The following is a 57,671-nucleotide window of genomic DNA, read 5'->3' as shown; positions in this document are numbered from 1 at the left end:
CGCGCTCGTTGCCGAACGGGTCCTTGGCAGCGCCGTTGAACTCCAGGTCGATGGTGATCGGCTTGGTGACGCCCTTGATGCTGAGGTCGCCGGTGATGCGGTAGTCCGTGCCGCCCAGCGCTTCGGCGCTGGTGGAGCGGAAGGTCATCAGCGGGAACTGCTCGGCGTCGAAGAAGTCGGCGCTGCGCAGGTGGCCGTCGCGGTCGGCGCTGCCGGTGTCGATGGAGGCGATCTTGACGTCGATGGAGGCGCTGGAGGCCGCCGGGTCGGTGCCGTCGAGGTTCAGGATGCCCTCGTACTCGGTGAAGGCGCCCCGCACGTTGGTGACCATGGCGTGGCGGGCGGTGAAGCCGATGCCGCTGTGCGACGGGTCGATGCTGTACGTCCCGGTCAGGGCGGCCAGGGCCGGGTCCACGGCGGCGGTGGCGGGAACGGTGGCGGTCGCGGCGGTGCTGCGGCTGAAGAGACCCATGATGACGTTCTCCTTCGGAGTTGGTTGAACCTTCAACGAGAATGACTGTAGACCTATTCCGTTTAAGTTTCAACCACTCTGGTGGACGGGTCCCCGACGCCCACTGGCGTCCGCGCTACGGGGTCCGGCACCATCTGTCTGCTCCACCTGCACGCGCACCGTCCGCCCCGGCATCCGCAGGAGGAAACGATGAAGCTCCGCCCCGTCCTCACCGCACTGGCCCTGCTCCTGGGAGCGCTCTTCGCCCCCGGCTTCGGCGTCGTCGGCGGCGCGACCGACGCCCACGCGGTCACCAAGATCAGCCATGCCACCGCGACCTCGATGTTCCGCTCCTCCGGCATCACCTGGTCGTCGTCCGGCGGCTGCTCCGACCGCAACAACCCCACCTGCACGTCCTTCGAGCAGCTCAACCTGGCCACCGCCCAGGGCGCCCAGACGCTGAAGAGCGCCAGCGGCTGCGCCCTCAACATCACCGGCGGCACCGAGACCGGTCACGCCGGCGGCACCTACTCGCACTGGAACGGCTACAAGCTCGACTACAGCAAGTACACGTGCATCGGGAGCTACATCAAGAACACCTTCACCTACATCGGCGCCCGCCCGGGCGACGGCGCCCCCCAGTGGAGGTCCGGCTCCGGCAACGTCTATGCCGACGAGGGCAACCACTGGGACGTGACGTACTACAACTGCGGCGGTTGCTGACGGCCGGGAGGCGCCACTGCCGGATCGTCGTCGGCGTGGTGGCGATGCCCCCGCCTGTTGATGTGGCGATGCGTACGTGCGTACGCGGTCTCACCGCCCATGATCGAGGCCGCGACCGCACGGCGTGCCGGGAGGGGGCGAACCACAGCCACCGGTGCCCCTCCCGGCGTTCGACCGGGCGCTGCGCTTCCCGCCCCCGACCGGACGCGATCGGCGGCCGGACGCCCTGGCCCTCCGCCCAGCCGCCGTGCCGCACCGTCGTCGGCCTCTTCCCCCGGCCCGCCGGCGCGGTACGCGAGCGGGATCCGGACTACCGCCCGGACGCCCCGCCGCCCCGGGCGCGGGTGGTCGCCATCGGCTGAGGCGGCCCGGCAGTCCCGACGCGCCACCCGCTCGGGGTCACGACCCGACCGACACCGTGAAACGGCGCGGGTTGCCGTCGTGCGCGGCGCCCGAGACGTCCGGCCGGCCGTCCGGCCGGACGTCGTCGTACGGGAAGGCGTAGCCGATCGGCGTGTTGGCGTGGACCACCCGCGAGAAGTGGTTGGTCGACGGGTCGCGGTAGTAGTCCGAGGGGGCCGGGCCGTTCGGCTGGTCGGGATGGGTGAGCAGGGTCGTGCGGTTGAAGCCGGCCGCGAGGCGGGCGAGGAGCGCCTTGCGGTCGTCGGAGTCGCCCGGGTTGTTGGTGAACGGGCCGTGGTTGCAGGTGAAGACGTCCTTGGAGGTGGGGCGGGTGAAGCTGTGGCCGCCGGTGAAGGTGAGGACATCCCCGTTCACCCGGCCCACGCGCACCCCGCGCCCACCCTGGAGGTCGATGCGCAGGTCGGTGGTGCGGTACTTCTGCCACACACGGTCGATGTAGCCGGTGAAGGCGTTGCGGAACGGCATCTGGTCGGGGCGGTCGAAGTAGGGCGCCATGAGGTTCTGCGGGGAGATCACCCGCAGGACCGAGCCGTTCGAGGCGCGGATGACCAGTTTGTCCCAGGGTTGGCCGTCCCGCGCCGCCTGGGCGACGAGCCCGTCCGCGATCCGCTGGAGGGCGCCGGCCGGCAGCGGGGCGACGGTGTGGGTGGTGTCACCGGTGAGCGTCAGGCCGATGGGCAGGGCGGTCACCAGGTCGACGTAGCTGATGTTGGCGTACAGCTGCTGCGGGTTGAACGTGAACTCGGCGAAGGACCAGACGCGGCCGTAGTTGGGGTCGGAGGGCGTGGCGAAGGCGGGCTCGACCAGGGCGGGGCCGGGGTTGAGGAAGAAGTCGAGCTTGTTGTCACGCACGAAGTAGACCCGCGCGCCGTACATCTGGGGCAGCGTCAGCACGACCGGGCCGGCGCCCGCCGGGCGCAGCGGTATCGCGCAGTCGACGGGCAGTGGCGTCAGCGGGGCGGCGGGGGACTCGGGGCGGTAGACGCCGCCGCCCGGGCGCAGCAGGACCCAGCGGCCGGTGCCCTGCTCGTGGCCGGTGACGTAGGCGCGGACGGTGCCGGGCAGCGAGCGGTTCTCCAGGGCGAGTTCGCAGGTCGCGGGGGCGGCGGAGGCGGTCGCGCCGCCGCGTACGCCGAGGGCGGTGGCCGCTGCGGCGGCGGCCGTCCCGGTGAGCAGGGCGCGGCGGGACAGGGGGCGGCGGGAGGCGGGGCGAGGGGACGCGTGGGACGCCATCAGGGCTCTCCTGTGGGGGTGGGGGGTGGGTGCCGCTCACTCTCGCGCCGCTCGGCAGAGGCGTCAAGACATGGGACTGAGAGCGCTCTCAAATTTTTGGTTCCTTCACAACTTAACAGCTTGCGCCGGGACTTGGATCAACCGGCTGGCGTTGTCGGACTGGCGTCACCGCGCCGGGCCGACCGCGTTGACGGTGCCGGGAGGGAACCGATACGCCAGAGGTCATGTCGCCACGATTCCGTGCGGTGTACGCCCTGGCCGCCGCCTCATCCGCCGTGTTCGCCCTGGCGGGCCCCGCCACCGCCGGAACGCCGCCCGTCGCGGAACCGCCGGCCGCCCCTGCCGCGTCCGGCGCGGGACGCACCGGCGCCCCGCACGCCGGCGACGCGGACATCGGGTCGCCGCACATCGGGTCGCCGCAGTTGTCCGTCGCCGTCGCCCGGGACTTCCCGCGCGTCCCGTCGTACACCGACCGCGCGAGCGGGGCGCGACTCCTCGGAGTGCGGGCCCGGACACCGCCGTCACGCTCAACGACGCCGTCCGTGCCGCCCCGCATCCCGTCGACGCCTGGGCGAGCGACCTGGGCTGGGCGACGGCCCGCAGCGGGTGGGGGCCCGTCGAGCGGGACATGTCCAACGGGGAGAGGGCGGCGGGGGACGGCACCCCGCTGCGGATCGGGGGAGTGGCGTACGGCAAGGGGCTGGAACCCGCGCCCCGGCGACCGTGCGCCACCACCCGGGCGGGAGGTGCGCCTCGTTCACCGCCGAGGTCGGCGTCGACGACGCCCGGACGACGCGCGGGACCGTGCGGTGCTCCGTCACGGCGGACGGTGCCACGAGGGCGACGTCCCCGGTCCTCGGGCCGGGCGACGGCGCCTGGTCGCTGGGCGCGGACGTCACGGGAGCCTCCTACGTCGATCTGGTCGTCGAGGACGGCGGTGACGGCAACGGCAGCGACCACGCCGACTGGTGCAACGCCCGCTTCCACTGCGAGGGGTGAGACACCGGGGTGAGAAGGGGCGTGCGTGATCGAACGATCAGTTCGCGCAAGGCGTGTGCGATTCATTGACTGTTTGTGCGTTCGTGTGAGAAAAACCGCTCACCCGTGAGCCCTCTGCTCGTCCGGATCCCCTCGGAGGTCCCTCCGCCATGCCTCCCTCCCCCTCCCGCCGCACGCTCCTCCTCGCCGCCGCCACCGCACCGCTCGCCCTGCCGGCGTCCCCGGCCCACGCCGCGCGCGCCGCCGAGGCCGGCGCGTTCGACACCCTCCGCCGCACCTGGCGCGACCTCCTGCTCGGCACCGGCTTCAGCCCCACCGCCGAGCCGTTCGCCGGAAAGCTCGCCGACCTCGGCACCACCGCCCGAGGCCTGCGCGCCGCCATGGCCCCGGCGGCCGGCTCCCTCTGGCCGGACCTCCCGTACGCCGACCCCGAACCCGACACGGACGCCGAGTCGTACACCCACTCCGGCAACCTCGGCACCAGTTTCAACCGGCTGCGCACGATGGCCGAGGCGTACGCCCAGCCCGGCACCGGACTCACCGGGAACACCGCCCTCCGGGCCGAAATCCTCACCGGCCTCGACCACCTCCACGACCAGGCGTACCACGCCTCCCGGGCCCGCTACGGCAACTGGTACAACTGGCAGATCGGCATTCCGCAGGCCCTCCTCGACATCGACGTCCTGCTGTACGACCACCTCGGCGCCGCCCGTGTCGCCGACCACTGCGCCGCCGTCGACCACTTCGTCCCCGACAGCGCCGTCGCGCACTACAGCGGCACGTCGACCGGCGCCAACCGCGTCGACCTGTGCCGCGTCCTCGCCCTCCGGGGCGTCGTCGGCGAGAACTCCGCCAAGACGGCCCTCGCGCGCGACGCGCTGACCCCGGTGTTCCCGTACGTCACCTCCGGCGACGGGCTGTACGCCGACGGCAGCTTCGTCCAGCACCTGTACGTGCCCTACGCCGGGTCCTACGGGGCGGTGATGCTCGGCGGTCTGTCACTGCTGCTCGCCCTGCTCAGGGGATCGCCGTGGGAGGTCACGGACAGCGGACGGCAGATCGTGTTCGACTCGGTCGAGAAGGCGTACGCGCCCTTCCTCTACAACGGCCTCGCCATGGACGCCGTTTCGGGGCGCGCCGTGAGCCGGGGCGTACAGAAGGCGGACACCCGGGGCGTCCGCCAGGACGACCACGTGCGCGGGCACGGGATCATCGCCTGCGTCGCGCTGCTGGCGCGGAGCGCGTCCACCGCCGAGAAGGCCCGCTGGGACGGCATGGTCAAGGGCTGGATCGCCCGCGACCACTACAGCCCGGTCCTCACCAGCCCGGCCCTGGGCGTCGCCCACCTGGCGCGGCTGAAGGCCGTGGACGACAGTGCGGCTCCCGCGAGCCCGGAACCGGTCGGTCACCGTCTCTTCCCCGCCATGGATCGGGCCGTCCACCGCCGCCCGGGATGGGCGGCGTCCCTGTCCATGGCGTCGAACCGGATCACGTACTACGAGAACGGCAACGGCGAGAACCTCCGCGCCTGGCACAGCGGCTCCGGAATGCTCTACTGGTGGGGCCGCGACTTCGCCAACGGCCAGTACAGCGACTCCTTCTGGCCGACCGTCGACCCCTCCCGGCTGCCCGGCACCACCGCCTCCCGCAAGGCGCTCGCGGACGGCGAGGGCGGCGTGTGGGGCGCGGCCCGGCCGGACGTCCGCTGGGTGGGCGGGGCGACGGACGGGACGTACGCGGCGGTCGGCCAGTACCTGAAGGGGCTGTCCTCCACGCTGCTGGCCAAGAAGTCCTGGTTCTTCCTGGACGACGCCGTGGTCTGCCTCGGCGCCGGCATCCACGGCCGGGACGGCACCGGCGTCGAGTCGGTGGTCGACAACCGCAACCTCGGCGCGTCGGGCACGCACGCCTTCACCGTCGATGGTGTGGCGCAGCCCACCGCGCCCGGCTGGAGCGCCACGCTGACCGGCGCCCGCTGGGCGCACCTGGCGGGCCACGCCGGGTACGTCTTCCCGGGCGGGGCCCAAAGCGGCCTGAAGGCGCTGCGCGAGGCCCGCACCGGCGCCTGGTCGGACATCAACAAGGGCGCGGTGACCGACCCCGTCACGCGCCGGTACCTCACCCTGTGGTTCGACCACGGCACCGATCCGACCTGGGCCGGGTACGCGTACGTCCTGATGCCCGGCGCGAGCACCGCGCTGACCGCCGCGCGCGCCGCCGACACCGGGTGGCTCACCGTGCTCGCCAACACGGCCGACCAGCAGGGCGTGCGCGTCCCGGCGCTCGGCTTCACGGGCGTCAACTTCTGGTTCGGCGGCGCCGTCGGCGCGCTCACAGCCTCCGCACCCGCGAGCGTGCTGGTCCGCGAGAGCGGCGGCACGGCCACCGTCTGCGTCTCCGGGCCGCTGCGGGACGGTGCCGCCGTCGACCTGACGTGGCACCGTCCGGTGTCCTCCGTGACGTCCAAGGACCCCTCCGTACAGGTGATGGCGACCGGGTCGTCGGTGACGCTGCGCGTCACGCCCGGCACCCTGGGGGCGGTCCACAAGGCGGTGGTGCGGCTGGGATAGAGCCCCGGAGCCCCTGTGTCACGTCCGCCGCGATCCCCTCCCCGGAGGTTCCCGTGCCGCCGACAACGCCCCCTTGGTCCCGCCGCACCTTCCTCGCCGCCGGCTCCACCGCGGCCCTGGGACTCGCCGTGCCCGCGCAAGCCACCACCCCAGCAGACGACTTCGAGACGCTACGGCTCCGCTGGCTCGATCTCCAGCTCGGTACCGGCTACGACCCGGACGCCGAGCCGTACGCCTCCCGCCTCGCCGGGACCGGTGACCTCGCCGCCCGCTACCGCGCCTCCATGGCCCCCACCGCCACCTCCCTGTGGCCCGGTCACGCCTTCGACCCGCCCTCCGGCATCACCCAGAGCTACCACCGCCTGTGGGTCATGACGCAGGCGTACGCCCAGCGGGGCACCGGCCACACCGGCGACCCCGGCCTCCTCGCGGACGTCCTGCGCGGCCTCGACCACCTCTCCGAGCGGGTCTACCACCCCGCCACCACCCGCTACGGCAACTGGTGGGAGTGGCAGATCGGCAGCCCCCGCCTCCTGATGGACATCCTCGCCACCCTGTACGACGCGGCCGGCGCCGCCCGCGTCGGGGCCGCCTGCGCCGCCGTCGACCACTTCGTCCCCGACGCGATGCTCCGCGACTACAGCGGCACGTCCACCGGCGCCAACCGGGTCGACCTGTGCCGTTCCGTCGCCCTGCGCGGGGTCCTCGGCAGGTCGCCGGCCAAGCTGGCGCTCGCCCGCGACGCGCTCTCGCCGGTCTTCCCGTACGTCACCTCCGGAGACGGGCTCTACGCCGACGGTTCGTTCGTCCAGCACACCTGGGTCGCCTACTCCGGTACGTACGGACAGGTGATGCTCGACGGGCTGGGCCGGCTGTTCGCCCTGCTCGCCGGATCGCCGTGGGCGGTCACCGACCCGAACCGGAGGATCGTCCTCGACAGCGTCGAACACGCCTACGCGCCCCTCGTGTACAACGGCCTGATGATGGACAGCGTCAGCGGACGCGCCGTCAGCCGGGGCATCCTGCGCAACGACCCGCACGGCACCCTGCGCGGCGACCACTTCCACGGCCAGGGGATCATCGCGGCCATCGTCCTGCTCGCCGGGGGCGCCCCGGCCGCCGAGCGCGACCGGTGGCACGCGCGCGTGAAGGGCTGGATCGAGCGGGACACCGTGAGCCCGGTCCTCACCGCCCCCCAGTTCGGCGTCGCGGACCTCGCCCGGTTGCACGCCGCCGCCGCCTCGCCGGTCCCCGTCGCGCCCGAACCGGTCGGCCACCGGCTGTTCGCCGCCATGGACCGGGCCGTGCACCGCCGCCCCGGCTGGGCGGCCAACATCGCCATGGCGTCGGAGCGGATCGCGTACTACGAGTGCGGCAACGGCGAGAACCCGCGCGGCTGGCACACCGGAGCCGGAATGCTCTACTGGTGGGGTCCGGGGCCCGGCGCCGACGCCCAGTACACCGACTGGTTCTGGCCGACCGTCGACCCCTACCGGCTCCCCGGGACGACGGTGTCGGCCAAGCGGCTGCCCGACCGCGCGGGCGGCGAGTGGGGCGCGCCGAAGCCGGACACGCGGTGGGTGGGCGGAGTGACGGACGGCGAGTTCGCCGCCGTGGGGCAGCACCTGAAGGGCCTGGGCTCCACCCTGGAGGCGCGCAAGTCCTGGTTCTGCGCCGCCGACACGGTCATCTGCCTCGGCGCGGGGATCGGCTGCGCGGACGGCGTCCCCGTGGAGACGGTCGTCGACAACCGGAACCTGGGGGAGGCGGGCGGCGGGCGGTTCACGACCGGGCCGGGTGCGCGCTGGGCCCACCTGGAGGGGCACGGGGGGTGGGTGTTCCCCGGCGGCACGGGGCGGTTGCGCACCCTGCGGGAGGACCGGACCGGTGCCTGGCGGGACATCAACACCACGTCCACCACGGAGCGCCGCACCCGCCGGTACCAGACCCTCTGGCTGGACCACGGCACCGATCCGGCGGACGCCTCGTACGTCTACCTCCTGATGCCCGGCGCCTCGCGCCGGACCGTCGCGGCCCGCGCGTACGACCCCCGCTGGCTGGAGGTCCTCGACAACACCGCCGCCCGCCAGGCGGTCGCCCTGCCCTCGCTGGGCCTGACGGCGGCCAACTTCTGGCAGCCGGGTACGGTGGGGCCCCTCACCGCCGGCGCGCCGGCGAGCGTCCTCGTCCGCGCGAAGGGGCGCACGGTGACGGTCTGCGTCAGCGAGCCGCCGCGCACCGGACGGCCCGTGGACATCGTCTGGCACCACCCCGTACGGCACGTCGTCGCCCACGACCCGGCCTTCGAGGTGCTCGGGACGGGACGGACGCTCCGGCTGCGGGTCCGCCCCGGCACGGCGGGCGCCGGACACCGCTGTGTGGTCGGCATCTGACCCTATTGTGAGATCTCCACAACGCCTGGGGGTCCTGGGCTGGCACTTCGACTGCACTGACGGGCGGTTCTGTCCAGGGCTCACAGGAGATGGGGCGGGAGACTGTACAGAGTCGACGGCGGGTTTTCCTTGGTCGGCTTCGTAGGGTCGATGCATGACCGTTGTGGACGAAACCCAGGGCGAGCCGACCGATGCCCGTGGGCGTGTGGCAGAGCTGCACGCCCTGCGCGAGGAGGCCCTGCGCGGCCCGAGCGACCGGGCGACCGAAGCCCAGCACGCCAAGGGCAAGCTGACCGCCCGTGAGCGCATCGAGCTCCTGCTCGACCCGGGCTCGTTCCAGGAGGTCGAGCAGCTGCGCCGGCACCGGGCGACCGGGTTCGGCCTGGAGGCGAAGCGGCCGTACACCGATGGTGTGATCACCGGCTGGGGCACGGTCGAGGGCCGGACGGTCTTCGTCTATGCGCACGACTTCCGGATCTTCGGCGGCGCGCTGGGCGAGGCCCACGCCACGAAGATCCACAAGATCATGGACATGGCCATCTCGGCCGGGGCACCGCTGGTGTCCCTGAACGACGGTGCCGGCGCCCGTATCCAGGAGGGCGTGTCCGCGCTCGCCGGTTACGGCGGCATCTTCCAGCGCAACACCAAGGCGTCGGGTGTCATCCCGCAGATCAGCGTGATGCTCGGCCCGTGCGCGGGCGGCGCCGCCTACAGCCCGGCGCTGACGGACTTCGTGTTCATGGTCCGTGAGACCTCGCAGATGTTCATCACCGGCCCGGACGTCGTCAAGGCGGTCACCGGTGAGGAGATCACCCAGAACGGCCTCGGTGGCGCCGACGTGCACGCCGAGACCTCGGGCGTGGCGCACTTCGCCTACGACGACGAGGAGACCTGCATCGCGGAGGTCCGCTACCTCCTGTCGATGCTGCCCTCCAACAACCGCGAGAACCCGCCCGCTCACCCCAGCGACGACCCGGCCGACCGCCGCTCGGACGTCCTGCTGGACCTGGTCCCGGCGGACGGGAACCGGCCGTACGACATGGCGAAGGTGATCGAGGAGCTCGTCGACGACGGCGACTACCTGGAGATCCACGAGCGCTGGGCGCGCAACATCATCTGCGCGCTGGCCCGCCTGGACGGCCAGGTCGTCGGCATCGTCGCCAACCAGCCGCAGACGCTGGCGGGTGTGCTGGACATCGAGGCGAGCGAGAAGGCGGCCCGCTTCGTCCAGATGTGCGATGCTTTCAATATCCCGATCGTCACGCTGCTGGACGTCCCCGGCTTCCTGCCGGGCGTCGACCAGGAGCACGGCGGCATCATCCGCCACGGCGCGAAGCTGCTGTACGCGTACTGCAACGCCACCGTGCCGCGCATCTCGCTCATCCTGCGCAAGGCCTACGGCGGCGCGTACATCGTCATGGACTCCCAGTCCATCGGCGCCGACCTCACCTACGCCTGGCCGACGAACGAGATCGCCGTGATGGGCGCCGAGGGCGCCGCCAACGTCATCTTCCGCCGCCAGATCGCCGACGCCGAGGACCCCGAGGCCATGCGCGCCCGCATGGTCAAGGAGTACAAGGCCGAGCTGATGCACCCGTACTACGCCGCGGAGCGCGGCCTGGTCGACGACGTCATCGACCCCTCCGAGACCCGCTCCGTCCTCATCGCCGCCCTGGCGATGCTCCGCACGAAGCACGCCGACCTGCCGTCCCGCAAACACGGCAACCCGCCCCAGTAACAGGAGCCCCACGTGACCGACTCCCACCTGCTCCGCGTGGAGAAGGGCCAGGCCGACCCGGAGGAACTGGCGGCCATCACCGCCGTCCTCCTCGCCCGCGCCTCGGCCCGCCCCGCCGCCGCCCCGGCCCGCCGCCCCCGCTCCACCGCCGGCTGGCGCCGCCTCGAACGCCGCCCCGGCTTCAGCGCCCCGCACAGCTGGCAGGGCTGACACCCGGCCCCAGGGGGGTGTCCCGCCGACCGTGCCGGGCTCTCGACGCCCGGCGCCGCACCTGGACACCCCAGGGCCCCGCACCCCACCCGGTGCGGGGCCCTTCGCCGTCCCGGGGGCCGCCCCCGCCGCCGTCGCACCACCGTCACGTCGCCGTACTCCCCGTACGCGCGCGAAGGCCCGCACACCGTCGGGTGTGCGGGCCTTCCCGTGTACGCCGGACCTGCCGGAGGCGGGACTACCGCAGGCGGGCCATCAGGGCGTGCTCCACGAGCGTGATGAGCGCGCTCTTGGCGTCCGCGCGGTGGCGGGCGTCGGTGGTGATGATCGGGGTGTCGGGACCGATCTGGAGCGCCTCGCGGACCTCGTCCGGCGTGTACGGCTGGTGGCCGTCGAAGCCGTTGAGCGCGATCACGAAGGGCAGGCCGCTGTTCTCGAAGTAGTCGACCGCCGGGAAGCAGTCGGCGAGCCGGCGGGTGTCGACGAGGACGACGGCGCCGATGGCGCCGCGGACCAGGTCGTCCCACATGAACCAGAAGCGGTCCTGACCGGGCGTACCGAAGAGGTACAGGATCAGGTCCTGGTCCAGCGTGATGCGGCCGAAGTCCATGGCCACCGTGGTGGTCGTCTTGTCGCCGGTGTGGGTGAGGTCGTCGATGCCCGCGGACGCAGACGTCATGACGGCCTCGGTACGCAGCGGGTTGATCTCCGAGACGGCGCCGACGAACGTGGTCTTGCCCACGCCGAATCCGCCCGCCACCACGATCTTCGCGCTGGTGGTTGAGCGGGCTGCACCGCCGCTAGAGCTTGCGAAGTCCACTGAGCACCCTTTCGAGCAGTGTCACGTCTGGCTGGCCGCCGGCGGACTCGTCGCCGCCGGGCTGGTGGATGGCGACAAGTCCGGCCTCCGCCAGGTCGGCGACGAGGATCCGGGCAACGCCGAGGGGGATGGAGAGGAGTGCCGAGATCTCGGCGACCGACTTGATCTCGATGCACAGCCGGCAGATCCGCTGGTGCTCGGGCAACTGCCCTTGCAGCCTGGCCGGATCGGCCGTGGTGGACACCAGCGCCTCGATGGCGAGCTGGTAACGCGGCCTCGTCCGGCCGCCGGTCATGGCGTACGGACGGACCAACGGGTTGTGGTTGCCCGACGTGGGCGCGGGCTCCGGGCGACGCCGCTGCTGCGCCGGCTGGATGCGCGGTGCCTGCGGCTGGACGTACGAGTGGCCGGATTGCGGCTGCTGGTAGGGCTGCTGCGGCTGCTGCGTGCCGCCCTGACCGCTCGGCGCGGAGGGGAAGTTGAAGCGGTTCTGGGCGTTCTCACCCTGCGACTGGTGCGCACCGTCGTATGGGTGGTGTCCGCCTGGGGGTGTTGCCACTTTTCCTCCTCGACTGCCGTTCACCGGTTCCATGTCCCTGTGGAGCCGCGCCACCGCACCCTATGGTGCGGTGGCGAGAAACGCACGGTCTGTTTGCTAGTTGAGAAGACTTCTTTGGAGTTCGGCGCGCAGGTCCGGGGTAAGAACACTGCCCGCGCGATCCACCAGCAGGGCCATCTCGTAGCCCACCAGACCGATGTCGGCGTCGGGGTGGGCGAGGACGGCCAGCGACGAGCCGTCCGAGATCGACATGATGAAGAGGAAGCCGCGCTCCATCTCCACCACGGTCTGGTTGACCGCGCCGCCCTCGAAGATCCGGGACGCCCCGGCCGTCAGCGACGTCAGACCCGACGCCACCGCCGCGAGCTGGTCGGCCCGGTCACGGGGGAAACCCTCGGACATCGCCAGCAGGAGTCCGTCGGCGGAGACCACCACCGTGTGGGACACCCCGGGGGTGTTGTCCACGAAGTTGGTGATCAACCAGTTCAGATTCTGCGCCGCCTGGCTCATCGGGCTCACACTAACGCTCCTGGTTGTAGGTACTACCCGGGCCGAGGCCCGATCCGTTCGTGTCCGTTCCCGCGTTGCGCCCCTGCTGGACACCGCGCCGCAGGTTGCTCAACCTGCCACGCACGTCCTCCGGGGCGCGGGAGACCTGTGGGCCGCCCTGCGGGGTCTGCTCCGCCGTGCCCTCGACCAGGTTGGCCTTGGGTACGCGCCGCGGGAGTCCGGACGGGGTGACCCCGCCGGCCTTCGGCTCGCGGAGCTTCTCGGCCCGCTGCCAGCGCTCGTCGTTGGTCGAGCGCCAGTCCTCGGAACCGTTGTCCTCGCTGCTGCTCTGCGAGACCCGCTGGACCGGCTGCGTCTGCTCCGCTTGAGGAACCTGCTGCTGTTGCGGGGCCGGAGCCTGCTGCTGGCTGCCGCGGCGCGGCAGACCGGCGTCGGTCAGCGCGTGACCGGTGCTCGGGGTGGGGCCCGAGGAGAAGCCTACGCGCTCCGGGCCGTTCGTGGGAGCGCCCTGGGCAGATTCCGATTCCGCCGCGTAACCGGAGTCGTAACCACCCTCGTAAGAGTTCTGTTCCGGCCACTCGCCCTGGTGGGACTGGGGCTCGAACTGGTTGTCGTACTGCGGCTGCTGCGGCTCCTGAGCCGGAAAACCGGATTCCGCATAGGACGGTTCGGCGTACTCGCCGGTCGTGTACTCGCCCGTGGCATAGTCACCGCCGGCGTACGGCTGCTGGTAGCCGTCGTACGGGTCCTGGGCGTAACCGTCCCGCTGCTCGTACTGCTGCTGCTCGTAGCCGTACTGCTCCTGGCCGCCCTGCTCCTCGTACGCGGGGGCCTGCCGCTCCTGGGCCACCTCGTCGCGGAACGCGGGCCGCTCGCCCTCGGGGCCGCCGTTGAGCTGCGCGCCCAGCGCGGCACGGCGCTCCTCCCGCATCCGGGAGCGGCCGACCGGGTCCAGCGCGCCGTCGCCCTGCGGCTGCTCGTACCGGGAGTCGTCGAAGCCCAGCTCCGCGGCCGTGCGCAGCGGAGCCGCCTCGAACGCCTGCTGCTCCGGGATGATCTGGGACACGGTGAAGTCGTCGTTCGGGGCCGGATCGCCACCACCACCGTGGGTGATCGCGTCCGGGAGCATGACCAGTGACGTCGTACCGGCCTGCTCGCCCGAGGGGCGCAACTGGACGCGGATGCCGTGCCGATCGGCGAGGCGGCCGACCACGAACAGGCCCATGCGCTGCGAGATCGCGGCGTCCACGGTCGGCGGGTTGGCCAGCTTGTGGTTGATGTCGGCGAAGTCCTCGGCGGTCAGGCCGATGCCCTTGTCGTGGATCTCGATCATCACGCGGCCGTCGGGCAGACGGGTCGCGGTGACCCGGACCTTGGTCTGCGGCGAGGAGAACGTGGTGGCGTTCTCCAGCAGCTCGGCCAGCAGGTGCACGAGGTCGGTCACGGCCTGACCGTGGATCTCCGACTCCGGTACGCCGGTGAGCTCGATGCGCTCGTACTGCTCCACCTCGGAGGAGGCGGCACGCAGCACGTCGACCAGCGGGACGGGCTGGTTCCAGCGGCGGCCGGGCTCCTCGCCGGCGAGGATGAGGAGGTTCTCGCCGTTGCGGCGCATACGGGTGGCCAGGTGGTCCAGGCGGAAGAGGTTCTCCAGCTGGTCCGGGTCGGCCTCGTTGTTCTCCAGCTCGGTGATCAGGGTGAGCTGGCCCTCGATCAGCGACTGGTTGCGCTGGGACAGGTTGGTGAAGATCGCGTTGACGTTGCCCCGCAGCAGGGCCTGCTCGGCGGCGAGCCGGACGGCCTCGCGGTGCACCTGGTCGAAGGCGCGGGCGACCTCGCCGATCTCGTCCTTCGAGTCGATCGGGATCGGCTGCACGCGGGTGTCGACGCGGCCCGGGTCGGTGCGGGAGAGCTGGTCGACCAGCATCGGCAGGCGCTGCTCGGCGATGCTGAAGGCGGCGCTGCGCAGCCGGCTCATCGAGGTGCTCATCTGCCGGGCCATCATCCCGGCCAGGATGAACGCGGCGAGCAGGGCGACCACGACGATGGCCCCGATGACGATGGCGTCGGTCTTCGCGTCGGAGGAGATCTCGGCGGCCTCGTCCACGGCCTTGTTCACCAGTTCGGTGCTGACCTCGCCGTAGCCGTCGAACTTGGACGTGGAGGCGCCCAGCCAGGTCTCCTTGACGACGCCCTTGGCCTGGAGTTCCTCGATCGCGTCGGCGTCCTCGGCGTTGCCGATCTTCTCGGCCATGGGCGCGAGGACCGAGCCGTTGTCGTCCTTGGGCAGGGTGATGCCCTCGGCCTGGAGCCGCTTGTCACCCTCGAGGGCCCGGCGCTGCATGACCGCCGTGAGCTTCTCGACGTCCTCCTCGGTACCACCCGAGTTGTACTCGCCGAGGGCGATCTGCTCCAGGTAGTTGTACGAGTTGAACGCGCGGCTCTGCTCGGCGAACGTGGCGTCGTCCTTGCTCGGCCGGACCAGGAGGTGGGTGCCGATCGAGCGCTGGAGCGAATTGGCCGCCTGGGCGAGCTGAATGGCATAGACCATACGGCCGTAGGAGGTGACGTTGCCCGTGCCGAGGCCGAGCTCGTTGGCGAACTCCATCAGATAGTGCTGGACCTTGGTGTAGCCCTCTTCGGTCTTCACCGGGTCCAGGGCCTTGGAGTAGGCCGCCTGGCGAAGCTTCTCGAGTTCCGGCTCCTCGGCCCTGAACAGCTTGAGACGGCGCTCCAGACCCTGCCCCGAGGGGAGGTCGCGGACGGCTTCGTCGAACTTCTTCTTCGCGGCTTCCGTCTTGGCGTACTGGCCGGTGACCTCGTCGCTCTCCCGGTCCGCGGCGCTCTTGGCGGTGAGCAGCGGTACGGCGGTGAGGTCGCGCTCGTTGAGCAGCGCCTGGCCGTACTCCGAGGCGGCGCGCACGATGAGCGCCGTCTTCTCGGCGTCCTGCGCCTCCTGCCAGGTGTCGATGGCCGCCTTCACCTGGAAGCCGCCCATGACGAGCCCGACGAGCACGGGTATGAGGAGGATGGCGTTCAGGCGGGTGGCCACCCGCCAGTTGCGCGGGGACAGCTTGCTGGAGCTGCCCGTACCGCCCTTGCCGCCGGGGGCGGCCGACGACGTTCCGGGGGTATCGGCAGGCGGCACCGCTGTGCGTGCGGGCGGGGTGAAGTTGCCCCGCGCCTGCTGCTCTGCGGCGCTTTTCGTGCTTCGCCTCACTCGACCAACAACCTCTCGGCGCCGGCACCTACGTCGTGCCGTTTTATCTGTTTCAGGGCCGTACTACTCGGGAGTTCGTCGCATTGCAGCACGTAAAGCGGCCGCGTTCCAAACCCCCCGTTCGGGTCGTTACCAGTGGTTCAGACCTCAGATAAAACGGGCATAAAGAACGAGCCCCGCCAAAAGGCGGGGCTCATGTGAGCACAGCGGCACCATGCGGATGCGTCTCGTGTTTGACGGTCCGCAATTCTCTGTCGAAACGTTATGAACCCCCGGGGCCGACCGTGTGCAAGGACACACTCGGCCCCGGATCGCCACTACGACAACTGCCGTACGGCCACGTCTACTTGAGGCGGGCCATCAACGCGTGTTCCACCAGCGTGATCAAAGCGCTCTTGGCGTCCGCGCGGTGGCGGGCGTCGGTGGTGATGATCGGGGTGTCGGGACCGATCTGGAGCGCCTCGCGGACCTCGTCCGGCGTGTACGGCTGGTGTCCTTCGAAGCCGTTCAGCGCGATCACGAAGGGCAGGCCGCTGTTCTCGAAGTAGTCGACCGCCGGGAAGCAGTCGGCGAGCCGGCGGGTGTCGACGAGCACCACCGCACCGATGGCGCCGCGGACCAGGTCGTCCCACATGAACCAGAAGCGGTCCTGACCGGGCGTACCGAAGAGGTACAGGATCAGGTCCTGGTCCAGCGTGATGCGGCCGAAGTCCATGGCCACCGTGGTGGTCTTCTTGTCCCCGGTGTGGGTGAGGTCGTCGATGCCCGCGGACGCGGACGTCATGACGGCCTCGGTACGCAGCGGGTCGATCTCCGAGACGGCGCCGACGAACGTGGTCTTGCCCACGCCGAATCCGCCCGCCACCACGATCTTGGCGGAGGTGGTCGAGCGACCGCCTCCCGAACCGCCGCTAGAGCTTGCGAAGTCCACTGAGCACCCTTTCGAGCAGTGTCACATCCGGCGTTCCGCCGGCCTCTCCATTGCCCGGCTGGTGGATCGCCACCATGCCCGCCTCCGCCAGGTCGGCGACGAGAATCCGGGCTACGCCCAGCGGCATCGACAGCAGCGCCGACACCTCTGCCACCGACTTCACCTCACGGCACAGGTGGCAGATCCGCTGGTGTTCGGGAAGCAGGCTTCCCAGATGGGCCGGGTCGGCCGTGGTGCTGACCAGCGCCTCGATGGCGAGCTGGTAGCGCGGCCTCGTCCGGCCGCCGGTCATGGCGTACGGACGGACCAGCGGCTGGTCGCCTTCGACGCCGTAGCCGGCGTCCGTGGGGACGCCGTACGGATCGTGAGAGGCGGGGGGCGGGGTCATTGATCCTCCAGTGACAGCAGGTGGTCTGCCTGTCGTCTGACTGGGCCGGTGGGGGGCCGGAGGGGGCGGCCGACGGTGAACGAGGCAGGGGGGACGGTACGGATTGGGGCGTACCGCCTCAGTGGAGCAGGCTGCCCTGCAGTTCCGCGCGCAGGTCAGGGGTGAGGACGTTGCCCGCGCGGTCGACGAGCAGGGCCATCTCGTATCCGACGAGGCCGATGTCGGCATCAGGGTGCGCGAGCACGGCCAGGGAGGAACCGTCCGAGATGGACATCAGGAAGAGGAAGCCGCGCTCCATCTCCACCACGGTCTGGGCCACGGCACCGCCTTCGAAGATCCGGGAGGCCCCCGCGGTGAGCGAGGTCAGCCCGGACGCCACGGCCGCGAGCTGATCCGCGCGGTCGCGAGGGAACCCTTCGGACATGGCGAGCAGGAGTCCGTCGGCGGAGACCACCACCGTGTGGGACACCCCTGGGGTGTTGTCCACGAAGTTGGTGATCAGCCAATTCAGGTTCTGGGCCGCTTGGCTCATCGGTCGCAACTAACGCTCCTGCTGGTGAGTGGGGCCGGTGTGAAAACTGCCCGTGGTGGAGCTGCCTGCCTGACGCCCCTGCTGGATGCCGCGGCGGAGGTTGGTCAGGCGGCCGCGTACGTCATCAGGCGCACGCGAGACCTGCGGACCGGACTGGTGGGCCGACTCCTGCGCGGTTCCCGGCACCAGATTGGCGCGCGGGACCCGGCGGGGAAGGCCGGAGGTGGTGATGCCGCCGGCGGCGGGCTTGCGGACCCGCTCGGCCTGGCGCACCAGCTCGTCGTTGGGGGTGGCACGCCATGCCCCGGTCGTGGAGGCCGGGTCGGTGCTCTGACCGGTGCCCTGGCCGTCCCGGCGGGACGGCAGCGACGGGGCGGGCCGTGCCTGCGCGGGCCGGGCCGGCTGCGGCGCGGGCTGCTGCGGTACGGCCGGGGTCGGCATGGTCTGGTCGTGGACCGGGTACGGAGCGGCGTCGCCGCGCTGGGGCCGGTCCTGCTGCTGGTGCGGCTGCTGGGCCTGACCGTTCTGGTGGAACCAGTTGGTCTCCAGCGTGTCGTACAGCGGCGTACGGCCGTCCCCGGCGCCGGTCGCGGGCGGCAGCGCCTCCGGCTGCTGCGGCCGGCCGGCGTTGTAGTCCGGGCGGGCGAACTGCGCCGTGGACGCGGGGTCCTGGCGGTCGGCCGTGGGGCGGGCGTGCTGCCCGGTGGCCGCCGGCTCCTCGTGACCGCGCGGAACGTCGGCGCCCCAGCTGGTGGTCTGCGGGCGCTGCGGCCGCTGCTGGGGCTGGACCGGCTGCCGACGGCGCGGCGGCTGCTGCTGCGCGGAGCCCGGGAGTTCGGCGGGCGGACGGTCCGTGGCCGGCTGCTGCTGCGGCGCGCCCGGCCGGGGCCCCTGCTCGGAGGGGCCGTTCTGCCAGACGTCCGAGCGCGTCGGGATGCCGTTGTCCCGCGCATCGCGACCGCCGGCGGCACCGCCGAAGGCGCCCGCGACGCCGGCGCCGCCCTGGCGCTGCGGGTCCTGGGGCTGCTGCGGCGCTCCGGCCGGAGCCCCCTGACCCTGTCCCGGCCGGCCCTGGCGACCGGGCTGACCGCCCTGCGGTCCGCCCTGGAGGCCGGCCTGCCGCGCGGCCGCGTCGTCCCGGCCGGGCAGCGCGGGCCGCTGACCGGCCCCCGAGCCGACCTGGCCACGCGCGCCGGGGGCACCCGTACCGGCACCGGCGCCCGCGCCGAGACCGGTGCGGCCCGCGGGCGCACCGCCCGGACCACCGGGGCCGCCGGCCAGACCGGGACGGCCGCCACCGGCCGCGCCGGGGCCGCCGGTCAGCCGGCCACCGGGGCCGGAGGGACCCTGCGGCATGGCGCCCTGTCCGGGCTTGCCGGGCAGCTTCTTGCCGCCCTGGGCGACGTCCACCGGGAGCATGACCAGCGCGGTCGTACCGCCCGAGTCGGAGGGGCGCAGCTGGATGCGGATGCCGTGCCGCAGGGACAGGCGGCCGACCACGAACAGACCCATGCGGCGGGAGACCGACACGTCCACGGTGGGCGGCGACGCGAGCCGCTCGTTGATCGCGGCGAGGTCCTCGGGGGACAGACCGATACCGGTGTCGTGGATCTCGACGAGCACCCGCCCGTCGGGCAGCGCGTGACCGGTGACGCGCACCTTGGTCTGCGGCGAGGAGAACGACGTGGCGTTCTCCAGCAGCTCGGCGAGCAGGTGGACGAGGTCGTTGACGACACGGCCCGCGACCTCGGTCGCCGGCACGGAGGCGAGTTCGATGCGCTCGTACTGCTCCACCTCGGAGGCGGCGGCACGGAGCACGTCGACGAGCGGGACGGGCCGGGTCCACCGGCGGCCCGGCTCCTCACCGGCGAGGACGAGCAGGTTCTCACCGTTACGGCGCATACGCGTGGCGAGGTGGTCCAGCTTGAACAGCGAGGACAGCTGGTCCGGGTCGGCCTCGCGGGACTCGAGCTCGGAGATCAGCGAAAGCTGGCGCTGGATGAGGCCCTGGGAGCGGCGCGAGAGGTTGGTGAACATCGCGTTGACGTTGCCCCGGAGCAGGGCCTGCTCGGCGGCGAGGCGGACCGCCTCGCGGTGCACGTCGTCGAAGGCCGCGGCCACCTGGCCGATCTCGTCCCGGGAGTGCACACCCACCGACTCCACGGACGTGTCGACGTCCTGCGGGTCGGTCTCGGACAGCTGCTTGACCAGCTCGGGCAGCCGCTCCTGGGCGACCTTGGTCGCCGTGTCCTGGAGCCGCCGCAGCGACCGGATCATGGAGCGGGCCACCACGAAGGCGCCGACCAGCGAGACACCGAGCACGAGCAGGATCAGCGCACCGTTGATGATCGCGTCGCGCTGCTCCTCCTGGCGCAGCTCACGGGCGGTGCTGTCCATGTCGCCCAGCAGGGACGCCTCGATGGTGTCCATGACCTGCATCTTGGGCGCGTAGGCGTCGGTCCAGTCCAGGTAGCCGCGCGGGTCCTGCTGCTTCAGCCCGTCGTCGTTGCGGAGCACGAGCTCCGCGTACGCGTCCGCCTGGGCGATGGCGGGGTTGTTCGGGCCGAGCGGTGCCAGCAGCTCCGTCGGGTCTCCGCCCAGGGAGCTGTAGATGAGCTCGAAGGAGTCCCTCGCCGCCCTCTCGTTCTCCCGCGCGGCCGCGCCGTACTCGCGGTCGTTGGGGTCCATCTCCCGCTTTTCCTGGCTGGTCTTGGGGAGAGCGGCGGCGATGATCGCCCGCTGGATGGAGGCGTACTCCTTGGCGGACGAGAACGCGGCGAGCGCGCGGGTCCGCTTGATCATCTCGGGGTTGCTGGTGGCCTGCGCCATGTCCTGGGACAGGCTGAGCAGCGAGTTGATCAGACGGTTGTACCGCTCGACCGTCTGGAAGTCCTGGGAACCGTCCCGGAACGCGCCGCTGCGGATGTTGCCGAGCCGCACGACCTCGCCGGCGATCTGCGTGACGTTCGCGTGGATGCTCTGCAGGGCCTCGTCGCCCTGGGTGTCGCCGATGTCGTTGGTGGCGTGGAGGAACGCGTCCCGGGCCCGGTCCGCCTTCTTCTGCGGCTCGGTGACCTTGAGATCGGTGGCCGGGACGCCGTTGGACAGCGGGCCGGCCGTCAGGTCGCGCTCGTCCTGGAGCGCCTGGGCGAGGTTGGTCGCCTCCTGCGTCAGCTTGGTGAGCAGCTGCATGTGATCCAGCTGCTCCATGTCGTTCATGGACTCGTTGATACGGATGCCGCCCAGGGTGGTCGCGGCGACCACGGGGAGGGCGAGCAGCGAGACCAGTCGCGTGCTGATGCGCCAGTTGCGCAGGGCTATTCGCGGGCCGGCGTCGATGGGGCTCTTGTCCGACGGGGCGGTCTTCGCGCCCTTCGCGGCCTTCGCGCTCTTCGTGCCCTTGGCGCCCTTCGTGCCCTTGCCCGTCCTGGACCTGCCGGCCGCCGTGGACGTGGCGTCGCCGCCCTGTCCGGCACCCGGGTGTCCCGCACGGTCACCACCGTCGCCGGCCGCGGCCGGTCCCGGCGTCTGGGTGTGCTGGGGCGAGGAGCCGCGGTCGGTCCCGCCGCGCGGCTCCTGCTCCGCCGCAGCTTCCCCTCGGCCCTGGCGGGCCTGGGGAGACCCGTTGCCATCCCTCTTGAAACGTCCCTGCACTAGCGTCGCAACCTCTGGACCAGGCGTCCCCCCGCGCGAGCGGACAGGACGGTGTCGGCGTCGTGGAGCGCGAGCGCGCTCCAGTGGTGGTCGTGAGTGACCGGCGCAGATCCCCCTTCCTCACCGCCGCTCGGCGCTGTGTTGCGCCCCAGCGCGCCGGTCTGGAATCCGCGGCGGTGCGTGGAATTCCAGCACAGTGCCGGATCTCCAACAAGGCCGACGGACCGCACCCCGGACGGGGTCACGGCATGTGAGTGGCGGGTCACCGGCCGTAGAAACCGATCAGGGAGGAATGGGGCGTTCGCGTACGAGTCGCTGGTGGGACCCCTGGGTGTGGGGGGTGTCCCAGTCGCCATGATCAGCAGCGGAATGCTGCATTCACGTACGCAATGTCCGATTCCGGGGTCCGTTCCGACCGTCCGTTATGCCGGAAAAACCCCTAGCCGCGTGAGCAAACTCACATATAGATCGTTGCCATCTACCGTCAAACACGGGGAATCCCATGTTTAGCCTGACGCTTTACAAAGAAGGAAAAACCGTCAACCAGGCGCCCCGGCGGCGCCCGCACCCCGAGGTCGGACAGCACCGATGAAGACGACGATGACCATGCGCAGCATCGCCAACCCCCGCCGCACCACCCTGATGCACCTGGCCGACGCCGGCGAGCTGGACCAGGGGTCGCGCCCGGAGCACTCGGTCGACCTTCCCGCCAGCACCGCCAACCCCCGCCGTACGACCCTGATGGACGCCCCCGTCCCGGCCGCGCGGTCGTGACGGCGGGTGGCGTGCCCCTCCCGCGTTAGCCTGGAGCGTCAGACTCCAGCCAGCGGAAGTAAGGGGCACGGCATCCCGTGCGCATCGCCAGGTTCTCCATCGACGGCAACGTCGCCTTCGGCGCGGTCGAGGGCCACAGCGCCCCCGGCGAAGAGGGCGCTCTCGTCCTCGACATCATCAAGGGTATTCCGTACGCGGACTTCGAACTCAGCGGGACCAAGGTCCCGCTGAGCAAGGTCCGGCTGCTGCCGCCCGTCCTGCCCAACAAGATCGTGGGCATCGGCCGCAACTACGCGGAGCACGCCGCGGAGCTCGGCAACGAGGTCCCGGACGTGCCCGTCGCCTTCTTCAAGCCCACCACCTCGGTGATCGGCTCCGGCGACGCCATCGAGTACCCCTCCTTCTCCGAAGAGCTGCACCACGAGGCCGAGCTCGCCGTCGTCATCGGCCGCATGTGCCGCGAGGTCCCGCGCGAGCGCGTCAAGGACGTCGTCCTCGGCTACACCTGCGCCAACGACGTCACCGCCCGCGACGTCCAGCGGCGCGAGAAGCAGTGGGCCCGCGCCAAGGGCTTCGACACCGCCTGCCCCCTGGGCCCCTGGGTGGAGACCGACCTCGACCCCGCCGACGTCACGATCCAGTGCACCGTCAACGGGGAACAGCGGCAGCTGGGTCGCACGAGCGACATGATCCGCTCCGTGGAGGACCTCGTCGTCCACATCAGCGAGGCCATGACGCTGCTCCCGGGCGACGTCATCCTCACGGGCACCCCGGCCGGAGTCGGACCGCTCAACGTCGGCGACGAGGTCGCCGTCACCATCGAAGGCATCGGCACTCTCACCAACAAGGTGATCAAGCGTGGCTAACGCGATCCGCGTCCGTTTCTGTCCCTCGCCGACCGGCAACCCCCACGTGGGCCTGGTCCGCACCGCCCTGTTCAACTGGGCCTTCGCCCGGCACAACCAGGGCACCATGGTCTTCCGCATCGAGGACACCGACGCGGCCCGCGACTCGGAGGAGTCCTACCACCAGCTCCTCGACTCGCTCCGCTGGCTCGGCCTCGACTGGGACGAGGGCCCCGAGGTCGGCGGCCCGCACGCCCCGTACCGCCAGTCGCAGCGCATGGACATCTACCAGGACGTCGCCGACAGGCTGCTCGCCGGCGGGTACGCGTACCGCTGCTACTGCACCGCCACCGAGCTCGACGAGCGCCGCGAGGCCGCCCGTGCCGCCGGCCGCCCGTCCGGCTACGACGGCACGTGCCGGGACCTGACCGACGAGCGCAGGGCGGCGTACGAGGCGGAGGGCCGCGAGTCGATCGTCCGCTTCCGCATGCCCGACGAGCCGATCACCTTCACCGACCTGGTCCGCGGCGAACTCACCTTCACCCCGGACAACGTCCCGGACTACGGCATCGTCCGCGCCAACGGCGCCCCCCTCTACACGCTCGTCAACCCCGTCGACGACGCGCTGATGGAGATCACCCACGTCCTGCGCGGCGAGGACCTGCTGTCCTCCACCCCCCGCCAGATCGCCCTCTACAAGGCGCTGATCGAGCTGGGCGTCGCCAAGGACGTCCCCGCCTTCGGCCACCTGCCCTACGTCATGGGCGAGGGCAACAAGAAGCTCTCCAAGCGCGACCCGCAGGCGTCCCTGAACATCTACCGGGAGCGCGGCTTCCTCCCCGAGGGCCTGCTGAACTACCTGTCCCTGCTCGGCTGGTCCTTCTCCGCCGACCAGGACGTCTTCACCATCCCCGAGATGGTCGCGAAGTTCGACGTCGCGGACGTCAACGCCAACCCGGCCCGCTTCGACCTGAAGAAGGCCGAGGCGATCAACGCCGACCACATCCGCATGCTGGACGTGAAGGCGTTCACCGCCGCCTGCGAGCCGTGGCTCCAGGCACCGCACGCCCCCTGGGCGCCGGAGGACTTCGACCGGACCGCCTGGGAGGCCATCGCCCCGCACGCCCAGACCCGCCTCACCGTCCTCTCCGAGATCACGGCCAACGTCGACTTCCTGTTCCTCAAGGAGCCGGCGTACGACGAGGCGTCCTGGCAGAAGGCCATGAAGGAGGGCTCCGACGCCCTGCTGCGCACGGCCCGCGCCAAGCTGGAGGCCGCGGACTGGACCAGCCCCGAGTCGCTGAAGAACGCGGTCCTGACCGCCGGCGAGGAGCACGGCCTCAAGCTCGGCAAGGCCCAGGCCCCCGTCCGCGTCGCGGTCACCGGCCGCACGGTCGGCCTGCCGCTGTTCGAGTCCCTGGAGATCCTCGGCAAGGAGCGCACCCTGGCCCGCGTCGACGCCGCGCTGGCGAAGCTCGCGGCGTAAGCGCCGCACCTACGCCCGAGGGGGCGGCGGGCCCGTCCGCGGCCGCCGCCCCCTCGGGCGTCCTCGCCGTCCGGGCCCGGTCCGGCACGGCGCCCGCGTAGGCTCGGGGCCATGCCGATCCGCGCGATCCTGTGGGACATCGACGACACGATCTTCGACTACGCGAGCGCCGACCGCGCCGGCATGCTGCGCCACCTGCGGGCCGAGGGCCTGGCCGGCGGGTACGACTCCGTCGACCAGGCCCTCACCCGCTGGAAGGACCTCACGGCCCTCCACTGGCGGCGCTTCGAGGCCGGCGGCGTGGGGTTCGAGGAGCAGCGGCGCGACCGGGTGCGGGACTTCCTGGCGGTGGAGCTCACCGACGAGGAGGCCGACGCGTGGTTCCGGCGGTACCTGAAGCACTACGAGGCCGCCTGGGAGCTCTTTCCCGACACCCTGCCCGCCCTGGAGCTGCTGGCCGCCGACTACCGGCACGCCGTCCTGTCGAACTCCTCCGTCCACAACCAGGAGCGCAAGCTGCGCGTCCTGGGGGTACGGGACCGGTTCGAGGCACTGCTGTGCGCGGCCGAGCTGGGGGTGGCCAAGCCCGACCCCGCGGCCTTCCACGCCGCCTGCGACGCCCTCCGGCTGCCCCCGGCGGACGTCGCGTACGTCGGTGACCAGCCGGACATCGACGCCCGGGGCGCGGTCGAGGCGGGGCTGACCGGCATCTGGCTGGACCGCACCGGTAAGGGCGGCAGGCCCGAGCTGACCCGGATCACGGGGCTCGACCAGCTCCCCGGCCTGCTGGGCGCCGATACCCGTTTTGGAGCCCCGGACTCCTTCGGGTAATGTTCTTCCTGCGCCGAGGGGAGCAAGCCGAAAGGCCGGAAACCCGGAAGCGTAACCCGAACAAAATCCCCACCGGGGGTTGCGTTTTGGTGGCCTATGGTGTAATTGGCAGCACGACTGATTCTGGTTCAGTTAGTCTAGGTTCGAGTCCTGGTAGGCCAGCTCGCAGAGCTTATCTGCAGCGCGGATGGCATCCGCGAAGCCCCCGTTGTGTAGCGGCCTAGCACGCCGCCCTCTCAAGGCGGTAGCGCCGGTTCGAATCCGGTCGGGGGTACAGATCCTTCCCGCGAGATCGTCTGGGTCGCACCCATGATCTCGATGCAGGATCGCTAGGGCCCCCGTTGTGTAGCGGCCTAGCACGCCGCCCTCTCAAGGCGGTAGCGCCGGTTCGAATCCGGTCGGGGGTACCAACTGGTCTAAACCACCAGTGGCCTATGGTGTAATTGGCAGCACGACTGATTCTGGTTCAGTTAGTCTAGGTTCGAGTCCTGGTAGGCCAGCGGATCATCACTGATCTTGCCCCCGTTGTGTAGCGGCCTAGCACGCCGCCCTCTCAAGGCGGTAGCGCCGGTTCGAATCCGGTCGGGGGTACGCACAGAGGAAGCCCTCCCCAGCAGGGGAGGGCTTCTTCGCGTTTTCGGCAGGTGGTGAAGAGGAGCGGCAACTCCGGCCCACCGCTGCGGCGTTGAAGCGGTGGGCCGGGAGCCGGCAGCAGGTACGAGGCGGTCAGCCGGAGCGCCGCAGGGCGTCCGACAGGCGGGCGGCGGCGTCGATGACGGCCTGGGCGTGCATCCGTCCCGGGTGGCGGGTCAGGCGCTCGATCGGTCCCGACACCGACACGGCGGCCACCACGCGGTTCGAGGGGCCCCGCACGGGCGCGGAGACGGACGCCACGCCCGGCTCGCGCTCACCGATCGACTGGGCCCAGCCCCGGCGCCGTACGCCCGACAGGGCCGTCGCCGTGAAGCGGGCCCCCTGGAGGCCCCGGTGCAGCCGCTCCGGCTCCTCCCAGGCCATCAGGATCTGGGCCGAGGAGCCGGCCTTCATGGTGAGCGTGGAGCCGACCGGCACGGTGTCCCGCAGGCCGGACAGCCGCTCCGCCGCGGCGACGCAGATGCGCATGTCGCCCTGGCGCCGGTAGAGCTGCGCGCTCTCCCCGGTCACGTCACGCAGATGTGTCAGTACCGGTCCGGCCGTGGCCAGCAGGCGGTCCTCACCGGCCGCCGCGGCGAGCTCCGCCAGCCGCGGGCCCAGGATGAACCGGCCCTGCATGTCCCTCGCCACCATCCGGTGGTGTTCCAGTGCCACGGCAAGGCGATGTGCCGTGGGTCGTGCGAGCCCTGTCGCCGCGACCAGCCCGGCGAGGGTGGCCGGACCGGACTCCAGGGCGCTCAATACCAGAGCTGCCTTGTCGAGAACGCCGACGCCGCTAGAGTTGTCCATGCAACGATATTCACGTCTCACTCTGTGAAACGCAAGTTCAATTTTTCCCGGAACTTGCCACCCTGTACGTACGGCCCCAGGACCAACGGGTCCGATGTCGACGTCCAGCACGTGAAACGTGGGTTTCCGGGCGTGGGCCCACAGATCTCTAGAGGTGCCGGCACACCACGCCGGCCGGAGGGAAAGCGATGGGTAGGACTCTCGCGGAGAAGGTCTGGGACGACCATGTCGTCCGGCGCGCCGAAGGCGAGCCCGACCTGCTCTTCATCGATCTGCACCTGCTGCACGAGGTGACCAGCCCCCAGGCCTTCGACGGCCTGCGCAAGAGTGGCCGGCAGGTGCGGCGCCTCGACCTCACCATCGCGACCGAGGACCACAACACCCCCACCATCGACATCGACAAGCCGATCGCCGACCCGGTCTCCCGTATCCAGCTCGAGACGCTGCGCAAGAACTGCGCCGACTTCGGCGTCCGGCTGCACCCGCTGGGCGACGTCGAGCAGGGCGTGGTCCACGTCGTGGGACCGCAGCTGGGCCTGACCCAGCCGGGCACCACGGTGGTCTGCGGCGACTCCCACACCTCCACGCACGGCGCCTTCGGCGCGCTCGCCTTCGGCATCGGCACCTCCCAGGTCGAGCACGTCCTGGCCACCCAGACGCTGCCCATGGCCCGCCCCAGGACCATGGCGATCACCGTCGACGGCGAGCTGCCCGAGGACGTCACCGCCAAGGACCTCATCCTGGCGATCATCGCGCGGATCGGCACGGGCGGCGGCCAGGGATACGTCCTGGAGTACCGCGGCTCCGCCATCGAGAAACTCTCGATGGAGGCCCGCATGACCATCTGCAACATGTCGATCGAGGCCGGCGCCCGGGCGGGCATGATCGCCCCCGACGAGACCACCTTCGCCTACCTCAAGGGCCGCGCCCACGCGCCCGAGGGCGAGGACTGGGACGCGGCGGTCGCCTACTGGAAGACCCTGCGGACGGACGACGACGCCGTCTTCGACGCCGAGGTCGTCATCGACGCCACCGAGCTGGCCCCCTTCGTCACCTGGGGCACCAACCCCGGCCAGGGAGCGCCGCTTTCGGCGTCCGTCCCCGACCCGGCTTCGTACGAAGACGCTTCGGAGCGCCTGGCCGCCGAAAACGCCCTGAAGTACATGGGGTTGACCGCCGGGCAGCCGCTGCGCGACATCAAGGTCGACACCGTCTTCGTAGGCTCCTGCACCAACGGTCGCATCGAAGACCTGCGCTCCGCCGCCGGCATCCTGGGCGGCCGCAAAGTCGCCGACGGCGTACGGATGCTGGTCGTCCCCGGCTCGGTCCGGGTCGCCCTGCAGGCGGTCGAGGAGGGCCTGGACAAGGTCTTCAAGGAGGCCGGCGCCGAATGGCGGCACGCGGGCTGCTCGATGTGCCTGGGCATGAACCCCGACCAGCTCGCGCCCGGTGAGCGCTCCGCCTCCACCTCCAACCGCAACTTCGAGGGCAGGCAGGGCAAGGGCGGCCGCACCCACCTGGTGTCGCCCCAGGTCGCCGCCGCCACCGCCGTGCTGGGCCACCTGGCCTCGCCCGCCGACCTGTCCGAAGCCCCCGCGACCGCCGGAGTCTGAGCAACCATGGAAGCTTTCACCACCCACACCGGCCGGGCCGTCCCGCTGCGCCGCAGCAACGTCGACACCGACCAGATCATCCCGGCCCACTGGCTGAAGAAGGTCACCCGCGACGGCTTCGAGGACGGCCTGTTCGAGGCCTGGCGCAAGGACCCCGAGTTCGTCCTCAACCGCCCCGAGCGGCGGGGCGCCACGGTCCTGGTCGCCGGCCCCGACTTCGGCACCGGTTCCTCGCGCGAGCACGCCGTATGGGCGCTGCAGAACTACGGCTTCAAGGCCGTGATCTCCTCCCGCTTCGCCGACATCTTCCGCGGCAACTCGCTGAAGAACGGTTTGCTCACCGTGGTGCTCGACCAGCGCACCGTGGACGCGCTGTGGGAGCTGACCGAGGCCGATCCGCAGGCGGAGGTCACCGTCGACCTGGAGGCCCGCGAGGTCCGCGCCGAGGGCATCACCGCCGCCTTCGAACTGGACGAGAACGCCCGCTGGCGGCTGCTCAACGGCCTGGACGACATCAGCATCACCCTGCAGAACGAGGCGGACATCGCCGCGTACGAGGCGAAGCGCCCGTCGTACAAGCCGCGCACCCTCCAGGTCTGAGCCCTCAGCCACCCGCGCGTCACCCTCCGGTGCCCCCGGCCGATCCACGGCCGGGGGCACCGTCGTATGCGCGGGCGGCCGGGTGGCGGGGGCGCTCAACTCCGCCGCGCGAACCGTGGAGACGATGGCCGAAACTGACCTTGTCCGCCGGTTCGGCAGGCGCCCGGGGGGCCATCCGGCTGACACCACAGGCACCCCGGGAAGCCCCTCCCGTACGCCCCCGATTCCCAGCCGAGGGACGCCCAACTCCCTTACATCAAACGGAAATTGCCGGGTAGGAGCCGGGCGGCGGGAGGGTGGCCCGGGCGGTCGTGAAGTGCCGCCGGAGCAGGCCAGTTACCCCCTACGGAGGCGACAACTCGCCCCAGATGGCACAATCGGTGCATGGAACGCGACAGCCAACTCGAGCTCTATCAGGCCGTCGCAGCCCGACTGAAAGAAGCGCACACCCGAGTGCGCGCACTGCAAGTCCCGGAGGGCGTAAGGATGACGCTGTCCCGGCAGCTGCTGGCCGTCACGGCCGTGGCGAAGCACGATCTCGCGGGCGCGGCAAGGCGGCTCGACCGGTTGATGAAGGACCTCGACGAGGGCCGATTCCCTGAAGGGGACTGACACTCGAACTCCGCGGCGGCCGACTTCGTTGCGGCACTAGGGTGATTAGCCCGTTTCGTGTTTGATTTGCGGTATATATCTGCCTAACGTGCGAAAAGCTTGAACACTTTCGTTCCGGCAATGTCTCCGAAGGGGAAGACGTGAACAAGGCGCAGCTCGTAGAAGCGATTGCCGACAAGATGGGTGGCCGCCAGCAGGCCGCCGATGCTGTCGACGCGGTGCTTGACGCGATCGTCCGTGCCGTGGTCGCCGGTGACCGTGTCTCGGTCACCGGTTTCGGCTCGTTCGAGAAGGTCGACCGTCCGGCCCGCTACGCCCGTAACCCGCAGACGGGTGAGCGCGTGCGGGTCAAGAAGACCTCCGTGCCGCGCTTCCGTGCAGGTCAGGGCTTCAAGGACCTGGTCAGCGGCTCGAAGAAGCTCCCGAAGGGCGGCGAGGTCGCCGTCAAGAAGGCGCCCAAGGGCAGCCTTTCGGGCCCGCCGCCCACCATCGCCAAGGCCGCGGGCAAGAAGGCGGCCGCCAAGAAGACCTCGGCCGCCGCCGCCAAGAAGACGGCGACCGCCGCCAAGAAGGCCACCCCGGCCAAGAAGACCACCACCGCGGCGGCGAAGAAGACGGCGACCGCGAAGAAGGCCACGCCGGCCAAGAAGACCACCACCGCCGCCGCCAAGAAGGCCACCCCGGCCAAGAAGACCACCACGGCGGCGGCCAAGAAGACGGCGACCGCGAAGAAGACCGCGCCGGCGAAGAAGGCCACGGCGAAGAAGGCGCCTGCCAAGAAGACCACGGCGCGCAAGACCACCGCCAAGAAGACCGCCTCGCGCAGCAAGTAAGCGGCGCGAGGGCCCAGGGCCACTCACACGCCGGGCCGGGCTCCCGAGAGGGAGCCCGGCCCGCGGTGCGTGCGGCCGCCCGCCCCCTCTGAGCTCAGAACGTCTGGAGCGTCACCAGGGTGATCCGCAGTGCCTCGCCCTGCCCCTCGGTCTCGATCCGGACCCGCTGCCCCGGCCGCAGCAGCCGGAGCCCGCCCGCGTCGAAGGCCGCGGCGGGGAAGTCCACCGGGGTGCCGTCGTCGAGCAGCACACTCCCGCTGCGGGAATCCGGGTCGTACGTGTACGCGGTCGCCTGCATGAACGGCAGCTTATCCGGCCGCCCCGCCCGCCGCCCGGACGTCCGCCGTCCACCGCTCGGCCGTGCGCGGCCCCACTCCCAGCTCCACGGCGGCCCGCAGATCGTCACCCGTATCCACGTCCTGCCGTACCGAGCGCACGCCGTCCAGCCGGATTTCCACCGCCCCCGACAACAAATGCCGGCGCCGGGACGCGCCGCCGAAAGCAGGACGCAATTCCACTCCGGGTGCCGCCGACAGCAATGTCGTACCGATTTCCGCGGCATCCGGGAGAAAAGCCCGCGGGAATTGCGCGGCGACCGCCAGCACCCGCGCCAGTTCCGGCGGACGCAGCGCCGGAAGATCGGCGTTCAGGGTCGCTACGGGCGCACCCGGGCGCCGCGCGCGTACCGCCCGGGCGCCGTGCGCCAGGGCCGCGTTCAGGCCCGCGGCCGGAGCGTCCGGCACGATCCGCGCCCCCAGGGCGCCGAGCGTGAGCGCCGCCACCGGGTCGTCCGTGACGACCGACACATCCCGCACCGCGCGGCAGGCCAGCGCCGCCGCCACCGTGTCCTGCGCGAAGGCCAGCGCCAGCCGTGGCCGCGCCAGGGGGCCCGCGGCGCCGGCGAGCCTGCTCTTGGCCAGCGCGAGGGGCTTCAGGGGGACGACCAGGGACCAGGGGCCGGTCGGGTCCGCGTTCGTGGCGTGTTCTCCTTCCCTGCGGCGGCCGTGCCCAGGGCCCTGCCGGGCCGCTGCCGGGCAGGGTGGCGACACCACCGCGGCGGAGCGGGGCGCCGCCCCCGCCCGGCACCATTGTGGCGTGGCACCGGTGCGACCCGGGGCGAAGGTGTCCGGGGTGGGGCGTACGGTGTTCTCGACAGACCAGGGGCCTGGGGCGACACTTGACCCCCGGCAAGCCCAGTCCCGGAGGAAGGTGTACGAGTGTCCCGCCGCAGAATCGGCTTCTGGTACCGCCTGGCGGCGGCCATCGCAAAACCACCACTGGTGGTTCTGTTCAAGCGGGACTGGCGGGGAATGGAGCACATTCCGGCGGACGGTGGATTCATCACCGCGGTCAACCACAACTCTTACCTCGACCCGCTGTCGTACGCGCACTACCAGTACAACACCGGACGGGTCCCGCGCTTCCTGGCGAAAGCGGCCCTGTTCAAGAGCTCGTTCGTCGGCATGATGCTGACCAACACCGGGCAGATCCCCGTCTACCGCGAGACGACCAACGCGCTCGACGCCTTCCGCGCCGCCGTCGCCGCCATCGAGCGGGGCGAGTGCGTCGCCTTCTACCCCGAGGGCACCCTCACCCGCGACCCCGACATGTGGCCCATGGCGGGCAAGACCGGCGCCGCGCGCGTCGCCCTGCTCACCAAGGTCCCCGTCATCCCGGTCGCCCAGTGGGGCGCCAACCTCGCGATGCCGCCGTACGCCAAGCGGGACAGGTTCCGCCTCTTCCCGCGCAAGACTTTGATCGTGCAGGCCGGTCCGCCCGTCGACCTCAGTCGGTTCTACGACGAGGAACCCACGCCCGAGGTGCTGCGCGAGGCGACCGAGGTCATCATGGCCGCGATCACCTCCCTCCTGGAGGATGTCCGGGGCGAGAAGGCCCCCGCCACGCCGTACGACCACCGCAGGGCCCGCCTGGAACAGCGGCGCAAGGCCGCAGGGGAGGAAGCGAAGTGACACGCCCCGACACGGCGGGCCCGGCGGCCCGCCCCGTCAAGGCAGCCGTCTTCGGCACCGGATCGTGGGGAACGGCCTTCGGCATGGTGCTCGCCGACGCGGGCTGCCGGGTGACCCTCTGGGGCCGCCGCCAGGAGGTCGCCGACGCCATCAACGCCACCCGCACCAACCCCGACTACTTCCCCGGCACCCAGCTCCCCGAGTCGGTACGCGCCACCACCGACCCCGCCGAAGCGGCGCACGACGCCGACTTCACCGTGCTCGCCATCCCCTCCCAGACCCTCCGCGGCAACCTCGCCGAGTGGGCGCCGAAGCTCGCCCCCGGCACGGTCCTCGTCTCCCTGATGAAGGGGATCGAACTGGGCAGCGCCAAGCGGATGAGCGAGGTCGTCCAGGAGGTCGCCGGGGTGCCCGAGAGCCGCGTCGCCGTGGTCACCGGCCCCAACCTCGCCAAGGAGATCGTCGCCCGGATGCCCGCGGCGGCCGTCGTCGCCTGCCGGGACGAGGCCGTCGCCCAGCGGCTCCAGGCGGCCTGCCACACCCCGTACTTCCGCCCGTACACCAACACCGACGTCATCGGCTGCGAACTGGGCGGCGCCGTGAAGAACGTCATCGGGCTGGCCGTCGGCATCGCCGACGGCATGGGCCTCGGCGACAACGCCAAGGGGTCGCTCATCACGCGCGGGCTGGCCGAGACCACCCGCCTCGGCCTGGCGATGGGCGCCGACCCGCTGACGTTCTCCGGACTCGCGGGCCTCGGCGACCTGGTCGCCACCTGCTCCTCGCCGCTCTCCCGCAACCACACCTTCGGCTTCAACCTCGGCAAGGGGATGACCCTCCAGGAGACCATCGCGGTCACCAGGCAGACCGCCGAGGGCGTCAAGTCCTGCGAGTCCGTGCTCGATCTGGCCCGCCGGCACGGTGTCGACATGCCCATCACGGAGACCGTCGTCGGCATCGTCCACGAGGGAAAGCCGCCGATGGTGGCGCTCAAGGAGCTGATGTCGCGCGCCGCGAAGCCCGAGCGGCGCTGACGCCCGGACAGGCGGCCACGCGGTCGCTGACGCCACCGGGGGGAGCAGGTACGCTCATCGCGATATGAGCAGCGAGAACCTCCCCACCAGCACCGGGCGCAAGCCGCGCGTGGCCGTCGTCTTCGGCGGCCGCAGCTCCGAGCACGCCATCTCCGTCGTCACCGCCGGCGCCGTCCTGCGCGCCATCGACCGGGACAAGTACGACGTGCTGCCCATCGGCATCACCACCGACGGCCGCTGGGCGCTGACCACCGACGAACCGGAGCGGATGGCCATCGCCGACCGCACGCTGCCGACCGTCGCCGACCTCACCGAGTCCGACGAGGGCAGCGTCGTGCTGTCCGTCGACCCCGGCAGCCGCGAGGTCGTCTACAGCGAGCCCGGCGCCGTCCCCAAGGCCCTCGGCGACGTCGACGTGGTCTTCCCGGTGCTGCACGGCCCCTATGGCGAGGACGGCACCCTCCAGGGCCTCCTGGAGCTCGCGGGCGTGCCCTACGTGGGCGCCGGGGTGCTCTCCTCGGCCGTCGGCCAGGACAAGGAGTACATGAAGCGCGTCTTCGTCTCCTTCGGCCTGCCGGTCGGACCGTACGAGGTGATCCGCCCCCGCGAATGGGAACAGAATCCTTCCGCCGCCCGCGAGAGGATCGTCGGCTTCGCCGCCGAGCACGGCTGGCCGCTGTTCGTGAAGCCCGCCCGCGGCGGGTCCTCGATGGGCATCACCAAGGTCGACGACATCTCCGGTCTGGAGGACGCGATCGAGGAGGCCCGGCGCCACGACCCCAAGGTCATCGTGGAGTCGCTGCTCACCGGCCGCGAGATCGAGTGCGGCGTGCTGGAGTTCGAGGACGGCCCGCGCGCGTCCGTACCGGCCTGGATCCCGCCCGTCACCGACCACGACTTCTACGACTTCGAGGCCAAGTACATCGACTCGGCCTCCGGCGTCGTCCCCGCCCCGATCACCCCGGAGCAGACCGCCGAGATCCAGCGGCTGGCCATCGCCGCGTTCGAGGCCGCGTCCTGCGAGGGCCTGGTCCGCGCGGACTTCTTCCTCACCGACGACGGCGAGTTCGTCATCAACGAGATCAACACGATGCCGGGCTTCACGCCCATCTCCATGTACCCGCGCATGTGGCAGGAGAGCGGCGTCGGCTACCCGGAGCTCGTCGACCTGCTCATCCAGGCCGCGCTGCGCCGCCCGACCGGGCTGCGCTAGCGCCACTCCGCCACGCACGGCGCACCCACCCGCACGACGGCCGGGGCGGGCCGGACCGGGCGTGGCCTAGAGGCTCGGGGGAACCGCCTTCCTCACGGCCGGGGCGATGTCCATCAGGGGGGTGGCGTCGTGCGCGAACCGCTCGTCCAGCGACACCTCCACGTACGCCTTGCGGTACGTGGAGGTGAAGCGGGGTCCGTCGCCCTCGCGCAGCTCCGTCAGCCAGTCCACGCCGCCGACCTCCGCGCCCAGCGATTCCTCGTCGCTCATCGCGGGGGGCCGGGGGACGCCGCAGCGCAGTACGATCGCCCCGTCCCCCCACCCGGCGGTCAGATCGGAACGCGGCTCAGGATCACTCCGGCCGAGTCCCGCGACGGTCGCCGGGAGCTCCTCGTGCAGCGCGCCGCAGAGAGCGGCCTCTTCCGACGGCGGACTGGGAACCGCGACGGATGCCTTCGCGTCCGTCGGGGAACAGCCCGCGGCCGCCGACAGGACAGCGGCGGTCACGACGGCGACGGGCAGGGCGGGCAGGCGGCGAAGCCGGTGCGAAGACGTCACCGGCCCAGGGTAGACGGGGGCTACAGGTGTACGACCGGGCAGGTCAGGGTCCGTGTGATCCCGTCCACTTGCTGCACCTTCGCGACCACCATGCGGCCGAGCTCGTCGACCGTGTCGGCCTGGGCACGCACGATCACGTCGTACGGACCCGTGACGTCCTCGGCCTGGATCACCCCCGGGATCTTGGAGATGGTCTCGGCGACCGTCGACGCCTTGCCCACCTCGGTCTGAATAAGGATGTACGCCTGTACCACGGAACCTCCAGGGCGGCCACGAGGATCTTGTGGAGAAGAAAGGGACGCCACGGTACCGCGTCGTCGCGGGCAGCGGGGAGACCCGCGCGGCCGGTGGCGCGGGAGGCCGCCGCACTAAGCACGGAGTTGACGGTCTACTTGACGGTACCTACAGCAGTGACGGGTCGCGACCGCAACCGCACTGGGGCAGAAGGGGCACAGCGATGAAGGGCACTGTCGGCGAGTTGGGGGAGTTCGGGCTGATCAGGGAGCTCACCTCCCGGCTCACCTCCACCCCGGCGGTACGGATCGGGCCCGGCGACGACGCCGCGGTCGTGGCCGCACCCGACCGGCGCGTGGTGGCCAGTACGGACATCCTGCTGGAGGGACGGCACTTCCGGCGCGACTGGTCCACCGCGTACGACGTCGGCCGCAAGGCCGCCGCGCAGAACCTCGCGGACATCGCCGCCATGGGCGCCGTCCCCACCGCGCTGCTGCTCGGCCTGGTCGTCCCCGCCGAACTCCCGGTCACCTGGCCCACGGAGCTCATGGACGGTCTCCGCGACGAGTGCCAGGTCGCGGGCGCGGCCGTGGTCGGCGGCGACGTCGTGCGCGGCGACACGATCACCGTCGCCATCACCGCGCTGGGCGACCTGCGCAACCACGAGCCGGTCACCCGGGGCGGGGCGCAGCCCGGCGACGTGGTCGCGTACACCGGCTGGCTGGGCTGGTCGGCGGCCGGGTACGCGGTGCTCTCGCGCGGGTTCCGCTCGCCGCGCGCCTTCGTGGAGGCCCACCGGCGGCCCGAACCGCCCTACCACGCGGGCCCCGCCGCCGCCGGGCTGGGCGCGACCGCCATGTGCGACGTCAGCGACGGACTGATCGCCGACCTCGGGCACATCGCCGAGGCCAGCAAGGTCCGCATCGACCTGCGCTCCGGTCTCATCGACATCCCGACCCAGATGAACGACATCGGGCAGGCCGTCGGCGTCGACCCCATGCAGTGGGTCCTCACCGGCGGCGAGGACCACGCGATCGTCGCCACCTTCCCGCCGGACGTGAAGCTCCCCGCCCGCTGGAAGGTCATCGGCGAGGTGCTCAACCCGTCCGCCCTGCCCCAGGTGACCGTCGACGGCGCGCCGTGGCACACCCAGGGCGGCTGGGACCACTTCGGGGACGACGAGTGAGCCGCCCCGCGCCGCCCCGCGTCCTGACCGTCGCCGGCTCCGACTCCGGCGGCGGCGCCGGCATCCAGGCGGACCTGAAGGCCATGCTGGCGCTCGGCGTCCACGGCATGAGCGTGATCACCGCCGTCACCGCGCAGAACTCGCTGGGTGTGCAAGGCGCCTGGGAACTGCCCGTGGAGGCGGTGCGCGCCCAGTACCGCGGCGTCGTCGACGACATCGGCGTACAGGCGGTGAAGACCGGCATGCTCGCCTCGGCGCCGCTCGTGGAGGCGGTGGCCGAGCTGCTGGCCGGGACGGACGCGCCGGTGGTCGTCGACCCGGTCGGGGTGTCCAAGCACGGCGACCCGCTCCTGGCGGCCTCGGCGCTCGACTCCGTGCGCGAGCGGCTGCTGCCGGTGGCCACCGTCGCGACGCCGAACCTGGACGAGGTGGCCCAGCTCACCGGCGTGCGCGTGGAGGACGAGGCCGATCTGCGGCGGGCCGCCGCCGCGGTGCTGGAGTACGGGCCGCGCTGGGCGCTGATCAAGGGCGGGCACCTGGCGGGGGACGCGGTGGACCTGCTGACCGACGGCGCGGAGGAGCACTGGCTGCGCGCCCCCCGGCACGACAACCGCCACACCCATGGAACGGGCTGCACCCTGGCCTCGGCGGTTGCGGCGGGCCTCGGCAAGGGCCTGGCGGTCCCCGAGGCCGTACGGGAGGCCAAGGAGTACGTGACCGGGGCGATCGCGGCCGGGTTCGCCCTGGGCGGCGGGATCGGCCCCGTGGACCACGGCTGGCGTTTCCGCTAGCGGGGCTCCGCTCCCGCCGGTGGGGTCCCCCGGGCGGGAGCGGTTCGGCGGCCCCTGGGGCGCGATAAGGCGGTCGCGCGGAGCGCGGACGGTGCGGGCGGCCGGAAACGTGCCCGGGTACGCGTCCGGGTACGGCGAAAAGCCGGTCCACCGAGGTGGACCGGCTTTCAAGGCAACCGCAGAGGCTGCGCTACGACGAAACGTCGTCGGCGTTAGCGCGAGACCTTGCCGGCCTTGATGCACGAGGTGCAGGCGTTGAGCCGCTTCGGCGTCCCACTGACCACGGCACGCACGCGCTGGATGTTCGGGTTCCAGCGACGAGACGTACGGCGGTGCGAGTGCGAGATGTTGTTGCCGAAGCCCGGCCCCTTGCCGCAGACGTCGCAGTTGGCAGCCACGGGTCACTCCAAAGACTTCAGGTGCACTTACAGTGAAATCCGGCGAGCCGGAATCAGATCTGGTGACTGAAGTGGCGTTGCCGGGGGAATGGCCCGACTTTCATCGGGCAACCGGAGCAGCATACAACGACTGCTCCGGTGCAACGAAACTACCACGGTTCGCCCGGCCCCCGCCCAGGCCCCCCGGCCCGCCCGGGGTCTACGCTGCCGTGCAGTCAGCGCTGCTCGAGGAGGACACCAGGTGCCGCAGACCCTGCCGCAGGCGCTCGATTCCGCAGTGGTCCGCAGCTGGTGCTCACTCGCGCTGGAGGCGCTCGGCCGGGAGCGCGAGGAGATCGACTCGATCAACGTCTACCCGGTCGCGGACGGGGACACCGGCACCAACCTCTACCTGACGGTCGAGTCCGCCTCCCAGGCGGTGGAGGCCGTCTTCGCCGCGATCGCTGCCCCCGACTTCGCCGACACCGTCCGCGCCATGGCGCACGGCGCCCTCATCGGTGCCCGGGGGAACTCCGGCACCATCCTGTCCCAGCTGCTGCGCGGCATGAGCGAGGTGCTCGCCGAGGGGTGTGACGGGGATCACCTGGCCAGGGCGCTGCGGCGGGCCTCCGTGTCCGCCCGGGAAGCGGTCGCCCACCCCGTCGAGGGCACGATCCTGAGCGTCGCGGCGGCGGCCGCGTCCGCGGCGGCGGGCTCCGGCTCGGGTGACGCACCCGGCTCCGGCGGCGCGGGGGGCGCCGGTGAGGTGGCGGGCTCCGGCGATGCGCCGGGTGCCGGTGATGTGGCGGCGGTCGCCCGGGCCGCGTACGCCGGGGCCCGGGCGGCCCTGGAGGCCACGCCCGCCCAGCTCGCCGTCCTGGAGCGGGCCGGCGTGGTGGACGCGGGCGGGCGCGGACTCGTCACGGTGCTGGGCGCGCTGGTGGAGGCGGTGTCCGGGCAGGCGCCGGCGCGGGGGCCACGAGCACCCCGGGGAGCCGCGCCCGTCGTGGAGCCCTGCGCCGAGGCCGGGCCCGCCTACGAGGTCATCTACCTGCTGGAGGCCGACCAGGCGGCCGTCGCCCGGCTCCGCGACCGGCTCGACGCGCTCGGCGACTCCCTGGTGGTGGTGGGCGGCGACGGACTGTGGAACGTCCACGTCCATGTCGACGACGCCGGCGCGGCGGTGGAGGCGGGCGTCGAGGCGGGGCGCCCGCACCGCATCCGGATCACGCACTTCGGTACGTCCGGCACGGCGGTGCCCGAGGAACGCGCGGGGCGCGCCGTGGTGGCAGTCCTGCCCGGCGAGGGGCTCGCCCACCTGTGTGCCGAGGCGGGCGCGACGACGGTGCTGGCCCGCCCCGGGGAGCCGCCGGCCAGCGGGGAGCTGGTCGACGCCATCCGGCGCGCCCACGCGCGGGAGGTCGTCCTGCTGCCGAACGACGCGGCGCTGCGGCACACCGCGGCGGCCGCGGCCGAGCAGGCCCGGGCGGAAGGCATCCGGGTGGCGCTCGTTCCCACGCGCGCCGCCGTCCAGGGCATCGCCGCCCTCGCCGTCCACGAACCGGACCGGCGCTTCGACGAGGACGTCGTCGCCATGACCGCGGCGGCGGGCGCCACGCGCTACGGCGAACTGACCGTGGCCGAGCACCGGTCGTTCACCTCGGCGGGCGTCTGCCAGGCCGGTGACGTCCTCGGTCTGATCGACGGCGACGTCGCCGTGATCGGCCAGGACGTGGCGACCACCGCCGCCACGGTCCTCGACCGCATGCTCTCGGCGGGCGGCGAGCTGGTCACCCTGGTCCTCGCCGAGGACGCCCCGGCCGGACTGGCGGCCCGCCTGGAGGCCCACGTACGCGAGTCCCACCTCGCCGTGGACACGGTCACCTACGCGGGCGGCCCCCAGGCCCCGCTGCTCCTGATCGGCGTCGAGTAGCCGGCGACGGGCCTCTGCGCGCGGGCAGCGCCCCCGCTCCGTCGTGTGCGGTTCCTCCCGCCCGGGGCACGCGTCGTCCACAGGTGCGCACGCCTGTCAGTGGCGTGGTGTGCAATGGGAACGTGTCAGCTCTCGACGAACCACTGAAGAAGCAGCTCGGCGCCGCCACCGCCAAGGTGATGGCCGAGCATCTCGACCTGCACACCGTCGGTGACCTGCTGCACCACTACCCGCGGCGGTACGCGGAGCGCGGTGAGCTCACCACCCTCGCAGACCTGCCGCTGGACGAGCACGTCACGGTGGTGGCCCGGGTGGCGGACGCGCGCGTACTGACGTTCAACGGCGCCAAGGGACGCGGCCAGCGCCTGGAGGTGACCATCACCGACGGCAGCGGACGGCTCCAGCTGGTCTTCTTCGGCAAGGGCGTCCACAAGCCGCACAAGGACCTCCTGCCCGGCACGCGCGCGATGTTCGCCGGCAAGGTGTCCGTCTTCAACCGCAAGACGCAGCTCGCCCACCCCGCGTACGAACTGCTGCGCGGCGAGGACGGAGAGAGCGCCGTGGACAGCTGGGCCGGGGCCCTCCTCCCGATCTACCCGGCCACCACCAAGCTGGAGTCCTGGAAGATCGCCAAGGCGGTCGACGCGGTGCTCCCCAGCGCGGTGGAGGCCGTCGACCCGCTGCCGCCCGCCCTGCGGGAGGGCCGCGGCCTCACCGACCTGCCGGACGCCCTGCGCAAGATCCACCGCCCGCGCACCAAGGCCGACATCGCCGACGCCCGCGAGCGGCTGAAGTGGGACGAGGCGTTCGTCCTCCAGGTAGCGCTGGCCCGGCGGCGGTTCGCCGACACCCAACTGCCCGCGGTGGCGCGCAAACCGGTGCCGGGCGGGCTGCTGGACGCCTTCGACGCCAAGCTGCCCTTCACCCTCACCGAGGGCCAGGAGAAGGTGTCGGGGGAGATCTTCGGCGACCTGGCCACGGAGCACCCGATGCACCGCCTCCTCCAGGGTGAGGTGGGCAGCGGAAAGACCATGGTGGCGCTGCGGGCGATGCTCGCCGTGGTCGACGCGGGCGGACAGGCCGCCATGCTCGCGCCCACCGAGGTCCTCGCCCAGCAGCACCACCGGTCCGTCACCGAGATGATGGGCGAGCTCGCCCAGGGGGGCATGCTCGGCGGCGCCGAGCACGCCACCAAGGTGGTGCTCCTGACCGGGTCGATGGGGACCGCCGCCCGCCGGCAGGCACTGCTGGACCTGGTCACCGGCGAGGCGGGCATCGTCATCGGCACGCACGCGCTGATCGAGGACAAGGTCCAGTTCCACGACCTGGGCCTGGTGGTCGTCGACGAGCAGCACCGCTTCGGCGTCGAGCAGCGCGACGCCCTGCGCGGCAAGGGCAAGCAACCGCCGCACCTGCTGGTGATGACCGCCACGCCCATCCCGCGCACGGTCGCGATGACCGTCTTCGGCGACCTGGAGACCTCCGTCCTCGACCAGCTCCCCGCCGGCCGCTCACCGATCGCCAGCCACGTCGTCCCGGCCGCCGACAAGCCGCACTTCCTGGCGCGCGCCTGGGAGCGGGTCCGCGAGGAGGTGGAGAACGGCCACCAGGCGTACGTCGTCTGCCCCCGCATCGGCGACGAGGAGGACGAGAAGAAGAAGGCCAAGGAGGGCGACGCGGAGAAGCGGCCTCCGCTGGCCGTGCTGGACGTCGCCGACCAGCTCGCCAAGGGCCCGCTCGCCGGACTGCGCGTCGAGGTGCTGCACGGCAGGATGGCCCCCGACGACAAGGACGCCGTCATGCGCCGCTTCGCCGCGGGCGACGCCGACGTCCTGGTCGCCACGACCGTCATCGAGGTCGGCGTGAACGTCCCCAACGCCACCGCCATGGTGATCATGGACGCGGACCGGTTCGGTGTCTCCCAGCTGCACCAGTTGCGCGGCCGGGTGGGCCGTGGCTCCGCCCCCGGACTGTGCCTGCTGGTCACCGAGATGCCCGAGGCGAGCCCCGCCCGGCAGCGCCTCGCCGCCGTCGCCTCCACCCTCGACGGCTTCGAGCTCTCCCGTATCGACCTCGAACAGCGCCGCGAGGGCGACGTCCTCGGCCAGGCCCAGTCCGGCGTGCGTTCCAGTCTTCGCATGCTCGCCGTCATCGAGGACGAGGAGGTCATCGCCGCCGCCCGCGAGGAGGCGGTGGCCGTCGTCGCCGCCGACCCCGAGCTGGAGCGCCTCCCGGAGCTGCGCACGGCCCTGGACGCGCTGCTCGACAAGGAGCGGGAGCAGTACCTGGAGAAGGGCTGAGCCGTGCGCATCCCCCGGAAGCCCATATCGTGGAGTCACCAGCATCCACAGGACGGCTAAGGACCTCAGATGACCCGCGTGATCGCCGGCGCGGCCGGCGGACGCCGCCTGGCCGTGCCGCCGGGCAACGGCACCCGCCCCACCTCCGACCGGGCGCGTGAGGGGCTGTTCTCCACCTGGGAGGCGCTCCTCGGGACGCTCGACGGCATCCGGATCGCCGACCTGTACGCCGGGTCCGGCGCCGTCGGTCTGGAGGCGCTCTCCCGGGGCGCCTCCCACGCCCTGCTCGTCGAGGCCGACCAGCGGGCCGCCCGCACGGTCCGGGAGAACGTCCGCGCCCTCGGCCTGCCCGGCGCCGAGGTCCGTGCCGGCAAGGCCGAGCAGATCGTCACGGGGCCGGAGCCCACCGCCCCGTACGACGTGGTCTTCCTCGACCCGCCGTACGCGGTCTCCGACGACGATCTTGGCGAGATACTCCTCACACTCCGCACCAAGGGCTGGCTCGCCGACGATGCGCTCGTCACCGTGGAGCGCAGCACCAGGGGCGGGGAATTCGCCTGGCCGGAGGGTTTCGAGCCACTGCGGGCCCGTCGCTACGGCGAGGGAACGTTTTGGTACGGTCGCGCCGCCTCTACGTGCGAAGACGCACGATGACCGGTTCGGAGAGCGAGGGAATCCAGTTGCGCCGCGCAGTCTGTCCGGGGTCGTTCGACCCCATCACCAACGGGCACCTCGACATCATCGCCCGCGCCTCCAAGCTGTACGACGTCGTCCACGTCGCGGTGATGGTGAACCAGTCCAAGAAGGGGCTGTTCACCGTCGAGGAGCGGATGGAGCTCATCCGCCAGGTCACCGGCGAGTACGGAAACGTCGAGGTGGAGTCCCACCACGGCCTGCTCGTCGACTTCTGCAAGGAGCGCGACATCCCCGCCATCGTCAAGGGGCTGCGCGCCGTCAGCGACTTCGACTACGAGCTGCAGATGGCCCAGATGAACAACGGGCTGTCGGGGGTGGAGACGCTCTTCGTCCCCACCAACCCGACCTACAGCTTCCTCTCCTCCTCGCTGGTCAAGGAGGTCGCCGCCTGGGGCGGGGACGTCTCGCACCTGCTGCCGCCGGTCGTGCACGAGGCCCTGGTGAGGCGGCTGGGCGAGAAGTGAGCACCTGACGGCCCGTCACCCGCTGTCGGGACGGCGCCGACTGGCCTTACAGTCGTCCCGTCCGTCTCCAATCCGGCTGTAGAGAGTGGCGAGCACACGGTGGACGTGCAGAAGAAGCTCGACGAGATCGTCGAGACGGTCGCGAGCGCCCGTTCCATGCCCATGTCGGCCTCCTGCGTGGTCAACCGCGCCGAGCTGCTCGCGATGCTCGACGAGCTGCGCCAGGCCCTGCCGGGCTCGCTGGCCCAGGCCCAGGAGCTCATCGGCGGCCGTGAACAGCTGGTCGAGCAGGCCCGCCAGGAGGCCGAGCGGATCATCGAGGCCGCCCACGCCGAGCGCGGCTCGCTGATCTCCGACACCCAGGTCGCCCGCCGCTCCCAGGAGGAGGCCGACCGCATCCTCTCCGAGGCCCGCAGGGAGGCCGAGGAGATCCGCGCCGAGGCCGACGACTACGTCGACTCCAAGCTCGCCAACTTCGAGGTCGTCCTCACCAAGACCATCGGCTCGGTCGACCGCGGCCGCGAGAAGCTCCTCGGCCGGGGCCCCGGCCTCGACGACCAGGGTTACGCGGACGAGGACGCCCCGGAGTACAGCGCCGACCCGCAGACCCTGGTCCGGCGCGCGGACGAGTACGTCGACGCCAAGATCAGCGCCTTCGAGGCCGTGCTCACCAAGACCCTGGAGGCGGTGGGCCGCGGCCGCCAGAAGCTGCACGGGCGGATCGCCACCGACGACCTCGGCGCCCACATGGCCGCCCAGGACGCGGCGGGCGGCGCCCGGCAGCACACCAGTGACGCGGACTACCTGGCGGGCCTGGCCGAGCTGGCGGACCCGCAGCCGGGCCGGCCGGCCGCCCAGGACCCCGCGCAGGCCGCCGCCGCGCACATCCCGGCCCAGCAGCCCGACCCGTACGCCTACCAGCAGCCCCAGGACGCCTACGCCTACCAGCAGGACCCGTACGCCTACCAGGGCTACGACCAGGCCCAGGCCCAGGCCCAGGCCCAGGGCTACGGCGAGCAGCCCTACGCGTACGACCAGCACCACCACCACCAGCAGCAGCAGCCGGCGCAGCCGCAGCAGGCCGCCGCCCTCGACGAGACCAGCTTCTTCGACACCGGCATGATCGACCTGGACCGGCTCCGGCAGTACGAGCAGGGCCACGGCCAGGGGCACTGACCGTCCCGGATTGGGCCGTGAGCGAAGCGTCCAGTATCCTGGCTCTTCGGTCGCGAGTACGTCCGCGATCCCGCGTGCCCTCGTCGGTTCCGACGCCGGGCCGCCCCCAGACGATCCGAAAGCAGGAAGAACCCTGAGTACGCGCCTCGACCACCGCAACCCCCTCGTGTTCGACACGCACGAGCTGGGCCGGCGTCCCGGTGCCCTCCAGCGGATCTCCCGCACGGTCGAGGCCCCCGTGGACCTCGGCATCGACGGAGTCATCGGCGTGCCCCAGGGCTCGCCCGTCGTGCTGGACCTCCGCCTCGAGTCGGTCATGGAAGGGGTGCTTGTCACAGGCACCGCCCGTGCGTCGGCCGAGGGGGAGTGCGTAAGGTGTCTGGAGCCGCTGCGCCAGGATGTCGCGGCGGACTTCCAGGAGATGTTCTCGTACCCCGACACCGACGACCGGGGCCACCGCAAGGCGGCCGCGGACGACGATGCCGAGGACGACGAGGACATGACCCCCCTCGAGGACGGCATGTTCGACCTCGAGCCCGTGCTGCGTGATGCGGTGGTGCTCGCACTGCCGATGCAGCCGGTGTGCCGGGAGGACTGTGCCGGGTTGTGCGCCGAATGCGGAGCCAACCTGAACGAGAACCCCGACCACCACCATGACGCCGTCGACATCCGTTGGGCGGCACTGCAGGGACTCGCCGATTCACTCGGGACCGGCGAGAAGGACAACATGAGCGGCGCCGAAGCGGGCGTCGACGAGAAGCAGGAGAAGTAGCCGTGGCTGTTCCGAAGCGGAAGATGTCGCGCAGCAACACGCGCCACCGCCGGTCGCAGTGGAAGGCTGCGGTCCCCACCCTGGTTTCGTGTGAGCGTTGCCAGGAGCCGAAGCAGCAGCACATCGCGTGCCCCAGCTGCGGCACGTACAACAAGCGCCAGGTCCTCTCGGTCTGAGCGGGCTGGTGAGAGGCACCGTGTCCAACTCCAAAACGGCGGATGACGCCAAGAAGCAGGCGGAGAACACGGCCTCGTCCCACACGCTTCTGGAAGGGCGGCTCGGGTACCACCTCGAGTCCGCCCTTCTGGTGCGTGCGCTGACCCACCGCTCGTACGCGTACGAGAACGGCGGTCTGCCCACCAACGAGCGGCTGGAGTTCCTCGGGGACTCCGTGCTCGGCCTGGTGGTCACGGACACGCTGTACCGCACCCACCCCGACCTGCCCGAAGGCCAGCTGGCCAAGTTGCGGGCCGCGGTGGTCAACTCGCGTGCACTGGCGGAGGTCGGCCGTGGCCTCGACCTGGGCTCCTTCATCCGGCTGGGCCGGGGCGAAGAGGGCACCGGGGGCCGGGACAAGGCATCCATCCTCGCCGACACCCTGGAAGCGGTGATCGGCGCGGTCTATCTCGACCAGGGTCTCGAGGCGGCGTCCGAGCTGGTGCACCGGCTCTTCGACCCGCTGATCGAGAAGTCGTCGAACCTCGGCGCCGGCCTGGACTGGAAGACCAGTCTCCAGGAGCTCACCGCGGCCGAGGGCCTCGGCGTTCCGGAGTACCTGGTCACCGAGACCGGACCGGACCACGAGAAGACCTTCACTGCTGCTGCCCGCGTCGGTGGTGTCTCGTACGGCACCGGCACCGGCCGCAGCAAGAAGGAAGCGGAGCAGCAGGCGGCGGAATCCGCCTGGCGCGCCATCCGGGCGGCCGCCGACGAGCGGGAGGCGGCGGCCAAGGCCGCGGCCGAATCCGGCCCGGTCACCGGCACGGATTCCGGTACCGGCACGGATTCGGCTTCCGGCACCGGCACCGGCACCGGCACCGGTACGCGCAACGGCGACGGATCCGAAGCCGAAGAGGCCGCCGACACCTCTTCGGATTCCGAAGCCCCGCAGGCCACGGCCTGAGCTGCTCGTTCCTGCCCCGTCGCACATACCGTGCGGCGGGGTTTCCCCATGATCCCGCCGAACCGTGAAGGAGCGCCGTGCCCGAGCTGCCCGAGGTCGAAGTCGTACGGCGCGGCCTGGAGCGCTGGGTCAGCGGCCGTACCGTCTCCGACGTCCAGGTCCTCCACCCGCGCGCCGTCCGGCGGCACCTCGCGGGCGGCGAGGACTTCCGCGGCCGGCTGCGGGGGCACCGCTTCGGCGTGGCGCGCCGGCGCGGCAAGTACCTCTGGCTGCCGCTGGAGGACACCGACGCGTCCGTGCTCGGGCACCTGGGCATGAGCGGGCAGCTGCTCGTGCAGCCGGAGGACGCGGCGGACGAGAAGCACCTGCGGATCCGTATCCGCTTCGACGACGGGCTCGGGACCGAGCTGCGCTTCGTCGACCAGCGCACCTTCGGCGGGCTCTCCCTGCACGAGAACACCCCCGACGGGCTGCCCCTGGCGATCGCGCACATCGCGCGCGACCCCCTGGACCCCCAGTTCGACGAGGCCGCCTTCCACACGGCGCTGCGCCTGCGCCGTACGACCGTGAAACGCGCCCTGCTCGACCAGTCGCTCATCAGCGGCGTCGGCAACATCTACGCGGACGAGGCGCTGTGGCGCGCCCGCCTGCACTACGACCGGCCCACCGCGACGCTCACCCGCCCCCGGTCGGCCGAGCTCCTCGGGCACGTACGGGACGTCATGACGGCCGCCCTCGCGGTCGGCGGCACCAGCTTCGACAGCCTGTACGTGAACGTGAACGGCGAGTCCGGGTACTTCGACCGCTCCCTGGACGCCTACGGCCGCGAGGGCGAGCCCTGCCGGCGCTGCGGCACAGCGATGCGCCGACGCCCCTGGATGAACCGGTCCAGCTACTTCTGCCCGCGCTGCCAGCGCCCGCCGCGCCTCGCCCCGCCGCTCACCCCGGCGTGACGCCGCGGGCGGGCCGGTGGGTCAGAAGCCGAAGTTCTGCGTCCACCAAGGGCCGCCATCGGCGAAGTGCACGCCGACGCCGAGCCGCGTGTAGTCGCAGTTGAGGATGTTGGCGCGGTGGCCGTCGCTGTTCATCCACGAGTCCATCACGGCCCGCGCGTCGGCCTGTCCGCGCGCGATGTTCTCCGCGGCGAGCCCCTGGACACCCGCCTTGGCGGCGCGGTCCCAGGGCGTCGCCCCGTCCGGGTCGGTGTGCGAGAAGAAGCCGCGCTCGGCCATGTCCTTGCTGTACGCGCCGGCCAGCGCCGCCAGCCCGCGGGAAGCCTGCACCGGGCTGCAGCCCACCTTGGCGCGCTCCGCGTTGACCAGGGCGAGTACCGCGGCCTCGGCGGCCGCTTCCCGGCCGGGGTCGGCGGCGGCAGGGGCCGTGGACGGGACGGAGGGCACCTCGGGCCGCTCGGTGGTCCGCTCGGGCGCGGGCGTCGCCGTGCGCACGGGCGTCGCACTCCTGGTCGCCGTCTTCTTCGCCGGCGCCTTCGTCTTCTTCGGTTGCTGCGGCGGCGCGGAGGACGCCGGTGCGGAGGACGCCGGCGCCGACGGCGCCGCGGAGGGGATCGCGGGCGCCGCCGGGATCCGCTCGGCGCTGCGGCTCGCGGCGGTGGAGGGGCCATCGGGAGTGGCGCTGGAGCCGCCCTGCGCGTTCAGCTCGGGGGCGCTCCCGGCGTGTACGCGCTCGCCCGCGCCGCTGCCGCCGAGGGTGAAGGTGTCGCCACCGGGCAGCAGGCCGGAGGTCACGGCGACGGCGCCCATCGCCAGCGCGGCGGAGGCGCCGAGCAGCCCGGTGCGTACGGGCACCACGGCCCGGTTCTTCCGGTGGCGTCCCATCTCCAGTGCCTTCCTGCTTCGACGTCCCGTCCGTGCACCGGCGACATTCGGTCACTCGTCCGAACGGGTGAGGCTCATTTCGTCGGGACTGTACGCCATGACGCGAGGGCGAGAAGTGCTCCCCGTGCGATTGGCCGGTTAGCGTGCAGCCATGAACGACGACGCACGGCTCACCGCCTGGGTACGCGGCCGAGTACAGGGAGTGGGCTTCCGCTGGTTCACCAGGGCGAATGCTCTGGAGATCGGAGGGCTCACCGGTTTCGCCCTGAATCTGGACGACGGCCGGGTGCAGGTGGTGGCCGAGGGGCCGAGTGAGAATTGCCACCGTTTGCTGGAGTGGCTTCGCTCGGGCGACACACCCGGGCGCGTCGACGGAGTCACGGAGATATGGGGCGCTCCGCGCGGCGGCTACGACGGCTTCGCCATCCGGTGACGATTCCGCCGCCGACGCCGGCCCGCGACGGGTGTCCGGCACCCCGCGAAGCTGCCGCGGGCATGTGCGCAGGGCAGAAATGACCTGGTGGTTGCCAAGAATCGCTCGGCGTGCCAGGCTGCGCGGGTAAGGATGATCCAAAGGGTCCGAGAGGCCCTTCGAGGATCGCCCGGAACGCCCCTGGGCACCGCAGTGAGAGGCGCCGCCGCACGGCTCGCGGCCGCACGCCCCCCGGTTGCCCCTTGATGCGGGGCGTGATCGTGTTGACCGTCAAACTTTTTGGTGAGACTCTGGAAGCCCCGCGCACCCTAGCTGTTTGGCAGTGAGAACCGCAGCGGCTCCAAGCACTGCCGGACATCGCGGGTGCCAAATCCCTCACGACCCACACCGCTTCGGTCGGTCACTCAGTGTGGAGGACCAAAAGTCATGGCAAAGGCGCTTCTCGGTTATGTCGGCGGTTCCGACCCGCGACTTCTCGCCGAGATGCGACGGCTTCAGCAGCGCGTCCAGGACCTCGAGTCCGAGCTCGTACGGATTCAGTCCGAGAACGACGCGCTGAACGCCGCCGCTCACAGCGAGTCGTTGCTCGACGGCATCGACATCGACGTACCCAAGGCGGAGCCTGCGCTCACCTGATCCCAGCCCCCGTCGGCAAGGCCCGTATCAGCACCTCAGGGTATCGGGCACGGTGAGAAACACTCTCGCGAGATATGCAAGGGACGCTTCGGCGTCCCTTCTTTCTTTTCCCTTCCCCCCGCCGTCACCGGCGTTCCACTGATCCTTGACCTCTGATGTGCCCTGCGCATTCATCGGTCAAACGAGAAGCGGCAGGTAGAGTCCGGGGGCGTGCACCTCAAGGCCCTTACCCTGCGTGGTTTCAAATCCTTCGCCTCGGCCACCACCCTCCGGTTCGAACCGGGAATCACGTGCGTGGTGGGGCCGAACGGCTCGGGCAAGTCCAATGTGGTGGACGCGCTCTCCTGGGTCATGGGTGAACAGGGAGCCAAGACGCTGCGCGGCGGGAAGATGGAGGACGTCATCTTCGCCGGGACGACCGGCCGGCCGCCGCTCGGCCGCGCCGAGGTCTCCCTCACCATCGACAACTCCGACGGCGCGCTGCCCATCGACTACGCCGAAGTCACCATCACCCGGATCATGTTCCGGGGCGGCAGCAGCGAGTACCAGATCAACGGCGACACCTGCCGGCTCCTGGACATCCAGGACCTCCTCAGTGACTCCGGCATCGGCCGGGAGATGCACGTCATCGTCGGGCAGGGCCAGCTCGACTCCGTCCTGCACGCCGATCCGATGGGCCGCCGGGCGTTCATCGAGGAGGCCGCCGGCGTCCTCAAGCACCGCAAGCGCAAGGAGAAGGCCCTGCGGAAACTGGACGCGATGCGGGCCAACCTCGCCCGCGTCCAGGACCTCACCGACGAGCTGCGCCGCCAGCTCAAGCCGCTCGGCCGGCAGGCCGCGGTCGCGCGGCGGGCCGCCGTCATCCAGGCCGACCTGCGCGACGCCCGGCTCAGGCTGCTCGCCGACGACCTCGTACGCCTCCAGCGGGCGCTGAAGGCCGAGATCGCCGACGAGGCCGCGCTGAAGGAGCGCAAGGAGCGGGCGGAGGCCGACCTGAAGGCGGCGCTCGGACGGGAGACGGAGCTGGAGGACGAGGTGCGGCGCCTCGCGCCCCGGCTCCAGCGCGCCCAGCAGACCTGGTACCAGCTGTCGCAGCTGGCCGAGCGGGTGCGCGGCACCGTCTCGCTGGCCGACGCCCGGGTGAAGAGCGCCACCGCCCCGCCGGTCGAGGAGCGCCGCGGCCGGGATCCCGAGGACCTGGAGCGGGAGGCCGCCAGGATCCGCGAGCAGGAGGCGGAGCTGGCGGCCGCACTGGAGGCGGCCCGGCGGGCGCTGGAGGACACCGTCGCCCACCGCGCCGAGCTGGAGCGTGAGCTGGCGGCGGAGGAGCGCCGGCTGAGGGACGCCGCCCGGGCGATCGCCGACCGGCGCGAGGGGCTGGCCCGGCTGAGTGGGCAGGTGGGCGCCGCCCGTTCCCGCGCCGCCTCCGCCCAGGCCGAGATCGACCGGCTGGCCGCCGCCCGCGACGAGGCGCGGGAGCGGGCGGTCGCCGCGCAGGAGGAGTACGAGGCGCTCAAGGCTGAGGTCGACGGGCTGGACGCCGGAGACGCCGAGCTGGCCGACATGCACGAGGCGGCCAAGCGGGAGCTGGCGGACGCGGAGGCCGCCCTCGGCGCGGCGCGGGAGGCCGCCACCGCGGCGGAGCGCAAGCGGGCCGCCCTCGCCGCGCGGCACGAGGCGCTGGCGCTGGGCCTGCGCCGCAAGGACGGGACGGGCGCGCTGCTGGGTGCCGCCGACCGGCTGGCCGGCCTGCTGGGCCCGGCCGCCGAGCTGCTCACCGTGACGCCCGGGTACGAGGTGCCGGTGGCCGCCGCCCTGGGCGCCGCCGCCGACGCGGTCGCGGTGCGGGACCCGGCGACGGCCGCCGAGGCGATCCGGCTGCTGCGCAAGCAGGACGCGGGGCGCGCGGCCCTGCTGCTGGGGGGCTTGCCGGACGGGCCCGGATCCGGGGTGCCGGACGGACCCGGATCCGGGCTGCCGGGCGGCTCCCCGGGCCGGGAGCGCGGGGCGGGCCGGACGTACGCCGTGGACCTGGTGCGCGGGCCCGCGGAGCTGATGCCCGCCGTGCGGCGACTGCTGCGCGACGTCGTGGTCGTCGCGACCCTGGAGGACGCCGAGGACCTGGTGTACGCCCGCCCCGGGCTGGTCGCCGTCACCGCCGAGGGGGACGTCCTCGGGGCGCACTTCGCGCACGGCGGATCGGCCGGGGCGCCCAGCCTGCTGGAGGTCCGGGCGTCCGTCGACGAGGCCGCCGCCGAGCTGGCCGGACTGGCAGTGCGGTGCGAGAAGCTGGCGGCCGCGCAGCAGGACGCCACGGAGCGCCGCCGTGCCTGCGCCGCCCGGGTCGAGGAGCTGGCGGACCGGCGCCGGGCGGCCGACCGGGAGAAGTCGTCCGTCGCCCAGGCGCTCGGGCGGCTCGCCGGGCAGGCGCGCGGTGCCGCGGGGGAGGCGGAGCGCACCGCCGCGGCCGCCGACCGCGCCCAGGAGGCGCTGGAGCGGGCCACCGCGGAGGCCGAGGAGCTGGCCGAGCGGCTGCTGGCCGCCCAGGAGACCGGCCCCTTCGGGGACGGGGAGGACGAGCCCGACACCTCCGTGCGGGACCGGCTCGCCGCCGATGGGGCCAACGCCCGGCAGACCGAGATGGAGGCCCGCCTCCAGCTCCGTACGCACGAGGAGCGGGTCAAGGGGCTGGCGGGACGCGCCGACGGCCTCGACCGGGCCGCCCGCGCCGAACGGGAGGCACGCGCGCGTGCGGAGCGGCGCCGCGCCCGGCTGCGTCACGAGGCCGAGGTCGCCGCCGCCGTCGCGTCCGGGGCCCGTCAGCTGCTCGCGCACGTCGAGGTGTCGCTGGTGCGGGCGGACCTGGAGCGGGCCGCCGCCGAGAGCGCCAAGGCGGCGCGTGAGCGGGACCTGGCGGAGGCACGGGCCCGGGGCCGGGACCTCAAGGGCGAGCTGGACAAGCTCACCGACTCGGTGCACCGGGGCGAGGTGCTGGGCGCGGAGAAGCGGCTGCGTATCGAGCAGCTGGAGAGCAGGGCGCTGGAGGAGCTGGGCGTCGAGCCGACGGTCCTGGTGGCCGAGTACGGGCCGGAACAGCTCGTTCCGCCGTCGCTGCCCGCCGAGGGGGAGGACCTCCCCGAGGACCCGGAGCACCCGCGCAATCAGCCGAGACGTTTCGTCCGCGCCGAACAGGAGAAACGGCTGAAGTCGGCCGAACGGGCGTACCAACAGCTCGGGAAGGTGAATCCGCTGGCGCTGGAGGAGTTCGCGGCGCTGGAGGAGCGCCACCAGTTCCTCTCCGAGCAGCTCGAAGACCTGAAGAAGACGCGGGCCGACCTGCTTCAGGTGGTGAAGGAGGTGGACGAACGCGTCGAGCAGGTCTTCACGGAGGCGTACCGGGACACGGCCCGGGAGTTCGAGGGAGTCTTCTCCCGGCTCTTCCCGGGTGGCGAGGGACGGCTCGTCCTGACAGATCCCGAGCACATGCTCACCACGGGTGTGGACGTCGAGGCCCGTCCGCCGGGCAAGAAGGTCAAGCGGCTGTCGCTGCTGTCGGGCGGTGAGCGGTCCCTGACGGCCGTCGCCCTGCTGGTGTCGATCTTCAAGGCACGGCCGAGTCCGTTCTACGTGATGGACGAGGTCGAGGCGGCGCTGGACGACACCAACCTCCAGCGGCTGATCCGGATCATGCGGGAACTCCAGGAGAGCTCCCAGCTGATCGTGATCACCCACCAGAAGCGGACGATGGAGGTCGCGGACGCGCTCTACGGCGTGTCCATGCAGGGGGACGGCGTCTCGAAGGTGATCAGCCAGCGCCTCCGCTGAGCGTGGCTCACCCTCCCCGAAATCTCTTCAAGGCCTGAACGCAAGTCGACACGCCGTGCGCTCAGATTCACAGACCTCAGACTCTTGACTTCGAAACTTGAAGGCATAGTCTCTGCAACGTTGCTTTTACCTTCAAGTGGTGGGCGGCGTGATGTTGTGCGCCACTGGAAGGGCTCGCCCCCCATGCCCGGCGACGACGCCGGGTACCAGGAGTTCACGTGACCAGCACAGCGAAGCCGCCGGCGTCGGGGGCCCGAGAGGCCCATCCCGACCACCTCGGCCATGTCATCTTCATCACGGCCGCCGCCGCGATGGGCGGATTCCTCTTCGGCTACGACAGCTCCGTCATCAACGGCGCCGTAGAAGCCATCCGCGACCGGTACGAGATCGGCTCCGGCACCCTCGCCCAGGTGATCGCCATCGCGCTGATCGGCTGTGCCATCGGTGCCGCGACCGCCGGCCGCATCGCGGACCGCATCGGCCGCATCCGCTGCATGCAGATCGCCGCCGTCCTCTTCACCGTCAGCGCCGTCGGGTCGGCCCTGCCGTTCGCCCTCTGGGACCTCGCCCTGTGGCGCGTGGTCGGTGGCTTCGCCATCGGCATGGCCTCGGTGATCGGCCCCGCCTACATCGCCGAGGTCGCTCCCGCGGCCTACCGCGGTCGGCTGGGCTCCTTCCAGCAGGCCGCCATCGTCGTGGGCATCGCCGTCTCCCAGCTGGTCAACTGGGCCATCCTCAACATGGCCGACGGCGACCAGCGCGGTGAGATCGGCGGCCTGGAGGCCTGGCAGTGGATGCTCGGCGTCATGGTGATCCCGGCCATGCTCTACGGCCTGCTCTCCTTCGCGATCCCCGAGTCGCCGCGCTTCCTCATCTCCGTCGGCCGCAAGGACCGGGCCAAGGAGGTCCTCGCCGAGGTCGAGGGCAAGGCCGTCGACCTGGACGCGCGCGTCCGGGAGATCGAGACGGCCATGCACCGCGAGCACAAGTCGACCTTCCGTGACCTGCTCGGCAGCCGCTTCGGCTTCCTGCCGATCGTCTGGGTGGGTATCGGCCTGTCCGTCTTCCAGCAGCTCGTCGGCATCAACGTCGCGTTCTACTACTCCTCGACGCTGTGGCAGTCGGTCGGCATCGACCCGTCGAGCTCGTTCTTCTACTCGTTCACCACGTCGATCATCAACATCATCGGCACCGTGATCGCCATGGTCCTGGTGGACCGGGTCGGCCGCCGGCCGCTCGCCCTCGTCGGCTCCGCCGGTATGGCGATCGCCCTAGCCTTCGAGGCCTGGGCCTTCTCCGCCGACCTCGTCGGCGGCAAGCTGCCCGAGACCCAGGGCGTCGTCGCCCTGGTCGCCGCCCACCTCTTCGTGCTCTTCTTCGCCCTCTCCTGGGGCGTGGTGGTCTGGGTGTTCCTCGGCGAGATGTTCCCCAACCGGATCCGCGCCGCCGCGCTCGGCGTCGCCGCCTCCGCGCAGTGGATCGCCAACTGGGCCATCACCGCGAGCTTCCCGTCCCTGGCGGACTGGAACCTCTCCGGGACGTACATCATCTACACGGTCTTCGCCGTGCTCTCCATCCCCTTCGTGCTCAAGTACGTGAAGGAGACCAAGGGCAAGGCGTTGGAGGAGATGGGCTAATCCCCGCTGCCCCTCTCCTCGTACACGGAACTGCCCCGGCTCACCATGTGAGCCGGGGCAGTTCCGCGTCCGTCCGGGTCCGCCGGCGGGCGGGCCGTCGCCGGGCGCGCCCGGGTCCGCCGTCAGAGGCGGACGGTGACGGACGCCGGTGAGGGCTCCGCGCCGCCGTCGGTCCCCTTCCGCGCGGTACGCGGCAGCACGGCGTACAGCACGGCCGCCACCACGATCGTCACCAGCCAGCCCAGACCGTTCACGCCCACCCAGGAGCCGGCGAGCGGCCCGGCGAACCAGTCGACCTTCGTGAACAGCAGGCCCACTGCCAGCGCCACGCCCCACGCCGTCATGGCCTGCCACGCGAAACCGCCCCGGTACCAGTAGGCGCTGGTGCGCGTGGTGTCCATCAGCGCCTCGCCGTCGTACGACCTGCGGCGCGTCATGTCGACGCCGAAGACGCCGATCCACGCCGAGAACGCCACGGCCAGCAGCGTCAGGAAGGAGATGAAGGACCCGATGAAGCTGGTCGCCACCACCATCAGCAGGAAACCGAAGACCAGCGAGATCACGGCGTTCACGCTCACCGCCCACGCGCGCGGCACCTTGATGCCCAGCGTCTGCGCGGTGAACCCGGCCGAGTACATCGACATCGAGTTGATCAGCAGCATCCCGACCAGCGCGATGACCAGGTACGGCACCGAGATCCAGGTGGGCAGCAACTCCCCGATGAACGACACCGGGTCCTGCGCGGACGCCAGGCTCGGCGTCGACACCGCCATCACCGCGCCCATCAGCACCATCGGCAGGACGACGATCCCGGCGCCGCCGACCGTCGACGCCACCACCGCACCCGACGAGACCGTACGGGGCAGATAGCGGGTGAAGTCCGGGCCCGAGGGCACCCAGCTGATACCGCCCGCCGCGATCGTGCCGATGCCCGCGATCATCATCGCGGTGGAGCCGGCCGGCCTGGCGAAGACGGCGCTCCAGTCGGTCCCGGCGACCAGATGCACCAGGACGAGCACGGAGAACGCGCCGAAGAGGTAGGTCGACCAGGTGCTGCACACCCGCAGGGCGTTGATGCCCAGACCCGACACCAGGAAGGTCGCCGACACGAAGAGCAGCAGTGTGACGACGATCAGCGGGGTGCTGCTCCTGATGCCGAAGAGCAGGTCGAGGACGGTGAGCACGGCGTACGCGCCCGTCACCGCGTTGATCGTCTCCCAGCCCCAGCGGGCCACCCAGATCAGCGTCCCGGGAAAGAGGTTCCCGCGCTGCCCGAACACCGCGCGGGACAGCGCCATACCGGGTGAGCCGCCGCGCTTGCCCGCGATCGAGATCAGACCCACGATCCCGTACGAGAGGACCGGCGCGGCGATCGCGACGGTCAGCACCTGCCAGAAGTTCAGGCCGTTGAAGACGATCAGGCCGGCACCCATGGTGAGCAGCAGCACACTGATGTTCGCCGCCACCCAGGTCGGGAACAGCTCCCGGAGGTGACCGGTGCGTTCGGCGTCCGGGACGGGCTCGAGACCGCGGGTCTCTATCGCGCCTTCGGTTTCGGAGGCGTGGGACATGGATCAGCTCCGTGCGGGAGGAAAGGGGATGTCCGCGCATCGTACGTTCCTCCCCAAAAAGGTCCAAACAGGGGCCTTGAGCCCTGGTGCACGCTCCGAGACCGCTCACCCGGGTGGTCGTGGCCGATACTGGACGGGTTATGGAAATCCTCATCCTTGCTGTAGTCATCGCTCTGGTCGCGGTCGGCGCGATCAGCGGCCTCGTGGTCAGCAGCCGCAAGAAGAAGCAGCTGCCGCCGCCCCAGGCGCCGTCGAGCACGCCGACCATCACCGCTCCGCCAGCCGAGCCGCACGTCGGCGAGGAGGCGGGGACACCGCGGGAAGAACCACGCCGCACCATCGAGGAGGTCGACCTCCCGACGGCCGAAGAGGCCCTGGAGGCCCCCGCCGCCGTCGAGGACCCGCTCGTCGCGGCACCGCCCGCACCGCAGATCGAGGTCCCGGAGCCGACCGCCGGCCGGCTGGTGCGGCTGCGCGCCCGGCTCGCCCGGTCGCAGAACAGCCTGGGCAAGGGCCTGCTGACCCTGCTGTCGCGGGAGCACCTCGACGAGGACACCTGGGAGGAGATCGAGGACACCCTCCTCACCGCGGACGTCGGCGTCGCGCCCACCCAGGAACTGGTCGAGCGCCTGCGTGAGCGGGTGCGGGTCCTCGGTACGCGTACGCCCGAGGAGCTGCGCGCCCTGCTGCGCGAGGAGCTGCTCACCCTGGTCGGTACCGACCTGGACCGCACCGTCCACACCGAGAGCGACCTCGACACCCCGGGCATCGTCATGGTCGTCGGTGTCAACGGCACCGGTAAGACCACCACCACCGGCAAGCTGGCGCGGGTGCTGGTCGCCGACGGCAAGTCGGTCGTGCTCGGCGCGGCGGACACCTTCCGCGCGGCGGCCGCGGACCAGCTCCAGACCTGGGGCGAGCGGGTCGGCGCCCGCACCGTGCGCGGGCCGGAGGCGGGCGACCCCGCCTCGGTCGCCTACGACGCGGTGAAGGAGGGCATCGCCGAGGGCGCCGACGTGGTCCTCATCGACACGGCGGGCCGGCTGCACACCAAGACCGGCCTGATGGACGAGCTGGGCAAGGTCAAGCGCGTCGTGGAGAAGCACGGTCCGCTGGACGAGATCCTGCTGGTCCTGGATGCCACGACCGGCCAGAACGGCCTCGTCCAGGCGCGGGTCTTCGCCGAGGTCGTCGACATCACCGGCATCGTCCTCACCAAGCTGGACGGCACCGCCAAGGGCGGCATCGTCGTCGCGGTCCAGCGCGAGCTCGGCGTCCCGGTGAAGCTGATCGGCCTGGGCGAGGGCCCGGACGACCTGGCGCCCTTCGAGCCGGAGGCGTTCGTCGACGCCCTGATCGGGGACTGACCCAGGACGTCCCGCACGGCGAAGCGGGGGGGGGGGGGGGGGGAGGAGGGGGGGGGGGGGGAGGAGGGGTGGGGGGGGGGGGGGGGGGGGTGGGGGGTGGGGGGGGGGGGGGGGGGGGGGGGGGGGGGGGGGGGGGGGGGGGGGGG

At 71.8% G+C, this 57,671-nt stretch carries 50 protein-coding genes, 5 tRNA genes and 2 pseudogenes (1 of these 57 running past the window's edge); 39 read left to right on the top strand and 18 right to left on the bottom strand.

Annotated features, from left to right (window positions below):
- A protein-coding gene (locus AC07DW_RS18105) for a YceI family protein (protein WP_478858639.1) crosses the window boundary here: on the bottom strand, positions 1-472 show its 5' portion. 140 nt of this gene lie to the left of the window's left edge; only the first 472 of its 612 coding nucleotides appear in the window; the start codon lies at positions 470-472; its stop codon lies off the left edge, out of view.
- A 189-nt stretch (positions 473-661) separates the two neighbouring features.
- Here AC07DW_RS18105 and AC07DW_RS18100 point away from each other — a divergent pair, with 189 nt between their 5' ends.
- Together AC07DW_RS18100 and AC07DW_RS18095 are read left to right on the top strand one after the other, a co-directional pair.
- Positions 662-1,174, top strand: a complete 513-nt coding sequence (locus tag AC07DW_RS18100) for a hypothetical protein (RefSeq protein WP_478858638.1) — start codon at positions 662-664, stop codon at positions 1,172-1,174.
- Between the two features lie 188 nt (positions 1,175-1,362).
- Positions 1,363-1,536: pseudogene (locus AC07DW_RS18095) on the top strand (DUF2201 family putative metallopeptidase); the annotation flags it as partial.
- A 37-nt stretch (positions 1,537-1,573) separates the two neighbouring features.
- On the opposite strand, the gene AC07DW_RS18090 reads toward AC07DW_RS18095, so the two are convergent.
- Positions 1,574-2,830, bottom strand: coding sequence for a glycoside hydrolase family 64 protein (locus AC07DW_RS18090; protein ID WP_478858637.1), 1,257 nt, complete (start codon positions 2,828-2,830; stop codon positions 1,574-1,576).
- A gap of 70 nt (positions 2,831-2,900) precedes the next feature.
- Between AC07DW_RS18090 and AC07DW_RS18085 the strand changes: the two are divergent.
- The 5 genes and pseudogenes from AC07DW_RS18085 to AC07DW_RS18065 all read left to right on the top strand — a co-directional run bounded on the left by AC07DW_RS18085 (position 2,901) and on the right by AC07DW_RS18065 (position 10,740).
- Positions 2,901-3,829 (top strand): annotated as a pseudogene (locus AC07DW_RS18085) (NPCBM/NEW2 domain-containing protein).
- Between the two features lie 149 nt (positions 3,830-3,978).
- Positions 3,979-6,399, top strand: a complete 2,421-nt coding sequence (locus AC07DW_RS18080) for a polysaccharide lyase 8 family protein (RefSeq protein ID WP_478858636.1) — start codon at positions 3,979-3,981, stop codon at positions 6,397-6,399.
- A 53-nt stretch (positions 6,400-6,452) separates the two neighbouring features.
- Positions 6,453-8,792 carry a polysaccharide lyase 8 family protein gene (locus AC07DW_RS18075; protein WP_478858635.1) on the top strand — a complete coding sequence of 780 codons (2,340 nt, stop codon included), beginning with the start codon at positions 6,453-6,455 and terminating at the stop codon, positions 8,790-8,792.
- A gap of 154 nt (positions 8,793-8,946) precedes the next feature.
- Entirely contained in the window at positions 8,947-10,530 is a 1,584-nt protein-coding gene (locus tag AC07DW_RS18070; RefSeq protein ID WP_478858634.1) for an acyl-CoA carboxylase subunit beta, read from the top strand.
- A 12-nt stretch (positions 10,531-10,542) separates the two neighbouring features.
- Positions 10,543-10,740, top strand: a complete 198-nt coding sequence (locus tag AC07DW_RS18065) for an acyl-CoA carboxylase subunit epsilon (protein ID WP_478858633.1) — start codon at positions 10,543-10,545, stop codon at positions 10,738-10,740.
- Positions 10,741-10,978: 238 nt separating this feature from the next.
- Here AC07DW_RS18065 and AC07DW_RS18060 read toward each other — a convergent pair whose 3' ends face one another.
- The 8 genes from AC07DW_RS18060 to AC07DW_RS18025 all read right to left on the bottom strand — a co-directional run bounded on the left by AC07DW_RS18060 (position 10,979) and on the right by AC07DW_RS18025 (position 21,354).
- Positions 10,979-11,560 (bottom strand): GTP-binding protein, encoded by a 582-nt coding sequence (locus tag AC07DW_RS18060; RefSeq protein WP_069978110.1) that lies wholly within the window; start codon positions 11,558-11,560, stop codon positions 10,979-10,981.
- Positions 11,541-12,119, bottom strand: a complete 579-nt coding sequence (locus AC07DW_RS18055) for a DUF742 domain-containing protein (RefSeq protein WP_478858632.1) — start codon at positions 12,117-12,119, stop codon at positions 11,541-11,543. The genes AC07DW_RS18060 and AC07DW_RS18055 overlap by 20 nt, the downstream gene beginning before the upstream one ends.
- Before the next feature lie 96 nt (positions 12,120-12,215).
- Positions 12,216-12,629: a roadblock/LC7 domain-containing protein gene (locus tag AC07DW_RS18050; RefSeq protein WP_478858712.1), complete on the bottom strand. Its 414-nt coding sequence runs from the start codon at positions 12,627-12,629 to the stop codon at positions 12,216-12,218.
- 10 nt (positions 12,630-12,639) lie between these two features.
- Positions 12,640-15,849, bottom strand: coding sequence for a sensor histidine kinase (locus AC07DW_RS18045; RefSeq protein ID WP_478858631.1), 3,210 nt, complete (start codon positions 15,847-15,849; stop codon positions 12,640-12,642).
- A 343-nt stretch (positions 15,850-16,192) separates the two neighbouring features.
- On the bottom strand, positions 16,193-16,780 hold the full coding sequence (locus AC07DW_RS18040; protein WP_189551729.1) for a GTP-binding protein: 588 nt from the start codon (positions 16,778-16,780) through the stop codon (positions 16,193-16,195).
- The gene (locus tag AC07DW_RS18035; protein WP_064070345.1) at positions 16,761-17,168 is read right to left on the bottom strand and encodes a DUF742 domain-containing protein; all 408 of its coding nucleotides are present in this window, start codon (positions 17,166-17,168) and stop codon (positions 16,761-16,763) included. Before AC07DW_RS18035 ends, AC07DW_RS18040 begins: the two co-directional genes overlap by 20 nt.
- Before the next feature lie 118 nt (positions 17,169-17,286).
- Positions 17,287-17,700 carry a roadblock/LC7 domain-containing protein gene (locus tag AC07DW_RS18030; protein WP_189551727.1) on the bottom strand — a complete coding sequence of 138 codons (414 nt, stop codon included), beginning with the start codon at positions 17,698-17,700 and terminating at the stop codon, positions 17,287-17,289.
- 9 nt (positions 17,701-17,709) lie between these two features.
- A complete protein-coding gene (locus AC07DW_RS18025) occupies positions 17,710-21,354 on the bottom strand; it encodes a sensor histidine kinase (RefSeq protein ID WP_478858630.1) in 3,645 nt (1,214 codons plus the stop codon).
- A 588-nt stretch (positions 21,355-21,942) separates the two neighbouring features.
- Here AC07DW_RS18025 and AC07DW_RS18020 point away from each other — a divergent pair.
- The 9 genes from AC07DW_RS18020 to AC07DW_RS17980 all read left to right on the top strand — a co-directional run bounded on the left by AC07DW_RS18020 (position 21,943) and on the right by AC07DW_RS17980 (position 25,881).
- On the top strand, positions 21,943-22,128 hold the full coding sequence (locus AC07DW_RS18020; RefSeq protein WP_478858629.1) for a hypothetical protein: 186 nt from the start codon (positions 21,943-21,945) through the stop codon (positions 22,126-22,128).
- A 77-nt stretch (positions 22,129-22,205) separates the two neighbouring features.
- Positions 22,206-22,994 (top strand): fumarylacetoacetate hydrolase family protein, encoded by a 789-nt coding sequence (locus tag AC07DW_RS18015; RefSeq protein WP_478858628.1) that lies wholly within the window; start codon positions 22,206-22,208, stop codon positions 22,992-22,994.
- The gene (gltX, locus tag AC07DW_RS18010) at positions 22,987-24,459 is read left to right on the top strand and encodes a glutamate--tRNA ligase (RefSeq protein ID WP_478858627.1); all 1,473 of its coding nucleotides are present in this window, start codon (positions 22,987-22,989) and stop codon (positions 24,457-24,459) included. The genes AC07DW_RS18015 and gltX overlap by 8 nt, the downstream gene beginning before the upstream one ends.
- Before the next feature lie 111 nt (positions 24,460-24,570).
- Positions 24,571-25,290 (top strand): HAD family hydrolase, encoded by a 720-nt coding sequence (locus AC07DW_RS18005; RefSeq protein ID WP_478858626.1) that lies wholly within the window; start codon positions 24,571-24,573, stop codon positions 25,288-25,290.
- A 90-nt stretch (positions 25,291-25,380) separates the two neighbouring features.
- A tRNA-Gln gene (locus AC07DW_RS18000) sits at positions 25,381-25,452 on the top strand.
- A 39-nt stretch (positions 25,453-25,491) separates the two neighbouring features.
- Positions 25,492-25,564, top strand: a tRNA-Glu gene (locus tag AC07DW_RS17995).
- Between the two features lie 60 nt (positions 25,565-25,624).
- Positions 25,625-25,700 (top strand) — tRNA-Glu (locus AC07DW_RS17990).
- Between the two features lie 18 nt (positions 25,701-25,718).
- Positions 25,719-25,790: transfer RNA gene (locus AC07DW_RS17985), tRNA-Gln, on the top strand.
- An 18-nt stretch (positions 25,791-25,808) separates the two neighbouring features.
- Positions 25,809-25,881, top strand: a tRNA-Glu gene (locus AC07DW_RS17980).
- Between the two features lie 135 nt (positions 25,882-26,016).
- Here AC07DW_RS17980 and ndgR read toward each other — a convergent pair.
- Entirely contained in the window at positions 26,017-26,733 is a 717-nt protein-coding gene (ndgR, locus tag AC07DW_RS17975; protein ID WP_017947593.1) for an IclR family transcriptional regulator NdgR, read from the bottom strand.
- 188 nt (positions 26,734-26,921) lie between these two features.
- On the opposite strand from ndgR, the gene leuC reads away from it, so the two are divergent.
- The 4 genes from leuC to AC07DW_RS17955 all read left to right on the top strand — a co-directional run bounded on the left by leuC (position 26,922) and on the right by AC07DW_RS17955 (position 30,391).
- A complete protein-coding gene (leuC, locus tag AC07DW_RS17970) occupies positions 26,922-28,346 on the top strand; it encodes a 3-isopropylmalate dehydratase large subunit (RefSeq protein ID WP_478858625.1) in 1,425 nt (474 codons plus the stop codon).
- A gap of 6 nt (positions 28,347-28,352) precedes the next feature.
- On the top strand, positions 28,353-28,946 hold the full coding sequence (gene leuD, locus AC07DW_RS17965) for a 3-isopropylmalate dehydratase small subunit (protein ID WP_478858624.1): 594 nt from the start codon (positions 28,353-28,355) through the stop codon (positions 28,944-28,946).
- Between the two features lie 384 nt (positions 28,947-29,330).
- Positions 29,331-29,558: an SCO5555 family protein gene (locus AC07DW_RS17960; RefSeq protein WP_478858623.1), complete on the top strand. Its 228-nt coding sequence runs from the start codon at positions 29,331-29,333 to the stop codon at positions 29,556-29,558.
- 140 nt (positions 29,559-29,698) lie between these two features.
- Positions 29,699-30,391, top strand: a complete 693-nt coding sequence (locus AC07DW_RS17955; protein ID WP_478858622.1) for an HU family DNA-binding protein — start codon at positions 29,699-29,701, stop codon at positions 30,389-30,391.
- Positions 30,392-30,485: 94 nt separating this feature from the next.
- Here AC07DW_RS17955 and AC07DW_RS17950 read toward each other — a convergent pair whose 3' ends face one another.
- Positions 30,486-30,689 (bottom strand): hypothetical protein, encoded by a 204-nt coding sequence (locus AC07DW_RS17950; protein WP_478858621.1) that lies wholly within the window; start codon positions 30,687-30,689, stop codon positions 30,486-30,488.
- A 10-nt stretch (positions 30,690-30,699) separates the two neighbouring features.
- Entirely contained in the window at positions 30,700-31,443 is a 744-nt protein-coding gene (gene cofC, locus AC07DW_RS17945; protein WP_478858620.1) for a 2-phospho-L-lactate guanylyltransferase, read from the bottom strand.
- Positions 31,444-31,608: 165 nt separating this feature from the next.
- Between cofC and AC07DW_RS17940 the strand changes: the two genes are divergently transcribed.
- The 3 genes from AC07DW_RS17940 (at position 31,609) to AC07DW_RS17930 (ending at position 34,608) form a co-directional block, all read left to right on the top strand.
- On the top strand, positions 31,609-32,361 hold the full coding sequence (locus tag AC07DW_RS17940; protein WP_478858619.1) for a lysophospholipid acyltransferase family protein: 753 nt from the start codon (positions 31,609-31,611) through the stop codon (positions 32,359-32,361).
- Positions 32,358-33,395 (top strand): NAD(P)H-dependent glycerol-3-phosphate dehydrogenase, encoded by a 1,038-nt coding sequence (locus AC07DW_RS17935; protein WP_478858618.1) that lies wholly within the window; start codon positions 32,358-32,360, stop codon positions 33,393-33,395. Before AC07DW_RS17940 ends, AC07DW_RS17935 begins: the two co-directional genes overlap by 4 nt.
- 64 nt (positions 33,396-33,459) lie before the next feature.
- A complete protein-coding gene (locus AC07DW_RS17930; RefSeq protein ID WP_478858617.1) occupies positions 33,460-34,608 on the top strand; it encodes a D-alanine--D-alanine ligase family protein in 1,149 nt (382 codons plus the stop codon).
- A 66-nt stretch (positions 34,609-34,674) separates the two neighbouring features.
- Here AC07DW_RS17930 and AC07DW_RS17925 read toward each other — a convergent pair whose 3' ends face one another.
- Positions 34,675-35,166, bottom strand: a complete 492-nt coding sequence (locus AC07DW_RS17925) for a DUF3515 domain-containing protein (protein ID WP_478858616.1) — start codon at positions 35,164-35,166, stop codon at positions 34,675-34,677.
- 20 nt (positions 35,167-35,186) lie between these two features.
- Positions 35,187-35,420 (bottom strand): Lrp/AsnC family transcriptional regulator, encoded by a 234-nt coding sequence (locus AC07DW_RS17920; protein ID WP_028802415.1) that lies wholly within the window; start codon positions 35,418-35,420, stop codon positions 35,187-35,189.
- Positions 35,421-35,623: 203 nt separating this feature from the next.
- Between AC07DW_RS17920 and AC07DW_RS17915 the strand changes: the two genes are divergently transcribed.
- Both AC07DW_RS17915 and thiD read left to right on the top strand, forming a co-directional pair.
- Positions 35,624-36,586: a thiamine-phosphate kinase gene (locus tag AC07DW_RS17915; RefSeq protein WP_478858615.1), complete on the top strand. Its 963-nt coding sequence runs from the start codon at positions 35,624-35,626 to the stop codon at positions 36,584-36,586.
- Positions 36,583-37,377 carry a bifunctional hydroxymethylpyrimidine kinase/phosphomethylpyrimidine kinase gene (thiD, locus tag AC07DW_RS17910; RefSeq protein WP_478858614.1) on the top strand — a complete coding sequence of 265 codons (795 nt, stop codon included), beginning with the start codon at positions 36,583-36,585 and terminating at the stop codon, positions 37,375-37,377. Before AC07DW_RS17915 ends, thiD begins: the two co-directional genes overlap by 4 nt.
- Before the next feature lie 212 nt (positions 37,378-37,589).
- On the opposite strand, the gene rpmB is transcribed toward thiD, so the two are convergent.
- Complete coding sequence (rpmB, locus tag AC07DW_RS17905; protein WP_064070327.1) at positions 37,590-37,775, bottom strand: 50S ribosomal protein L28; 186 nt, start codon at positions 37,773-37,775, stop codon at positions 37,590-37,592.
- A gap of 241 nt (positions 37,776-38,016) precedes the next feature.
- Between rpmB and AC07DW_RS17900 the strand changes: the two genes are divergently transcribed.
- The 9 genes from AC07DW_RS17900 to mutM all read left to right on the top strand — a co-directional run bounded on the left by AC07DW_RS17900 (position 38,017) and on the right by mutM (position 47,171).
- Positions 38,017-39,687, top strand: a complete 1,671-nt coding sequence (locus tag AC07DW_RS17900) for a DAK2 domain-containing protein (protein ID WP_478858613.1) — start codon at positions 38,017-38,019, stop codon at positions 39,685-39,687.
- Positions 39,688-39,866: 179 nt separating this feature from the next.
- Positions 39,867-41,987, top strand: a complete 2,121-nt coding sequence (recG, locus tag AC07DW_RS17895; protein WP_478858711.1) for an ATP-dependent DNA helicase RecG — start codon at positions 39,867-39,869, stop codon at positions 41,985-41,987.
- Positions 41,988-42,056: 69 nt separating this feature from the next.
- Positions 42,057-42,641 (top strand): 16S rRNA (guanine(966)-N(2))-methyltransferase RsmD, encoded by a 585-nt coding sequence (rsmD, locus tag AC07DW_RS17890; protein ID WP_478858612.1) that lies wholly within the window; start codon positions 42,057-42,059, stop codon positions 42,639-42,641.
- Between the two features lie 26 nt (positions 42,642-42,667).
- Positions 42,668-43,147, top strand: coding sequence for a pantetheine-phosphate adenylyltransferase (gene coaD, locus AC07DW_RS17885; protein ID WP_478858710.1), 480 nt, complete (start codon positions 42,668-42,670; stop codon positions 43,145-43,147).
- Between the two features lie 99 nt (positions 43,148-43,246).
- Positions 43,247-44,323, top strand: coding sequence for an ATP synthase F0 subunit B (locus AC07DW_RS17880; RefSeq protein ID WP_478858611.1), 1,077 nt, complete (start codon positions 43,247-43,249; stop codon positions 44,321-44,323).
- A gap of 166 nt (positions 44,324-44,489) precedes the next feature.
- Positions 44,490-45,095 carry a YceD family protein gene (locus AC07DW_RS17875; RefSeq protein ID WP_478858610.1) on the top strand — a complete coding sequence of 202 codons (606 nt, stop codon included), beginning with the start codon at positions 44,490-44,492 and terminating at the stop codon, positions 45,093-45,095.
- Positions 45,096-45,097: 2 nt separating this feature from the next.
- The gene (rpmF, locus tag AC07DW_RS17870; protein WP_030496967.1) at positions 45,098-45,271 is read left to right on the top strand and encodes a 50S ribosomal protein L32; all 174 of its coding nucleotides are present in this window, start codon (positions 45,098-45,100) and stop codon (positions 45,269-45,271) included.
- Between the two features lie 8 nt (positions 45,272-45,279).
- Positions 45,280-46,218, top strand: coding sequence for a ribonuclease III (gene rnc / locus AC07DW_RS17865; RefSeq protein WP_478858609.1), 939 nt, complete (start codon positions 45,280-45,282; stop codon positions 46,216-46,218).
- Between the two features lie 77 nt (positions 46,219-46,295).
- Entirely contained in the window at positions 46,296-47,171 is an 876-nt protein-coding gene (gene mutM / locus AC07DW_RS17860; protein WP_478858608.1) for a bifunctional DNA-formamidopyrimidine glycosylase/DNA-(apurinic or apyrimidinic site) lyase, read from the top strand.
- A 21-nt stretch (positions 47,172-47,192) separates the two neighbouring features.
- On the opposite strand, the gene AC07DW_RS17855 is transcribed toward mutM, so the two are convergent.
- Positions 47,193-48,056, bottom strand: coding sequence for a CAP domain-containing protein (locus tag AC07DW_RS17855; protein WP_478858607.1), 864 nt, complete (start codon positions 48,054-48,056; stop codon positions 47,193-47,195).
- A 151-nt stretch (positions 48,057-48,207) separates the two neighbouring features.
- Here AC07DW_RS17855 and AC07DW_RS17850 point away from each other — a divergent pair, with 151 nt between their 5' ends.
- The 4 genes from AC07DW_RS17850 (at position 48,208) to AC07DW_RS17835 (ending at position 54,587) form a co-directional block, all read left to right on the top strand.
- Positions 48,208-48,489, top strand: coding sequence for an acylphosphatase (locus tag AC07DW_RS17850; RefSeq protein WP_478858606.1), 282 nt, complete (start codon positions 48,208-48,210; stop codon positions 48,487-48,489).
- Positions 48,490-48,915: 426 nt separating this feature from the next.
- Positions 48,916-49,125 carry a hypothetical protein gene (locus AC07DW_RS17845; protein WP_073754570.1) on the top strand — a complete coding sequence of 70 codons (210 nt, stop codon included), beginning with the start codon at positions 48,916-48,918 and terminating at the stop codon, positions 49,123-49,125.
- 210 nt (positions 49,126-49,335) lie between these two features.
- Positions 49,336-52,950: a chromosome segregation protein SMC gene (smc, locus tag AC07DW_RS17840; protein ID WP_478858605.1), complete on the top strand. Its 3,615-nt coding sequence runs from the start codon at positions 49,336-49,338 to the stop codon at positions 52,948-52,950.
- Between the two features lie 218 nt (positions 52,951-53,168).
- Positions 53,169-54,587 (top strand): sugar porter family MFS transporter, encoded by a 1,419-nt coding sequence (locus AC07DW_RS17835; RefSeq protein ID WP_478858604.1) that lies wholly within the window; start codon positions 53,169-53,171, stop codon positions 54,585-54,587.
- 122 nt (positions 54,588-54,709) lie between these two features.
- On the opposite strand, the gene AC07DW_RS17830 is transcribed toward AC07DW_RS17835, so the two are convergent.
- On the bottom strand, positions 54,710-56,158 hold the full coding sequence (locus AC07DW_RS17830; protein ID WP_478858603.1) for a cytosine permease: 1,449 nt from the start codon (positions 56,156-56,158) through the stop codon (positions 54,710-54,712).
- Positions 56,159-56,298: 140 nt separating this feature from the next.
- On the opposite strand from AC07DW_RS17830, the gene ftsY reads away from it, so the two are divergent.
- The gene (gene ftsY, locus AC07DW_RS17825) at positions 56,299-57,525 is read left to right on the top strand and encodes a signal recognition particle-docking protein FtsY (RefSeq protein WP_478858602.1); all 1,227 of its coding nucleotides are present in this window, start codon (positions 56,299-56,301) and stop codon (positions 57,523-57,525) included.
- Positions 57,526-57,671 lie beyond the last annotated feature (146 nt).

The sequence above is a fragment of the Streptomyces sp. NPDC045701 genome, assembly GCF_056432045.1.
Note: the sequence above shows the minus strand (reverse complement) of the source record. Positions and strands in the feature narration are given on the sequence as shown.

Bases quoted from the DNA above. Each gene is read 5' to 3' on its own strand.
- AC07DW_RS18100 (WP_478858638.1), top strand. From the start codon at position 662: ATGAAGCTCCGCCCCGTCCTCACCGCACTGGCCCTGCTCCTGGGAGCG.
- AC07DW_RS18090 (WP_478858637.1), bottom strand. From the start codon at position 2,830: ATGGCGTCCCACGCGTCCCCTCGCCCCGCCTCCCGCCGCCCCCTGTCC.
- AC07DW_RS18080 (WP_478858636.1), top strand. From the start codon at position 3,979: ATGCCTCCCTCCCCCTCCCGCCGCACGCTCCTCCTCGCCGCCGCCACC.
- AC07DW_RS18070 (WP_478858634.1), top strand. From the start codon at position 8,947: ATGACCGTTGTGGACGAAACCCAGGGCGAGCCGACCGATGCCCGTGGG.
- AC07DW_RS18050 (WP_478858712.1), bottom strand. From the start codon at position 12,629: ATGAGCCAGGCGGCGCAGAATCTGAACTGGTTGATCACCAACTTCGTG.
- AC07DW_RS18035 (WP_064070345.1), bottom strand. From the start codon at position 17,168: ATGACCCCGCCCCCCGCCTCTCACGATCCGTACGGCGTCCCCACGGAC.
- AC07DW_RS18030 (WP_189551727.1), bottom strand. From the start codon at position 17,700: ATGAGCCAAGCGGCCCAGAACCTGAATTGGCTGATCACCAACTTCGTG.
- AC07DW_RS18020 (WP_478858629.1), top strand. From the start codon at position 21,943: ATGAAGACGACGATGACCATGCGCAGCATCGCCAACCCCCGCCGCACC.
- AC07DW_RS18005 (WP_478858626.1), top strand. From the start codon at position 24,571: ATGCCGATCCGCGCGATCCTGTGGGACATCGACGACACGATCTTCGAC.
- ndgR (WP_017947593.1), bottom strand. From the start codon at position 26,733: ATGGACAACTCTAGCGGCGTCGGCGTTCTCGACAAGGCAGCTCTGGTA.
- leuC (WP_478858625.1), top strand. From the start codon at position 26,922: ATGGGTAGGACTCTCGCGGAGAAGGTCTGGGACGACCATGTCGTCCGG.
- leuD (WP_478858624.1), top strand. From the start codon at position 28,353: ATGGAAGCTTTCACCACCCACACCGGCCGGGCCGTCCCGCTGCGCCGC.
- AC07DW_RS17960 (WP_478858623.1), top strand. From the start codon at position 29,331: ATGGAACGCGACAGCCAACTCGAGCTCTATCAGGCCGTCGCAGCCCGA.
- AC07DW_RS17950 (WP_478858621.1), bottom strand. From the start codon at position 30,689: ATGCAGGCGACCGCGTACACGTACGACCCGGATTCCCGCAGCGGGAGT.
- AC07DW_RS17930 (WP_478858617.1), top strand. From the start codon at position 33,460: ATGAGCAGCGAGAACCTCCCCACCAGCACCGGGCGCAAGCCGCGCGTG.
- AC07DW_RS17915 (WP_478858615.1), top strand. From the start codon at position 35,624: ATGAAGGGCACTGTCGGCGAGTTGGGGGAGTTCGGGCTGATCAGGGAG.
- recG (WP_478858711.1), top strand. From the start codon at position 39,867: ATGGCCGAGCATCTCGACCTGCACACCGTCGGTGACCTGCTGCACCAC.
- rsmD (WP_478858612.1), top strand. From the start codon at position 42,057: ATGACCCGCGTGATCGCCGGCGCGGCCGGCGGACGCCGCCTGGCCGTG.
- AC07DW_RS17855 (WP_478858607.1), bottom strand. From the start codon at position 48,056: ATGGGACGCCACCGGAAGAACCGGGCCGTGGTGCCCGTACGCACCGGG.
- AC07DW_RS17850 (WP_478858606.1), top strand. From the start codon at position 48,208: ATGAACGACGACGCACGGCTCACCGCCTGGGTACGCGGCCGAGTACAG.
- AC07DW_RS17845 (WP_073754570.1), top strand. From the start codon at position 48,916: ATGGCAAAGGCGCTTCTCGGTTATGTCGGCGGTTCCGACCCGCGACTT.
- AC07DW_RS17830 (WP_478858603.1), bottom strand. From the start codon at position 56,158: ATGTCCCACGCCTCCGAAACCGAAGGCGCGATAGAGACCCGCGGTCTC.
- ftsY (WP_478858602.1), top strand. From the start codon at position 56,299: ATGGAAATCCTCATCCTTGCTGTAGTCATCGCTCTGGTCGCGGTCGGC.